The following is a 51279-nucleotide window of genomic DNA, read 5'->3' on the forward strand; positions in this document are numbered from 1 at the left end:
GCCGCAAGAGACTGAGGTGAACAATGGCCGCACCAGCTGACCGCGAGAAGGCACTGGAAGCTGCGCTGGCGCAGATCGACAAGCAGTTCGGCAAGGGCTCGGTGATGCGTCTCGGCGACGACACCCGCGCCCCCATCGAAACGATCTCCACCAGCTCGATCGCCTTGGATGCTGCCCTGGGCATCGGCGGCCTGCCGCGCGGCCGCGTGGTCGAGATTTACGGTCCGGAATCCTCAGGTAAGACCACGGTGGCGCTGCACGCCGTCGCCAGCGCCCAGCGCAACGGCGGAATCGCTGCTTTCATCGACGCCGAGCACGCGCTGGACCCGGAGTATGCCAAGAAGCTTGGCGTGGACACCGACGCCCTGCTGGTGTCGCAGCCGGATACCGGCGAGCAGGCACTGGAAATCATGGACATGTTGATCGGCTCCGGATCCCTGGACATCATCGTGATCGACTCCGTCGCAGCCCTGGTGCCACGTGCGGAAATCGAAGGCGAAATGGGCGACAGCCATGTCGGTCTCCAGGCCCGTTTGATGAGCCAGGCCCTGCGAAAGATCACCGGGCGGCTTAGCCAGTCGAAGACCACTGCCATTTTCATCAACCAGTTGCGTGAAAAGATCGGCGTGTTCTTCGGCAGCCCGGAGACCACCACCGGCGGTAAGGCACTGAAGTTCTATGCCTCGGTGCGCATCGACGTACGCCGGATTGAGACCTTGAAAGACGGAGCCAATCCGGTGGGCAACCGGACACGCGCCAAGATCGTCAAGAACAAGATGGCGCCGCCGTTCAAGCAGGCAGAATTCGACATCCTGTATGGCCACGGCATCTCCCGCGAGGGCGGTCTGATCGACATGGGTGTGGAGCATGCACTCGTCAAAAAGTCGGGCGCCTGGTTTACCTATGACGGCGACCAGCTCGGCCAAGGCAAGGAAAACGCCCGCAAGTTCCTGATCGACAACCCCGACCTGGCCGATGAGCTGGAGCGCAAGATCCGGCAGAAGCTCGGCATCGACGCGGTCCCGGACAGCGGGGAAGAGGGCGAGCCGAAGCTCAAGGCCGTCGACGGATTCTAAGTGGCGTTCAGGCACGGACAGGGCGCCGGCCCCACGCCGGGCAGTCCGGCGGATCTCGGGCCGGACGCGGATCCTTACGGCGTTGCGCGTTCGGTTGTCCTGCGTTCACTGACGCAGTCCCCAAAGAGCCGCGCGCAGCTGGCCGCGAAGCTGGCTGAGCGCGGCGTCCCCGGCGACGTCGCCGAGGCAGTGCTCGAGCGGTTCGAGGAGGTTAACCTCATTGACGACGCCGAGTTCGCCAGAATGTGGGTGCGGAGCAGGTCCCAGTCCCGTTCATTGGCACGCTCCGCGCTCAAGCGCGAGCTTGCCGATAAAGGGATCGCCGGCGATGTAGCCGAGCAAGCGCTGGACCAGCTTACGGCGGACGACGAGCTTGAAGCGGCCCGCAGCCTGGTGCGCCGCAAGATTCGTCCCGACTGGCAACTGCAGGACCGGTCGGAAAGGGACAAGCATCTGCGCCGGCTGGTCTCCATGCTGGCCCGCAAGGGCTATTCTGCGTCGCTGGCCTATCAGGTCGCGGATGAGGAACTCGGCGCCGCCAATCAGGCGGGAACTTGATGCCGTCTTCCGGGGCGGCCCCCACCAGGGCTACCAACCGCCGTTATCGTTTTGTGACATTTCCAGATTGGGTTGCTACCCTAGTGCGATTGTGAGTGCAGCCCAGAATGAACGTCGTCAAAAGAACCAGCAACGCCGGCGCAGTCGCAGGCAGCGCCGCCTCAGGATCGCGGCAGGAGTGACACTTTGCTCCGTCGCCGCCGTGGGCGCAACTGGAGCCGTCAGCGGCGTCCGCAAAGGGCAAACCGCCTCGGAAGTCGTGAGATCGATTACGGCACCCCTGATGGAGTTTGTCGGCTTAGCTGAGCCGGCCGAACGGCGTAGCCAGGTAGCGGGTGATGACCTCCAGCAGCAAGCTGAGGGGGCACCCACAACTGCCACCGCCGGGAACAAGCCCGCGAAGCCGGGGCAGGGACACCAGGCAGCAGCAGGCGCGGATGCCACGCAGTCGGGGCAGGGGAGTCAAGAGGCAGCAGACAAGGATGCAGCGCAACCGGGTCAGGCACGCCAAGAGCCAGCAGGCAAGGATGCAGCGCAACCGGGTCAGGCACGCCAAGAGCCAGCAGTGAAGAAGACCGCTGCTGCGAAGGCTGTAGGGGAAGCACCCGCCGGTGGGAAAGAGGCAGAAAAACCGGCAGTGGCCGAAACGCCAGAGCAGCGTGATACCCGAGAGGGGAGCGCCGGCCAGCAGTCTGCTGAAGCAAGGTCGGCCGAAGAGAAAGCTGCTGCCGAGGCGCAAGAATCGCGGCACGATCAGAGCGCTGCCAAGGCCTACATGGAAAGCGCGCTGGCATCCTTCGGCTGGGGTGCCGGGCAATTGGGCTGCCTGGAAAGGCTCTGGGACATTGACCGATCCCGCGGCGCACAGGGCATTCCTCAGAGCCCGTTCGATGACGAGATGGCCGGCGCCGACCGCCAGACAAACTTCCAAACCCAGGTCGACTGGGGGCTGGGCTACATCGAGTCCCGCTACGGCTCCCCGTGCTCGGCCTTGGACTTCCATCTGGCCAACAATCGGTACTAATTCCGGACGGGCTGCAGATTGTGGCTCGTCCGGCCGCAGGCCGTACCCTTGTAAGGTGAGTTTGACTGTCCCCGCCCCCACCATCGTGACGCAGCCGGAAGCCCGCACCTACCAGGTGCGCACGTTCGGCTGTCAGATGAACGTGCACGATTCCGAGCGGCTTGCCGGGCTGCTCGAAGCCGCCGGGATGGTCGAAGCGCAAGCCGGCCAGGCCGACGTCGTGGTCTTCAATACTTGCGCGGTTCGGGAGAACGCCGACAACAAGTTGTACGGCAACCTGGGCCAACTGGCCCCGGTCAAGGAACGCCATCCCGGGATGCAGATTGCCGTCGGTGGCTGCCTGGCCCAGAAGGACCGCGAGACGATCCTCAAGAAGGCGCCCTGGGTGGACGTGGTGTTCGGCACCCACAACGTGGGTTCGCTTCCGGCGCTGCTGGAGCGTGCCCGGCACAACAACGAGGCGCAGCTGGAAATCCTGGAATCGCTCGATGTGTTCCCCTCGACGCTGCCCACCAAGCGCGATGCGGTGTACTCCGGCTGGGTCTCCATTTCCGTCGGCTGCAACAACACCTGCACGTTCTGCATTGTCCCCTCGCTGCGCGGCAAGGAACGCGACCGCCGGCCGGGCGAGATTCTGGCGGAGGTCCAAGCACTGGTCGACGACGGTGCCATTGAAGTCACCCTGCTGGGACAGAATGTGAACTCCTACGGTGTGGAGTTCGGTGACCGCGGAGCCTTCGCCAAGCTGCTGCGCGCCTGCGGCAGCATCGATGGCCTGGAGCGGGTGCGTTTCACCAGTCCGCACCCGGCCGCCTTCACCGACGACGTCATTGACGCCATGGCCGAAACCCCCAATGCCATGCCGCAACTGCACATGCCGCTGCAGTCCGGCTCGGACAAGGTCCTGAAAGACATGCGCCGGTCCTACCGGTCCAAGAAGTTCCTGGGCATTCTGGACAAGGTCCGGGAACGAATTCCCCATGCGGCCATTTCCACCGACATCATCGTCGGGTTCCCCGGGGAGACCGAGGAAGACTTCCAGGCAACGCTGGCGGTGGTGGAACAGGCCCGCTTCGCCAGCGCCTTCACGTTCCAGTATTCCAAGCGGCCCGGGACCCCGGCCGCCGAGCTGCCGGACCAGCTGCCCAAGTCCGTAGTGCAAGAACGTTACGAGCGCCTGACTGCCCTGCAGGACCGGATTGCGGCGGAAGAAAACGCCAAACAGTTGGGCAGCCGGGTGGAGGTCATGGTGACCGCGCAGCAGGGACGCAAGGCAGGGGAGACCCACCGGCTCTCCGGCCGGGCCCGCGACCAGCGGCTGGTGCACTTCTCTGTGCCCGACGGCGCGCAGGCACCGCGTCCGGGCGACTTGGTGACGGTGACGGTGACCGAAGCCGCGGCCTTCCACCTGATCGCCGATCCGGTTTCCGCAACGGACTACCAACTGCGTCGTTCGCGCGCCGGGGATGCGTGGGACCGCTCCCAGGCAGACTCCTGCGGGGTACCTTCGACCCCGGGCAGCAAGCCGGCCCAAGTGTCGCTGGGCATGCCCGCGCTGCCGGTCCGGCCCGCCTGAGCGCGATGCCGGCCGATCAACAGAGCCAGCCGGACACCCCGGCGGTCATCGCCGTCGTCGGCCCCACCGGATCCGGAAAGTCCGATCTCGCCGTCGAGCTGGCGCAGCGGCTGGACGGGGAAGTGATCAACGCCGACTCCATGCAGTTCTACCGCGGCATGGACATCGGCACGGCGAAAATGACGGTCGCCGAACGGCAAGGGGTCGCCCACCACCTGCTGGACATCCTCGACATCACGGACGAAGCGAGCGTCTCGGCGTACCAGCAGCGGGCCCGCGATGCGATCGATGCCATTCACCACCGGGGCCGCCGGGCCATCCTTGCCGGCGGTTCCGGACTGTACGTCCGGGCGGCCCTCGACGCGATCGAGTTTCCCGGCACCGACCCGGCACTGCGCCGCGCCCTTGAGGAAGAGCTGGCTGGCCGTGGTCTCGAGGCGCTGCGGGAACGGCTCCGGGACGTTGATCCAGTGTCAGCCGAGCGACTGGCCGATGCCCGACGCATCGTTCGCGCGCTGGAAGTGTGGCAGCTGACCGGGCGTCCCTTCAGCTCCTACATGCCGGAGCGGCAGTACGTCCGCCCCACGGTGCAGATCGGCCTCCAGGTGGACCGCGAACAGCTCAAGCACCGCCTTGCCGGTCGCGTTCATGCGATGGTGGAGCGCGGCCTGCTGGACGAAGTCGACGCACTGGACCGGCGGGGCCTGCGCGAGGGGCGGACCGCCTCGCGCGCGCTCGGCTACGCCCAGTTCCTGAGGGTGCTCGACGGCGAATGGAGTCAGGAGACGGCGGTGGAGGACACCATCACCGCCACCCGCAAATTTGCGCGGCGCCAGCTGACCTGGTTCCGGGCTGATCCCCGGATCCACTGGCTCGACTGGCAGGATCCGCTGGTGGCGGACAAGGCCGCCGCGCACCTCGCTAAGCTTGAAGCGTGAACAGTCCCCTTCCTGACCATTTGTCCGCCCTGTCCGGGCTGCCCTTCGCCAAAGGGCATGGAACCGGCAACGACTTTGTGCTGATTGCCGATCCGGACGGGGTCAAGGACATCGACCCCCGGGCCGTCGCTGCACTCTGCCACCGCCATCTGGGCATCGGCGCGGATGGGCTGATCCGGGCCGTCCGTTCAGAGCACCTGCCCGAAGGCCGGGAACTGCTGGCGGCAGCGCCGGAGGCCGAGTGGTTCATGGACTACCGCAATGCGGATGGCTCAGTGTCCGAGATGTGCGGCAACGGCGTCCGCGTCTTCGTGCATTTTCTGCTGGCCGAGGGACTGGTCGAGCTGGCAGCAGGGGAATCTCTGACGATAGGGACCAGGGCGGGGATCAAGGTCATCCGGCGGTCCGCCAATGGCTACGCCGTGGACATGGGGCCGTGGGAATTCATCTTCCCGGCTGAGGCTGAAGCCAAGGCCATGGACTCCACCGTCCGCGCCGGCGGCCTGGAGATACCGCGGCCGGCGCTGTCCGTGAGCATGGGCAACCCGCATACCGTCGTTGCTCTTGCCGGACTTGAAGAACTTGCCGCCACCGAATTGTTCGCGGCGCCGGCGGTGGATCCGGTTCCCGCACACGGAACCAACGTTGAATTTGTGGTGCCGGCAGAACCCCTCGTCGCCGACGGAGCAGGGCACATCAGCATGCGCGTGCACGAACGGGGCGTGGGGGAGACACAGTCCTGCGGGACCGGTGCCTGCGCCGCCGCCGTCGCCATCCGCTACTGGGCCGGTAACGGGGCGCCGGACGACTGGCAGGTCGGGGTCCCCGGCGGGACGGTCCGCGTACGGTTTCTCCCGGCGGCGGACGGGCGCGAACATGTGGAGCTGAGCGGTCCCGCCGTGTTGGTGTCGCGCGGCACAGTGGCCTGACGGCAGCGGTTCAACCGGCGCGCCGGACGCAAAGCACCCGGAAGGCCTTGGCCGTGCTTTCACGGCTAACGGAGTAGTCCGGCGGCAGTTCGCCCGAAAGCCAGCGCTGCAGCGAGTCCGCCCCCAGATTCTTCTGGACCACCAGCCATGCCGTGCCTCCCGGCGCGAGCTTGGGCAGCCACAGCAACAACAGTTCGTGCAGTTCACTTTTGCCGATCCGGATCGGCGGGTTGGACCAGATGGTTTCGAACTGCAGCGACGGGTCGACCTCTTCCGGCAGGCAGGCACGGACATTGCCCAGACCCAACGACGCGGCGTTGTCGTTGGTCAGGGCGATGCTGCGCTCGTTGACGTCCACGGCCCACACCGTGGCGCCGGGGGACTTCAGGCCCATGGTCAGGGCAATCGGGCCCCAGCCGCAGCCGATGTCCAGCAGGTTGCCTGCCGGAGCCGGCGGAGGAACCTCGGCCAAGAGCACCGCCGTGCCCTTGTCGACCCCGTCCGGACTGAAGATGCCGCCAGCCGTCTGCAGCTGCCGCGGGCGGCCGTCCAGCTCGACCTCCAGGATGCGGCGGACCTCGGGTTTGCCTGGTTGCGGGCTGAAGTAGTGCTCTGTTCCCATAATCGGCCAGATTAGTGCGCGTTCAGCGGAATCGGTATCAAGGTGCACCTAAGCTGGGCCGGCTCTGATAGCGTTTATCACATGAAGAAGTAAATGATTGCGCCGCCACCATGCTGTCCCGTTCGCTACGGTACAGCGCGTGCCGTTGGTTGAGAGTCCGTTCTCCCCGGCCGCCGGGCAATCACCGTTCCCCGAACCTCTTGCGGAACACTCCACCGCCGCAGCCGCTCGTACCGGCTGCTTCAGGTCACCGGCGCCGGTTTATGCCGGCCGCACCAACAGGCGCCAGCTGCCATGCATTTCCTGCCCCGCGACGACGGGGCCCATGCCAGGAGGACTTTTGGCCGATCATCCACAAACCACATCTTCGGGCTCTTCTGCACGCATCCCGGAGGACTACGATAAGACCACGGACATTTCGAAGGAGAGCATGACCACCAACAGCCCCCAGCCGTCGCCGGAACCGGAAATGACGCCGGATGAGATCCAGGCAGTCATTGACCGCATCCTGGCCCGCGACACTGCGGCACGAAGCAAGCCGGGAGTCGGCGGCCGAGCGCAGGCCCTGTCTGAACTCGACTCCGAGCATTCCGAATTTGACGGTGACCAACAGGACTTGGCCGAACGCCGTGCCCTCCGCCGCGTAGCAGGCCTCTCCACCGAGCTGGAGGATGTCACCGAGGTTGAATACCGGCAACTGCGCTTGGAACGCGTGGTTTTGGCCGGTCTCTGGACCGAAGGCACGGCCGCAGACGCGGACAATTCCTTGCGGGAACTGGCGGCGCTGGCGGAGACCGCCGGCTCCGAGGTGCTGGACGGCATCGTGCAGCGCCGGATGAAGCCGGACCCGGGCACTTTCCTCGGTTCCGGAAAGGCCCAGGAATTGCGGGACATCGTGATGTCCACCGGTGCGGACACGGTCATTGTCGACGGCGAACTCTCGCCTTCGCAGCGCCGCGGACTGGAAGACATCGTGAAGGTCAAGGTCATTGACCGCACGGCGCTGATCCTGGACATCTTCGCGCAGCACGCCAAAAGCCGTGAAGGCAAGGCCCAGGTCGAGCTGGCCCAGCTGGAGTATCTGCTGCCGCGCCTGCGTGGCTGGGGCGAGTCGATGTCACGCCAGGCCGGCGGTCGCGTCGGAGCTGCCGGCGGCGGCATTGGTTCGCGCGGCCCCGGTGAGACGAAGATCGAACTGGACCGCCGTCGTATCCGGACCCGGATGGCGAAGTTGCGCCGCGAAATCACGGGCATGAAGCCGGCACGGGAAACCAAACGTGCCAACCGCCGCCGCAATGCCGTGCCGTCGGTGGCCATCGCCGGTTACACCAACGCCGGAAAATCGTCGCTGCTCAACCGCCTGACCGATGCCGGCGTGCTGGTGGAGAACGCGCTTTTTGCCACTTTGGACCCCACTGTGCGCCGGGCGGAAACACCCGACGGCATTGGCTACACGCTCGCCGACACCGTCGGTTTCGTCCGTTCGCTGCCTACGCAGCTGGTGGAAGCCTTCCGCTCCACGTTGGAGGAAGTTGCCGACGCCGACGTGATCCTGCACGTCGTGGACGTTTCACACCCTGACCCGGAGGGCCAGATCGCCGCGGTCCGCGAAGTGCTGACCGAGGTGGATGCCCGGCACCTTCCTGAAATCGTGGTGCTGAACAAGGCAGACGCCGCCGACCCCTTTGTGGTCGAACGCCTGCGCCAGCGCGAACCGAACCACGTGGTGGTGTCGGCGCGCACCGGCCAGGGCATGGACACGCTGCTGCAAATGATCAGCGAGACCATTCCGCGGCCCAGCCTGAAGCTGCGCCTGCTGGTGCCCTACGACCACGGCGAAGTCATCAGCCGCCTGCATAACGAGGACGCCGAAATCCTCGCCATGGAGCACGGGGAAGACGGCACACGGCTCGATGTGCTGGTGCGTGAGGGATTGGCAGCGGAGCTGGAACGATTCCTTCGACATGACTGATACGCGGGTTCCCGCCGGCGAGGCGTTGAGGCTGCTCGACGTCGCCGTCCAGGGCATGGGCGGCCAGCATCGTGCCGGCCAGCACGAGATGGCCGCCAAAGTGGCCGAGGCTTTCGACCGCCGGCAGCACCTGCTGGTGCAGGCGGGCACCGGAACCGGCAAGTCGTTGGCCTATCTGATCCCGCTGATGGTGCAGGCCTTGAAGGGTGAGAAGCCCGCCATTGTCTCGACCGCGACCCTGGCCCTGCAATCGCAAATCGTCAAGCGGGACCTGCCGCGGCTGATGGAAGCCGTCGCCGATGAGCTTCCCCGGCCGCTGGATGTGGCGCTGCTGAAAGGGCGGAACAACTACGTCTGCCTGCATAAGCTAACCGGCGGCTTTCCGGACGAAGACGCCCCGGCCGCGCTGTTTAGCCTCGGCGAGGATGCCGTCCCGCACCCGGCTCCTGCCGGCGGCGGGGCGTCCACCGGGGCCGCGGGTGCCTTAGGCAAGGAGGTTGTGCGCCTGCGCGAATGGGCGCAGGAGACCGAGACCGGCGATCGCGATGAACTGGTACCCGGCGTCAGCGACCGGGCATGGCGCCAGGTCTCCGTCGGATCGATGGAATGCCTCGGCGCCCAAAAGTGTCCCCTGGCCGCCGAATGCTTCAGCGAACTGGCGCGCGCACACGCGGCAGAGGCGGACATCGTGATCACCAACCACGCCATGCTCGCCATCAACGCCTTCGAGGGCGTGGCCGTGCTGCCCGATTACGACGTGGTGGTGATTGACGAGGCCCACGAGCTTCAGGACCGCGTGACCAGCGCTGTGGCGGGGCAGCTGTCGGCTGCCATGGTCCGCACCGCGGCTTCGACCGCGCGCAAGCACACCGGGATCAGCGTTGAGCCTCTCAACTCGGCTGCCAGCGCGCTGGAGGATGTGCTGGAGCCGTTGCCGAGCGGATTGTTGGCCTCCGGCCTGCGCGAGGAGCAGCAGTTGGTCCTCGTGCAGCTGCGGGAAGCGGCCCGAGCAGCGCTGTCCGATTCCAAGCCCGAGGGATCCGGTGCCGCGGACGGCGGGAGGCAGATGGCCCGCTCCCGTCTCTCTGCGGTGCTGGAGACGGCTGAACGGCTGCTGTCGGCGGCAGATTCCCGCGAGGTCATTTGGGCAACCCGTCCCAGTACGTACGGCGAGACCGGTGACTACGTCGCCAACGACGACCAACCGGCGACGCTTAACATCGCCCCGTTGTCCGTTGCATCCAGGCTGCGTGAAGGGCTGTTCGACGAACATACGGTCGTACTGACGTCCGCCACGCTGTCGGTGGGGGGAACTTTTGACGCCGTTGCCGGCTCGCTCGGGTTGCTGGGTGCCGGCGCTCCAGCGTACTCGAGCGCTGACGTGGGCAGTCCCTTCGATTACCCCCGCCAAGGCGTGTTGTACGTGGCATCGCATCTGCCCAAGCCGGGCCGTGGCACCAGCCCCGAGCAGCTCGACGAACTCGAGGAGCTGCTGCGGGCCTCACGCGGCGGTGCCCTCGGATTGTTCTCCTCGCGACGTGCTGCAGAAGACGCTGCCGCGGAAATGCGCAAGCGCACCGACCTGACCATCCTGTGCCAGGGCGAATCATCGATGGCGGCGTTAGTCCGTCAATTTGCCGATGAACCGGACACCTGCCTGTTCGGCACGATGACTTTGTGGCAGGGGGTCGACGTCCCGGGCGAGGCATGCCGGCTGGTAGTCATCGACCGCATTCCGTTCCCGCGGCCGGACGACCCGCTGACCACCGCCCGTACCCGGTCGGTGACCCAGGCCGGAGGCAACGGTTTCATGACGGTCTCGGCCACCCATGCGGCGGTGCGGTTGGCCCAGGGTGCCGGCCGCCTGATTCGCGCATCGAATGACAAGGGGGTCGTGGCCGTGTTGGATTCCCGTCTGGCCACTGCCCGCTATGGAAATTTCCTCCGCAGCGCCCTGCCGCCGTTTTGGAGCACGAAGGACGGCGCCATCGCACGCCAGATCCTGCAGCGGTTGGCCGCTGCCGCAGCCTGAACCGGCGGCGGCAGCGGGCCGGACCCCGCCGCCTAGGCGGGTTACCTCGGTCGAGGGATAGGTGACAGAGGGGTCAGAGCGCGCGCATCACGGAGACAACTTTGCCCATGATGGTTGCATGGTCGCCCAGGATCGGTTCATAGCGAGTGTTCTGCGGCAGCAGCCAGGTGTGTCCGTCGCGCTGCCGGAAGGTTTTCACCGTTGCCTCCTCGTCGAGCAGCGCCGCGACAATATCGCCGTTCTCGGCGGTATGCTGCTGCCGAACCACGACCCAGTCGCCGTCGCAAATGGCGGCATCGATCATCGAATCGCCGGAAACCTTCAGCATGAACAATTCGCCGTGCCCCACCAGCTGCCGGGGCAGCGGCATAACGTCCTCGACCGCCTGGTCTGCCAGTATCGGCCCGCCGGCGGCGATCCGCCCCACTAACGGCACCATGGCCGTATCGGATGACGTGGTGAGTTCGGATACCGCCACGCCGCTTGAGCTGCGCAGCTGCTGCGGCTCGTCGACACCCACTATTTCCACGCCGCCATGCTCCAGCGTCAGCGGAGTGAGAATTTCCATGGCCCGGGGGCGCTTCGGGTCCCGCCGGATGTAGCCCATCTTCTCCAGTTGGGCCAGCTGATGCGTGACGCTGGACAGGCTCGCCAAACCGACGATGTCGCCGATCTCGCGCATCGACGGCGGATACCCGTGGGCAATGACGGACCGCTGGATGGTTTCCAGGATCTTCTTCTGCCGCGGCGTCAGGCTGCGTCCGACCTTGACAGGGCGGCCTCGTCGCCGCGCTCCGGCATTGGTGGTGGTCTCTTCGGACATATCCGGCCCCGGTCTTCCCATGATGTCCAGGTGCCGGGTCTGGTAGATGCGGAACCGGCACTCGGATTGCTGTCTCGACTGTTTTGTCAGTGGCGGCTGATGCACTGCAATTCACAGCCGCTCCTGCCATCAACGCTAGGCGAGGCGGTAAGGAATTTCAAACATTTGTTCGACTGAGTCTCGACAATAGTCGATCACCAGTGCTAAAACAGTAGAAGACGCATTCGAAGATACGTTCGAATGCCGTGGTTCGATGATCGAAACCAGTCGAAATAGATCGAAAATCGGAAAGGTGGCACCATGTCCGCCCAGCTCGCACCGCAGTCCGCAGACTTCCGCGCCAACGCCCGCCTCCGGCTCACTCGCCGGGGCCGTTTGCTGCTGATTGGCCTGCCGCTCATGCTTGCTGCGGCCGTCGCGCTCACCTTGGTCGGCTTTTTCACTGCACCGGCGATGGCCGCTGCCGGAGGGCTGGGCCCGGGGCCGGCTGTTACTGTCACGGTCGGCAGCGGCCAGACGCTGTGGGACGTGGCCGTGCGAACGGCCCCTGGCCGCAACCCGCATGATGTCATCTTCGAGATCGCGCAGCTGAACGGCCTGGAGGGGGACATCGTCCATGCCGGCCAGCAGCTGCTCGTGCCGTCGAGGCATTGAGCCAACCGTAATATGAGCCGCTTCGGCCCGCCCGATTCCTGCCCCGGGCGGGCCGAAGCTTAAGCTGGATCGGTGAGTGAGCAGCTAGAACGCCTGAACCGCCTGCCGTTGCGGGGGAACCTCCGGGGCCTGGAGCCATACGGCGCCCCCCAGTTGGACGTGCCCATCCTTCTGAATGTCAACGAAAACACCCACGGCTTGCCGGAGACGGTGCATCAAGCCATCGTCTCGGCCGTCAGCGCCGCGGCGACCGGTTTGAACCGGTATCCGGACCGCGAGTTTACCGAGCTCCGGACGGCACTGTCCCGCTACTTGGGACACGGCCTCACGGCAGAGAACATCTGGGCGGCGAACGGTTCGAATGAAGTGCTGCAGCAGATCCTTCAGGCCTTCGGCGGACCGGGCCGGACCCTGCTGAGCTTCCCGCCGACGTATTCCATGTACCCGCTGCTGGCCAGCGGGACGGACACCGAATATGTTGCGGTCCCTCGGGGGGCGGACTTTACGCTCTCGCCGGAAGCGGCTGCCGCTGCCGTCGCAGAAGCCGCCGCGAATGTGGTCGTCTTGTGCTCGCCGAACAACCCGACGGGCACTGCCCTGGGGCTCGACGTTGTCGAGGCCGCCTACGAAGCGGGGGAGGCGTCCAAAGCCATCGTGATCGTGGATGAGGCCTACGCCGAATTCGCCCACGCTGGCACGCCGAGTGCGCTGACGCTGCTGCCCGGCCGGGAGCGGCTGATCGTTTCCCGCACCATGAGTAAGGCTTTCGCCCTTGCCGGTGCCAGAGTGGGGTACCTGGCCGCCGCGCCGCAGATTGCGGATGCCCTGCGCCTGGTCCGCTTGCCCTACCACCTGTCCGCGATCACCCAGGCGACGGCGTTGGCCGCACTGGAACATGCTGACGCCCTGCTGGCCAATGTTGAGGACATCAAGACCCAGCGGGACCGCATTGTCGATGGACTGGCTGAACTGGGGTTGAAGCCGGCACCGTCAGACTCCAACTTTGTGTTCTTTGGCGGCTTGGAAGACCCGCACGCGGTGTGGCAAGGGCTTCTGGAAGCCGGTGTGCTGATCCGCGACGTCGGGATTCCCGGACACTTGCGGGTGACCGCGGGCACTGAGGCCGAGACCACAGCTTTCCTCGACGGCATCAAGGCCCTGATGTCGAGCCCAGTCTCCTAAACTGTAGTAAGAGCGCACCGGCCTGGGCCGGTCAACCATTTTCGTCAAAGGACTCCCATGACCGTGGATACCACCACCGGACGTACCGCACGCTTCGAACGCATCACCAGTGAGTCGTCCGTGCTGGTTGAACTGGATCTCGACGGCACCGGCCGCTCCGAGATCAGCACCACCGTGCCGTTCTACGATCATATGCTCACCGCACTGTCGAAGCATTCGCTGATCGATCTGACCGTCAAGGCCACCGGCGACACCCACATTGACGCCCACCACACGGTGGAAGATGTGGCGATCTCGATCGGGGAGAGCTTGAAGCATGCCTTGGGCAACAAGGCAGGGATCCGCCGGTTCGGCGAAGCAACGGTGCCGCTGGATGAAGCGCTGGCCCATGCCGTCGTCGACGTCTCCGGCCGTCCCTACCTGGTGCACTCGGGAGAGCCGGCGGGCCAGGAATACCACCTGATTGGCGGACACTTCACCGGGTCCCTGACGCGCCACGTTTTCGAAGCCATCACGCTGCACGCCCAGATCTGCCTGCATATGCGCGTGCTGGGCGGCCGCGACCCGCACCATATCGTCGAGGCCCAGTTCAAGGCGTTCGCCCGGGCGCTGCGCGCCGCGGTTGAATCCGATCCCCGGGTCGAGGGCATTCCCTCAACGAAGGGTGCCCTGTGACCGCTGGGGCCAAAGTCACCGTACTGGACTACGGATCCGGGAATGTGCGCTCGGCCGTCCGGGCGCTGGAACACGTCGGCGCCGACGTCACGCTCAGCCATGCTTCCGAGGATGTCCTCAACGCCGACGGGCTGTTGGTCCCCGGCGTCGGGGCCTTCGCTACGGTCATGGAAGGGCTGAAGTCTGTTGACGCCCTTCGCTGGATCGGACGCCGGGTGGCCGGCGGCCGGCCGGTACTGGGCATTTGCGTGGGCCTGCAGGTCATGTTCGAAGAGGGAGTAGAACACGGCGTCCGGACGCAGGGAATCGGGGAATGGCCCGGAGTCGTGGAGGTGCTGCCAGCGGAGGTGGTGCCGCACATGGGGTGGAACACCGTTGACGCCGCGGAGGGCAGCCGGTTGTTTGCCGGCATCGAAGACGAGCGGTTCTATTTTGTGCACTCGTACGGCGTGCAGCACTGGAACTTTGATGTCACCCAGCCGGCGATGGCGCCGCCGAAGGTGACCTGGTCTACGCATGGGGCCCCGTTCATCGCGGCCGTTGAAAACGGTCCGCTGAGTGCTACGCAATTCCATCCGGAGAAGTCCGGGGACGCCGGCGCGGAGTTGCTCCGCAACTGGCTGAAGACGCTGCGGTAGCCATGGGCAGCCTCCTCCTCATGGCCTTGGCCGGGCTGCTGGCCGGCGGAGCCATCTCGTTCCGGCAACAGCGGCTGCCCAAGTGGTCGGCCATCGTTTTCTGGATCTTGGCCGGGATGTCCCTGCTGGCGGCCTACCTGCTCACCCTCGGCCCGACCGAGTAACCACCCACAGCCCGCGCAGCTGACGGCGCAGAAAGCGGAATCACTATGACGAACCAAACGCCCATCCTTGAACTCCTGCCCGCAGTCGACGTAGCGGACGGCCAGGCAGTCCGGCTCGTCCAAGGTGAAGCCGGCAGTGAGACCGGCTACGGCGACCCGCTGGACGCTGCCATGGCGTGGCAGAACGACGGAGCGGAGTGGGTGCACCTTGTGGATCTCGATGCGGCTTTCGGCCGCGGCAACAACACGGAGGTGCTGCGCCGCGTCGCCGACGAGCTGAAGATCAAGGTGGAGCTGTCCGGCGGCATCCGCGATGACGAGTCCTTGGAACGGGCGCTGGAGTTTGGAGCCACCCGCGTTAACCTGGGCACCGCCGCTCTGGAAAACCCGGAGTGGACCGCGCGCGCCATTGAACGGCACGGCGACGCCATCGCTGTCGGTCTTGACGTCCGCGGCACCACGCTTGCGGCCCGCGGTTGGACGAAGGAAGGCGGCGACATCTGGGAGGTCCTGTCCCGCCTCGAAGATGCCGGTTGTGCCAGGTACGTGGTGACCGACGTGACCAAAGACGGGACACTGCGCGGACCGAATATCGACCTTCTTCGGCAGATGTGCGAGCGGACCGATAAGCCGGTGGTGGCCTCCGGTGGTATTTCCAGCCTGGATGACCTGCGGGCGCTGCGTGAACTGGTTTCGACGGGAGTCGAAGGAGCGATTGTCGGCAAGGCCCTCTACGCGGGCAAGTTCACCCTGCCCGAAGCCCTCGACGTCGCCGGACGGCGCTGAGGTACCAGCGTGGCGAAGAAGGAACTGCCGGCCCACATTGCTGCAGCGCTGGCGGGAGCGGGCGGTGCGGGGGATTCGGCGGGCCAAAGCTGGGCCGGCCGGGACCTGAGCGGCGAAGGAAATCCGCTGCACCAATTCGATCAGGACGACGGCAGCACCGATCCGGCCTACGAAGCAGCGCTTCAGTGGCTGGCGGCCGGCACCGGCGGAGAAGCGGAAGTGGTGGCCGCTCTGGCCAACGCCCGGGTTTTCGTCCCCATCGTGGCCACGCTCGGAGAAGAGGCGGAGGGCAGCGGCGGCCTGACGTCGGATAAACAGGCGGACATGGCTTTGGTGACACTGCAAGCCCCGGACGGGCGACGTGCGCTTCCCGCGTTCAGCAATACCGCCGCTCTCGCAGCCTGGCATCCCGAAGCCCGGCCGGTTGCAGCCTATGCTCCGCGGGCGGCGTTGGCGGCAGTGTCGGAAGACGCCGAGTTAATGGTCATGGATCCGGGCGCCGCGCTGACCTTCGTGGTCCGGCGGCCGGCCGTGTGGGCTTTGGCCAAGCAGCACGAATGGGTGCCCTCCTATCGCGATCCGGCGCTGCTGGACTGGGTGGCCGAAGCGACCAGCGATGAAGAAGCCGTCATGGCCGCATCCGTCGAGCCCGGGGCTGGCATCGCGGTGCGCGCCGCCGATGGCTCGGTGGTGGCAGGCGGAGGCCACGGTCCGGAGCTTCGTTTGGTGCTGCAGGTGCGTGACGGACTGGGGCGCGAGGAGTTGGCTGCATTGGCAGGACGGATCCAAGAGCGGCTGCAGGCACGGCAGGAATTTGCAGAGCGGGTGGATTCGCTGGAGCTGAAGTTCACCCGCTGAGCGTCAGAAGCGGGTGCGGCCCTAGCACAAGCATGAGAGACAAGAACGACGCCGGTGCGGGGCACCGGCGTCGTTCTGGACAGTTCTGGAGTTCTTGCCGGGTTAGTTGACCGGACCGGTGAACTTCTCGCCCGGGCCCTTGCCCGGCTCGTCCTGGATGACAGAGGCCTCGCGGAAGGCGAGCTGCAGGGAGCGGAGGCCATCGCGTAACGGGCCGGCGTGCTGGCTGCCGATTTCCGGCGCAGCGGCGGTCACGAAGCCGGCCAGTGCGGTGATCAGCTTGCGCGCCTCATCCAGGTCTTTGAGCTCTTCCGCATCGTCGCCGGCGGCCAGGCCGCATTTTACGGCGGCGGCACTCATCAGGTGGACTGCCGCGGTGGTGATGACTTCGACGGCGGGCACTTCGGCGATATCGCGCATCTGGCCCAGGACTTCCTGTTCCTGGGTGGAGGCAGAACCGGCGTCCGGCGCGAAGCTGTGGCGATGGTCGTCGGTCTGCGGATTGTTATCTGAGCTGCTCATACTGGTAAGCTTTTCACAGACCAATTGGATCCGGTTACTTATGTGCCTCACAGCACGTAGGCAAAGGGGTCCGATCTGCAAGCGGAGTCCTCTCCCACCCGTCGGTATGGCTAGCCAGAGCTGCCGGGTTTCGGTCGGCAGGCTGCGGCCGGCAACGTCGAGGGACGTTGTCAACGCCCAGTCCGGAGCTTCTCAGTTCCGCCTGCCGCCACTTTGAGGCCTTCGATTGCGCTTGCAATGGGAGGCCTTCTTTCATTGCCGGCGGCAGACGAATATCACTGACAGGAGCCACCCATTAGCGAGCCAAGAATCAATGATCGTATCCGCGTTCCCGAGGTGCGGTTAGTCGGACCGAACGGTGAACAGGTAGGCATTGTCCGCATTGAGGATGCCCTGCGCCTGGCCACGGAATCGGATCTTGACCTGGTTGAGGTCGCGCCGCAGGCAAAGCCTCCGGTGTGCAAGCTGATGGATTTTGGCAAGTACAAGTATGAGGCTGCGGTCAAGGCGCGCGAGGCGCGCAAGAACCAGACGAACACTGTGCTCAAGGAAATTCGGTTCCGGCTGAAGATCGACAAGCACGACTACGAGACCAAACGCGGTCACGCGCTGCGGTTCCTCGCAGCCGGTGACAAGGTCAAGGCCATGATCCAGTTCCGCGGCCGCGAACAGCAGCGTCCGGAAATGGGCATCCGCCTGCTGCAGAAGTTTGCCGAGGACGTCGCAGAGGTCGGCGTCATCGAATCGACTCCGCGGATTGACGGCCGCAACATGGTCATGGTGATCGGCCCGACCAAGAACAAGGCCGAAGCCAAGGCAGAGGCCCGGCGCGCCGTGCAGAAGGCGGACGCCAAGGCAGCCAACGAGGCCGGCAAGCAGCGGGTGGACACCAGCGACGATCAGGCGCCGTTGACCCAGAGCCTGGGCGACCTGATTCCGGAAGGCCTTGCCGCCATGGCAAGCCAGCCGGAGGAAACCGCCGAAGCACCCGCCGAGCAAACCGCCGCGGCCGTTGCGGAGCCCGAAGCGCCCGCCGCAGTTGAGCCCGAGGTGCCCGCCGAGGTTGAACCAGAGGCCAAGACGGAGGAACAGCCCGAGGCTGCGCCGCAGGAAAAGCCTGCTGCCGAGACCAAGCCGGCGGCAGCACCGAAGGCGAAGCCTGCAGCGGAGGCCAAGCCCGCCGTCCCGGCGAAGCCTGCAGCGGAGGCCAAGCCCGCCGTCCCGGCAAAGCCTGCAGCGGAGGCCAAGCCCGCCGCCCCGGCAAAGCCTGCAGCCCCCTCCGAGGCCAAGCCCGCGGCACCCAAGCCCGCAGCCCGGCCCAAGCCGGCAGCGCGGCCTGCAGCACCCAAACCTGCTGGCCGGTCCGGCTCCAAGAGCTAAGACCGTCCAGAGAGCATCCGGCATCTTGCCGGGCACGCCCGTGTGTCCGGTGCCGGTAGACCAGTAAACCGACGGTGCCCGTAGCGGCACCGCACGAGCCGAAGGTCCGCAGGGACCTGAGGAAGACGTAAGGAGAACGGCAGCCATGCCGAAGCAGAAGACCCACAGCGGCGCCAAGAAGCGCTTCAAGCTCACCGGCAGCGGCAAGCTCAAGCGCCAGCAGGCCAACCGTCGCCACTACCTGGAGCACAAGCCTTCCACGCTGACCCGCCGCCTCGCAGGTGACAAGATCGTTGCTCCGGCCGACGTGCGCAACATCAAGAAGATGCTCGGCATCTAACTTTCTCCCTCCGGTCCGCACGGCGTCAGCCGTCAGCACCATCCCCGCAAGTTTTGCCCAGACCGCTGATCGTGGCGGTCGAACCACCGGGCACCAATCATCAAAAGGAGTACGCACGTGGCACGTGTGAAGCGGGCGGTCAACGCCCACAAGAAGCGCCGGGTCATCCTGGACCGGGCTGCCGGATACCGCGGACAGCGGTCCCGCCTGTACCGCAAGGCCAAGGAACAGCTGCTGCACTCGTTCGTGTACAGCTACGGCGACCGCCGCAAGCGTAAGGGCGACTTCCGCCGCCTGTGGATCCAGCGCATCAACGCTGCCTCCCGCGCCAACGGGCTGACCTACAACCGCCTCATCCAGGGCCTGAAGGCCGCCGAGGTGCAGGTCGACCGCCGCATGCTGGCCGAGCTGGCCGTCTCCGACGCCAACGCTTTCGCAGCTCTGGTGAAGGTTGCCAAGGACGCCCTGCCCGCCGACACCTCCGCTCCCGCCGAGCGCCAGGCCGCCGCCGCCAAGCCGGCCGCCCAGGCCAAGGCCGCTCCGGCTGCCAAGGCCGCTCCCGCCGCTGAAGCCGGCGAAGTCGCTGGCGCCGTGAAGGCTGTTGACGGCGAGGACGCGCCCGCCGGCTACAGCATCAAGGGCAACCAGTCCAAGAAGTACCACGTTCCGGGTTCCACCTGGTACGAGAACACCACTCCGGTGTACTGGTTCGAGACCGTCGAAGCCGCCAAGGCTGCCGGTTTCGAGCCCGCCGGCGGCGAAGCCCGCCAGAAGGTTGCCGAGTAAGCACCGGATGCATGAACCGCCATAGGGCGACGTTATAGTCGCTGTATGAGCATTACCGGGCGCCCGCAAGCTACGATCATGTCCAACCCCCGAGCCGATCGGGTCAAGGATGTGGCCAAGCTTGCCGGGCGCTCGGTGCGTTTAAAACGCCGGCAGTTCCTCGCCGAAGGCCCGCAGGCGGTCCGCGAGGCCTTGTCAGCCCACCGCGCGAACATTGCATCCGGAGGCGACGGGATCGTGGTGGAGGTCTTTGCCACCGAAGCCTGCCTGGACCGGTTGCCGGAGCTGCTGGATCTGGCCGACGCCGTGCCGCTGCGGCTGGCCACCGACGCGGTGCTCGCGGCCATGGCCGACACCGTCAACCCGCAAGGGATCCTGGCTGTCTGCCATTATCTGGACCGGCCGCTGAATGAAGTGCTGCAGGCCAAGCCGCTGCTGCTGGCCATCATGGTCCGGGTGCAGGATCCCGGAAACGCCGGCACCATCCTGCGGGCGGCCGACTCCGCCGGCGCCGACGCCGTCGTGCTGACCAACTCCAGCGTGGATATCTACAACCCCAAGGCCGTGCGTTCCACGGCTGGATCGCTTTTCCACCTGCCCGTGGTGACCGGACACGATTTCGACGAGTTGGCCGCCGCCCTGCGGGCAGCCGGCCTGACCCTGCTCGCAGCCGACGGGTACGGAACAATCGACTTGGACGACTTGCAGGACCGCAGCGCGCTGTCCCGTTTGGGGGAGGGGCAGGCAGCAGCGGACGACGGCGCTGCCCGCCTTCCGGATCTGGCGTCGCCAACTGCCTGGCTCTTTGGGAACGAAGCCCAGGGGCTGTCGTCGGAGGAACTCGCTGCGGCGGACCATCGGGTGGCGGTGCCGGTGTACGGCCAAGCCGAGAGCCTCAACGTGGGCACCGCGGCCACGGTCTGCTTGTATGCCTCGGCAAGGTCGCAGCGACGGGGCGCCCAGCCGGTCTAGCCACTCCCAAACACCCCGGTCGGACGGTACCGTAAGAACCGCGGCGACTGGACTATGACCGGGGCGACCTGGGAGGTTAACGATGGCAGCAAGCGGAGGAACCAAGGCGATCGTGGCGGCTCTGGCCGCCAATCTGACCATAGCCGCACTGAAGTTCATCGCGTATTTCCTGACCCGATCGTCATCCATGTTGGCCGAAGCCATCCACTCGGTAGCCGACTCCGGCAACCAGATCCTGCTGCTCGTTGGCGGAAAACAAGCCGCACGCCAAGCTAGCCCCAGCCACCCGTTCGGTTACGGCCGAGACCGCTACATCTACGCGTTCATCGTTTCCATCGTGTTGTTCAGCGTCGGCGGACTGTTCGCGCTGTACGAGGCCTACCATAAGTGGCAGGATCCGCATCCCATCGAAGGCTTCTGGTGGTGGGTCCCCTTGGCGGTATTGGCCGGTGCGATCATCGCCGAATCCTTTTCCCTGCGAACCGCCATCCGGGAGTCCAATCCCGTACGCGGCAGCACCGGCTGGTTCGATTTCATCCGCCGGTCGAAGTCGCCTGAACTCCCCGTGATCCTGCTTGAAGATTTTGGCGCCCTCCTGGGGCTGGTGTTCGCCCTGTTCGGCGTCAGCCTGACCCTGCTGACCGGCAACGGTCTGTGGGACGCGGCAGGCACGGCCATGATCGGCTTGCTGCTGGTGGCCATTGCCGCCGTGCTCGCCATTGAGACCAAGTCCCTGCTGCTGGGCGAATCAGCCTCGCGCCAGCACATCCGGCTCATCGAAGAAGCCATCGGCGCCGACAACGCGACACAGATCATTCACCTCAAGACCATGCATCTGGGGCCCGAGGAACTCCTCGTGGCGGCCAAGATCAGCGTGGGTAGCAGCGACTCGGGCCAAGAGATTGCGCGGTTGATTGATGCAGCCGAAAGCCGCATCCGTGAAGCGGTGCCGATCGCCACCCTGATCTATCTGGAACCGGATATCTACCGGTCGGAGTCCGTGCATTCCACGGGCCGGCAGGCCTGATCGAGCCCGGAGGCCCGCCGACACCGTGCCGGTCAGCCCGACTGCCGGCCAAGCTCATCGGATAACGCTGCTCCGCTTCTCGATCGCTCCGCTGACTGCCGCGATGGCCAGCCCCAAAGCCGCCAGTCCGGCGCCGACCAGGGCCGGGGCCGCGAAGCCCCAGCCCCAGGAGATCACGAGTCCGCCGAGGAAAGCGCCCAGCGCGTTGGCCATGTTCAGCGCCGAATGGTTCAGCGAGGCAGCCAAAGTCTGCGCATCAGGCGACGCGTCCATCAGTCGGGTCTGCAGGGCGGGGATCAAGCTGGATCCTGCCACGCCCAGAAGGAAGACCAGCGGAACCGCGAGCATCGCAATCGAGCTCGCTGCCCAAAAGAGCACCAGAACGACGACGATGGCCGTCATGACTTGGTAGATGGTGCCCATCACGGACCGATCCGCCAACCGGCCGCCGATGAACGTGCCGACGACCATTCCCAGGCCATAGAGGCCGACGATCAGCGGCAGGGCAGCCGGGGCCAGGCCGGTCACTTCGGTCATGGTGGGGCTGATGTAGGAGTAAACCGCGAAGAACCCGCCGAACCCCACCACGCCGATCAACAGGGCCAGCCAAACATGGATCCGTTTCAACGCGCGGAGCTCGCGGCGGATGCCGGCTTCTTCATGTGCCGGGCTGAAGGGGACGAGGCGTTGGATCATCAGCACCGTCACCGCTCCGACGATGCCCACCGCCACGAACATGAGCCGCCAGCCGTACTGCTGGCCCAGCCAGGTCACCAGCGGAACGCCCACGACATTGGCCACCGATAGGCCCAGCATCACCATGGCAACCGCTCGGGCGCGTCGGGCCGGGGACACCAGCGAGGCGGCAAGGACCGCGGCCACGCCAAAGTAGGCGCCGTGCGGCAGGCCGGAAATAAACCGGGTGACCAGCATGGTGGCGTAGTCAGGCGCGAGGACGGATGAGAGGTTCCCCAGCGTGAACAGGACCATCAGCCCCAGCACCAGGTGCTTGTGCGGCAGCCGGGCTCCGAGGCCGGCCAGCAAGGGTGCCCCGACCACCACGCCCAAGGCGTAGGCGGAGATCAGATGCCCGCTCTCCGGGATGCTGATGTCCAGGCCTTGAGCCACGTTCTGGAGTAGGCCCATGATGGCAAATTCCGTGGTGCCGATGGCGAACCCGCCCATAGCCAGCGCAACGATGGCCCAGACCGTCCGGCGGTTGTCGGTCTGCGTCCGTGGGACTGCCAGGGCGGCTGAATTCATCTGTCGGCTTTCGTTTGAGCGGCATGGGGTGCACTGGGAGAGGGGAATAGCCGCGCCGTTGCGGCAGGAGCGGCGGGATGACGATGGCCGCCGGATGCACCGGCAGTTACTGTACGGCAACACCTCAGCGCGGTGTCCAATTCCGGCCGGGGCAAAGATGTGGGCTGCGGCACAGCCGCCTCCGGGCCGCCGGAAGGGAACAACCGGACCGTAGACTGGTCGGCGTGCAGATGAGCCTTAAACAGATTGTCGGAGCAGCGATCCTCGATAGCCGCGCAGCACCCGTCGGATTTCTCGCCGCCCGGCGGACGGCGCCGGAGCCGCTGGCCGGCTTGTGGGAGTTTCCCGGCGGCAAAGTGGAGCCGGGGGAGAGCTGCGAGGACGCCCTCCGGCGCGAAATCCGCGAGGAGCTCGGGGTCGCGATTGAGCTTGGCGAGGAGGTGGCCGGTCCGCACGAGCAGGGCTGGCTGCTTAACGAAACGGCGGCCATGCGGGTGTGGTGCGCGTACATTACCGACGGGCGGCCGGAGCCGCTTGAAGACCACGACGAACTGCGCTGGGTCCCGCTGGACGAGCGCGAAGCCACGGCCTTGCCATGGATTCCGGCCGACTTCCCGATCGTCGCGGCTGTCCTCAAGGCGGCGAAGGCGGTTGGCCGTCCGGCCTGACGGACTCCCAGCATGTCCATTCGGTTAAGACCCGGTGCCGGACGGTTAAAACAGCGTCGGCTGCCCAACTTCAGGCGGTGCGGCTGCGTTCGGTCCTCCGTTCGGCCGGCCGGGAGAAGTGCCTGTCCGCGGTGTGTTGACGTCGCGCAGCCGGGCTGCACTCTGCAGACCGTGCCGGCGTTTGGCCGCGCCCACCCGGGCGGCCAGCCACCGTCGGTAGTCCTTGGAGGCATAGGTTCCGCCGTCGTAGAGGCGGCGGTAGCTGCCGACCAGTTGCGGATATTCCTTGGCCAACCACTGCATGTACCACTCGCGCGCACCGGGACGAAGGTGCAGCGCGCCCGCCGTCATGCTGGTGGCACCGGCGGCCGCTACCGAGGCACACAGGTCGTCGAGCGCCTCTTCGGAATCCGTCAGCCAGGGCAGGATCGGCATCGCCATCACCGAACACGCCAAGCCGGCATCGCTGAGCTTGGCGATCAGGTCCAGCCGCGCCCGAGGCGTCGGTGTTCCCGGCTCCACCCGGTGCGCCAAGCCGGCGTCCGTCATGGCCAGCGAGATGCCCATGCCGACGTCGACGTCCTTGGCCGCCTCATGCAACAAGGGCAGATCGCGGGCCAGCAAGGTCCCTTTGGTCAGGATCGAAAACGGCGTTCCGGAATCAGCCAAGGCCCTGATGATCTCCGGCATGAGCTTGTACCGGCCTTCTGCCCGTTGGTAAGGGTCCGTGTTGGTGCCCATGGCCACCTGTTCGTGCTTCCACGACGGCTTGGCGAGCTCCCGGCGCAGCACTTCGCCGGCGTTGATCTTCACCACCAGTTGGCTGTCGAAGTCCACCCCGGTGTCAAGACCAAGATAGCTGTGGGTGTTGCGGGCGAAGCAATAGGTGCATGCATGGGAGCAGCCCCGATACGGGTTGATGGTCCATGCGAAAGGCATCGCAGACTGGCTGGGAACCCGGCTGAGGGCGGACTTCGCCAGTACCTCGTGAAAGGTGATTCCCGCGAATTCCGGCGTCTGTACGCTGCGTACGAGGTTGCTCAGTTTAGCCAGCCCAGGCAACGCAGCGGGAGACTCGGCGGTGACTAACTGTCCATCCCAGCGCATGCGTTTATTAGAACACATCTTCTAATTGATGCCCAGCCTTGGAGGATGAGTCGATCGCTCGCGCGCGTGGATGGACGGGCTAGCTGGAGAGCCGATGCTCGCCAATGGATGTTAAGGCAGACTGGTGCCGTGAGCGGAATCCGGTGGGTGCTGCATGTCGATCTCGACCAGTTCATCGCGGCCGTGGAAGTGCTCCGGCGGCCTGAGCTCAAGGGCAAGCCGATCATCGTCGGCGGTCGGGGCGACCCCACGGAACGAGCCGTGGTGTCGACCGCATCCTACGAAGCCAGGGCGTTCGGCGTGGGTTCCGGAATGCCCTTGCGCATCGCGGCCCGGAAAGTGCCGGATGCCGTGATCCTGCCGGTGGACCATGAGGCTTACCTCGCGGCGTCCGAAACGGTGATGGCTACCCTGCGTGCGCAGCCCGGCGCCACCGTGCAGGTGCTGGGCTGGGATGAAGCCTTTGTAGGCACCGTGGCGGAGAATCCCGAAGCCTACGCCCGGCAGGTGCAGGCCGCTGTCCTGGAGCGAACGCGGTTGCATTGCAGCGTGGGCATTGGCGACACCCTGGTCCGGGCCAAGGTCGCCACCGGTTTCGGCAAGCCGGCCGGCGTCTTCCGTCTCACGGCCGGGAACTGGCTCGACGTCATGGGTGGGCGGCCAACCAGGGATCTGTGGGGCGTGGGATCCAAGGTGTCGGCCCGGCTGGCGAAACTCGGCATCAACACCGTCGCAGAGCTCGCCGCGACCGACCCCCAAGACCTGGTTCCGGAGTTCGGCCCCAGGATGGGTCCTTGGTACGCGGAGCTCGGGCGCGGGGATGGTGCCAGCGTGGTGGACGACACCCCGTGGATAGCCCGCGGGCACAGCCGGGAGATCACCTTCCAGCGCGACCTGACCGAGCCCGCCCAGGTGGACGACGCCATGAGGGAGCTGACGGCGCGTGTCCTTGAGGATGTAGTTGCAGAGGGGCGGCCCGTGGTCGGGCTAACCCTCAAGGTTCGGTACGCGCCATTCATCACCAAGACCCACGCGCGGAAGATCCCCGGGACCTTCGACCGGAGCGACATCCTGGCGCGGGCCCTGGACCTCGCAGGTGCAATCGAAGCGGGCCGTCCGATCAGGCTTCTCGGGCTGCGGGCCGAAATGGCAATGCCCGACGATGCCCGCCAGGGACATACGCCGACGCGCGGCGGTTGGTGACGGCGCCGCGCCGCCCGGCAGGGGGACCGGGTGGGCCGTGGGTCACAACACCGGAGCGGCCGAACCACGGCGCCGCCCCGGCCCGCGCCGGACCGTCCGTTCGACGTAGCCGCCGGAGCGCAATCCGGCGTGCCGTTCGAAAAAGTTCCGCGACGCCGGATCGCCGGTCCGCCACAAAGACCAGAGTGCGGCGCCGGCGTAGAGCGGCAGGAAAGGCAGGCCAAGGCAAAGAGCATATTGTGTGCTGTGGCGTGACTCATGGCCCAGCAGCAGCGGGTTGTCGGCCAGGCCGGCGGCAGTCCGGCGGAGGAGCACCACATTGCCCACCGTAAAAGCGGAGGCCGTAGGCAGCCGGGGCCGGTAGCCGTGGGCCAGGATCAGGCCCTTCGGGCCGCGGGACAGGCTGCAGCGCGCTGCAGCGGCGAGGCCGAGTCCGGCCAGCGTGGAGCCGTTGAGCAGGTTCCAGCCGGCACGCAGCTTCTCAAACGGCGTCATGGGCCCATCGTAGGCGTTTCGAGCCGGTGCCTGCCGGTGAACTAGACTGGTGTGGTTGCCCGTGCGCGGGCGGAAACCCTTTAACCTATTCCGAGGTCCCAACAGCACATGTCTGACGTGACACCCCCAGCCCAGGAGCAGCTCGTGCCGAGCCCGCTCGATGAAGCGGCCGTCGCTGCCGCCGTCGAGCAGGCGATGATGGCTTTCAAGGCCGCCTCCGACCTGGATGAACTCAAGACGGCCCGTCTGGCCCATGTCGGCGAGAAGTCCCCGCTGAGCCTGGCCAACCGAGAAATCGGCAAGCTGGCCAGAGAAGACAAAGCGGCCGCCGGCAAGATCATTGGCCCGGCCCGCGGACGCATCAACCAGTCGCTGGCTGCGCGCACCGCGGAGCTGGAGGCCGAGCGGGAAGCGCAGATCCTGGTCGAGGAAGCCGTGGATGTCACCGCGGCTCCGCGCCGCCGTCGTGCCGGTGCCCGGCATCCGCTCTCCACGCTGCAGGAGCGCGTCAGCGACATCTTTGTGGGCATGGGCTGGGAGATCGCCGAAGGCCCGGAAGTTGAATCCGAGTGGTTCAACTTCGACGCCCTGAACTTCAAGCCGGACCACCCGGCCCGCGAGATGCAGGACACCTTCTTCGTGGAGCCGCCGGAAGCACACCTGGTGCTGCGCACCCACACCTCTCCGGTGCAGGTCCGTTCCATGCTGGAACGGGACCTTCCCGTGTACGTGCTGTGCCCGGGCCGGACCTTCCGCACGGATGAGCTGGACGCCACCCACACGCCGGTGTTCCACCAGTTCGAGGGCCTGGCCGTGGACAAGGGCCTGACGATGGCCGACCTGCGCGGCACCCTGGAACACTTCTCCCGGCAGATGTTCGGCGCCGAGGCAAAGATCCGGCTGCGTCCGGCGTACTTCCCGTTCACCGAGCCCTCCGCCGAGATGGACATCTGGCACCCGGGTGCCAAGGGCGGACCGCGCTGGATCGAGTGGGGCGGCTGCGGCATGGTCAACCCGAACGTGCTGCGCGCCGCCGGCATCGATCCGGAGGTCTACTCCGGCTTCGCCTTCGGCATGGGCATTGAACGCACCCTCATGTTCCGCAACGACGTCCCGGACATGCACGACATGATCGAAGGCGACGTCCGCTTCAGCCAGCACTTCGGGATGGAGATCTAGAAGAATGCGTATTCCCCTTTCCTGGCTGCGCGAGTACGCGCAGGTTCCCGTTGACGCCACCGCCGAGGACGTGATGGCCGACCTCGTCAAGGTTGGCCTCGAAGAAGAGGACGTCCACCGCCCGTCCGACTCGGTCTCCGGGCCGATCGTGGTGGGACAGGTCCTGGACGTGGTCAAGGAACCGCAGACCAACGGCAAGACCATCAACTGGTGCCACGTCCGCGTGGTGCCGGAAGGCGCCGAACAGCGGCTCACCGGCGACGGGATCGACCCGTCCGGCGTGCAGGGCATTGTCTGCGGTGCCCACAACTTCGAGGCCGGTGACAAGGTTGTGGTGACACTGCCCGGCGCCGTCCTGCCCGGAGACTTCCGGATCACCCCGCGCAAGACCTACGGCCACACCTCCGCCGGGATGATCGCCTCCGCCCGCGAACTCGGCATCGGCGACGACCACGACGGCATCATTGTGCTCTCCCGGCTGGGCCTCGACCCGGAAGTCGGCACCGACGCGATGGAGCTGCTCGGCCTGACCGACGAGGCTGCCGAGATCAACGTGACGCCTGACCGCGGCTACTGCTTCTCCATCCGGGGCGCGGCCCGTGAATACGCGCTCGCCACCGGTACAACTTTCACCGATCCGGCGGCGCAGGTCGAGGTTGTCGAAGCGAGCGGCGAGGGCTACCCCGTCCGGCTCGAAGACCGGGCCCCCGTTTACGGCAAGCCCGGCTGCGACCGGTTCGTGGCGCGCGCGGTGCGCGGCGTTGACGCCTCGCGCCCCACCCCGCAGTGGATGGCCTCCCGGCTGCGCCTTGCGGGCATGCGCTCCATCTCGCTGGTGGTGGACATCTCCAACTACGTGATGCTTGAACTGGGCCAGCCCCTGCACTTCTACGACGTGGACAAGCTGCAGGGGCCCATTGTGGTCCGCCGGGCCAACCCGGGGGAGACCCTGGTGACTCTGGACGGCAAGGAGCGCAAGCTCTCCACCGAGGACCTGCTGATCACCGACGACCGCGGCGCCATCGGCCTGGCGGGCGTGATGGGCGGCGCGGAAACCGAAGTCGGGGACGGCACCACCAACGTGCTCATCGAGTCCGCTCATTTCGACGACGTCTCCATGGGCCGCACCCGGCGCCGGCACAAGCTGCCGTCGGAGGCATCCAAGCGCAACGAGCGTGGCGTGGACTGGGAAGTGGCGGACGAGGCGGCGCAGCGTGCCGTGGACCTGCTGGTCGAACTCGCCGGCGGCACCGCCGACCCCACGGCAACCGATGTCGGAACGCGTCCCGCACCGATGGTGATCGATCTGCCGGACGGATTCGCCTCCCGCCTGATCGGCTTCGACTACAGCGCGGAACAGATCGAAACGGCCCTGAAGGGGATCGGTGCGTCGATCGAACAGTACGACGGCGGCCTGCGCGTCACGGCGCCGAGCTGGCGTCCGGATCTGGCGATCAAGGAAGACCTGGTCGAGGAGATCGCCCGGCTGGTGGGCTACGACCGGATTCCGGCCACCCTTCCGGTGGCGCCGCCGGGCCGCGGCCTCACCCGGGGCCAGCAGCAGCGCCGCCGCGTGCTGCAGTCGCTGGCCGACGCGGGCCTGACCGAGGTGCTCAACTACCCGTTCGTCTCCACGGAGCAGAACACAACCTTCGGCGCACCCCAGGCCGGCTCCGAGGTGGCCGCCGTTAAGCTGGCGAACCCGATCTCGACCGAATTCGGGTACCTGCGGACCAGCCTGCTCCCCGGGCTGCTGGAGACCGCCCGCCGCAACCATTCCCGTGGCTTCCGCGATCTGGCGTTGTACGAAGGCGGCCTGGTGTTCCTGCCCGGCGAGAAGATCGGGTCGCCCGTTCTGCCGCCGCTGGGCGTCAAGCCGTCCGAGGAGGTGCTGGAGGAGTTGTTGGCCGGCATCCCTGAGCAGCCCTGGCATGTGGGAGCCGTCCTGACCGGGCACGAGGCTGCCCCCGGCGCCGGATTCACCCCGCGCGCCTGGGAATGGTCCGACGCGGTGGATGCCGCGCTGACCGTCGGCGACGTCCTCGGCGTCGAACTGGTGGTCGCCCAGGGCGAGCACCAGGCCTTCCACCCCGGCCGCACCGCACAGCTCTCCCTGCGCACCGGGGAGGTGGTCGGCTACGCCGGCGAGCTGCATCCGAAGCTGCTGGCGGACCTGGACCTGCCGGCGCGAACCGCCGCCATGGAATTGAACGGCGAGGCTCTGTTCGAGGCCGCCGCGGATGTGATCGTGGCCAAGCCGCTGTCCACCTTCCCGATCTCCACCCAGGACGTGGCCCTGGTGGTGGATTCGTCCGTTCCAGCGGAAGCGGTCCGCGAGGCACTGCGTGAAGGCGCCGGTGAACTCCTGGAGGACATCGCGCTGTTCGATGTGTACTCCGGCACCGGCATCGAGCCAGGCAAGAAATCGCTGGCCTTCGGGCTGAGGTTCCGCGCCGACGACCGCACGCTGACCGCTGACGAGGCGTCCGCGGCGCGGGCACAAGCCGTGGAGCTGGCCGCAGCCCGCTGCGGCGCCGTCCAGCGGTGATCGGCTACTGAAGTGAATAACGACGGCGGGGCCCACCGACCCAGGTGGGCCCCGCCGTCGTGGGGGAAAGGGAAAGGGAACGCATGAAGGCCCAGGTGATACTGCAGTTGGTGCAGCTGCAGGACGGGTTCGCGGCTGCCCGCGAGCCGGACCGGCGTCCCAGCATCCGCACACGCACACGTGAAGCCGTCCGTCTGCTGGCGGCACAGGAACTGAACGTTGACGCCGACCGGATGAGGCTGTCGTTTGACTGCCGCAACTGCCAGCGCGGCAACGATGGCCTGCATGGCCAGCCGCAGCTGCTGCTGGACGGTGCTCCGGCGGCTGCCCGCCTGAGCTACGCGCGGTCGGGGCGGTGGCTGCTGGCCGCGCTGTCCTTTCGCCCCGTGCTGCTGGGGGTCGATATCGAGGACGCAGGGGACGACGCTTTCCGGCCGGAAGACAATATTGACGCCGTCATGCTCACCGCCTCCGAGCGGCCTTTGGTGGAGCAGGCGGTCGATCCGCGCCGGCTGCGGGCGCAGCTGTGGACCAGGAAAGAGGCCGTGCTGAAGTCCACCGGCCACGGGCTGCGGCTGTCGCCGGACACTATCGGCGTCGCCGGTGCCGACGGTGAACCGCGGCTGTCCAGCTGGCCCGGCGAAGCGGGGGACCGTCCTGGTGTGCAACTGCTGGACCTGGCCTTGACGGACGCCGGCGCGGCGGTGCCGCCGAGTCTCGCCGCGGCGCTGGCCGTTGGCGGATCCGCCGACCCGAAGATCACCTACCGGGAAATCGCGGTAGTCCAAGGCTGAACAGCCAGGGCGCCAGCAGTTGCTCTGCCGGCTGCCCGCCGGTGCCCGATTCCGCATCGGCCAGCGCGAGAAACGCCGTGGTGTCCACCGATCCATGCGCGTTCTCGGCGCACCATCGGCGCAGCAGCCGGAAGAACGTGTCGTCGCCCACGGCTAGGCGCAGCGCATGCAAGGCCAAGGCCCCGCGCTTGTACACGCGGTCGTCGAACATCTGCTCCGGCCCCGGGTCGCCGATGCGGATGTCCTGCGGAAGTCCGGAGAGCTTGGCCCAGGCAGCCTTGGCGCGTTCACCGGCCGTGGCCGATCCGGAGTCCTCGGACCAGATCCACTCCGCATAGCAGGCAAAGCCCTCGTGCAGCCAAATATCCCGCCAGCGGGCGGCGGTCAGCGAGTTCCCGAACCACTGGTGCGAGAGCTCATGCGCTATCAGCCGCTGCGACTCCCATCCGGTGTCCAGATGATTGCGTCCAATAATGGACAGCGATTGCGCCTCGAGCGGTATTTCAAGCTCGTCGTCCGCCACCACCACGGTGTACCGGTCAAACGGGTACGGCCCAAAACGGTGGACGAATACTTCCATCATGTGTTGCTGGTCGGCCAGGGCTGCCGCCGCCGAATCCCGCAAAGAGGCAGTAACGGCGGCAAACTGCGGGACGCTGGTACCGCTGTGGGATCCCTGCTCGGCCGCGGTGCCGACCAGATCGAGCAGGGCATAGCGGCCCACCTGGATGGTCGCCAGATACGTTGCCATCGGGCGGGCCATCACGTACTCCCACGTTTCCCGGCTGGCCTTTTTGGTATGAGACACCAGTTCGCCGTTGGCGACGGCACGGTAGCCGGCGTCGGTGGTGAAGCTGATCCGGTAGCTGGATTTTTGGCTGGGATGGTCGTTGCAGGGGAACCACGTCGGTGCCCCGTTCGGCTGTCCGGCAACCAGAACGCCGTCGGTCAGTTCTTCCCAGCCCACCTCGCCCCAGGCCGATCGGCGGGGCCGCGGCGTTCCGGCGTAACGGATATCGATGCTCAAGTCCGCAGCGGCGGGCAATTCCTGGGTCAGGTCGAGCAGCAGCTTGCCGTCCCGCTGCGTGCACTTGGCGGGGCGTTGCCCGTTGACACTGACCTTGGCCGCCTGCAGGCCCACCAGATCCAGCTCCAGTCGGGCGGTGGACGTCAGGGTCCGTCCAGTCAGCACCGCACGGCCGGAGAGCCGGTTGGCCGCCAGCCTGCACTCAAGCTCAAGGTCATAGTGGTCCACCGCGAACGCGGCACTGCCGCTGCCCGGCGTATAGGCATCCGGTATGGCGGGGATCCGGCCCGGCACTGCTGTTCGGGTGCTTTGCGAAGAAGGAGTCATGAGGCGTCAACAGTCCAGGGTCGTACGGGGTTGCCCATCCAGTAACTGGCTGCGGGAACGGTTTCCCCGCGCATGACCAGCGATGCCGGGCCCACGGTGGCTCCCTCGGCAAGGGAGGCGGCCGGAAGGATGACTCCGTGCGGACCCATGGTGGAACCGGCTGCCAGCTTCACGGTATCAATGTTCATGATGCGGTCGTGGAACAGGTGGGTCTGGACGACGCATCCACGGTTGACCGTGGAACCGTCGCCCAGGGTGACCAGGTCCGCTTCGGGCAACCAGTAGCTTTCGCACCAGACACCGTGGCCGATGGTGGCGCCGAGACCGCGCAGCCACCACACCAGGGCCGGCGTTCCGGAGGCAGCGCGTCCGAACCAGGGGGCGCTGACCATCTCCACGAAGGCGTCCACGACTTCGTTACGCCAGATAAACGAGCTCCACAGCGGATGCTCGCCCGGCCGGATCCGCCCCACCAGCAGCCATTTCGCCAGCACGGAACTGCCGGCGGCCGCGGCGCCTGCCGCCATCATCACCACGCCGCCGAGCAGCGCCGCGGGGAGATAGCCGATGGAGGCGGCCAGGAGATCGAAGGCGGCCAGCACACACAACGCCAGTGCGCCCGTCACGGCGACCGGGACGAACCGGCACAGCTCCCACACACTCCGGGCCAGCTTAAGCCGCAGCGGGGGCGCAAAGGTCCGGCCCGGGTCGGCTTCCACAGCGGTGCGGCGCAGGCGCACCGGCGGGCTGCCGAGCCAGGAGGAGCCGGCTTTCGCCTTGGCGGGTGTGGCGGACAGGACCGCAACCAAAGCGTTCTTCGGGACCTTCCGTCCCGGCGCGGTGATGCCCGAATTGCCCAGGAAGGAACGCTTGCCGAGCTTGGCCGGGGCAATCTTCATCCACCCGCCACCGAGTTCATAGGAGGCGACCATCGTGTCATCGGCCAGGAAGGCCCCGTCTCCGATGGTGGTCATCTTCGGTAAGAGCAGCACCGTGGAGGCCTCCACATTGCGACCCACCTTGGCGCCCAGCAGGCGCAACCAGACGGGGGTGAACAAGCTGGCGTAGATGGGGAAGAGGATATCGCGGGCCATATCCAGGGTGCGTTCAACCGCCCAGACCCGCCAGCCCACGAAGCTGCGCACGCGGTGGTGCCCCTCGATGATGCCGAGGGAAAGCACCCGGACCGTCCCGGCGATCAGCAGTAGGTTGGTCAAGAACCACACCAGCGCAGCGGCCGGCACGGCGGCCAGCAGGGGCAGGAAGGCATCAGCCAAACTGGTCCGGCCGGACAGCAGCGGCACCACGACGGCGATCCCGGCGGCGGCGCCGGCGAACGGAATCAGGGCTATCACAGCGGACGCCAGCAGGGTCCAGAGGCCCCATAGCGGCGCGGCTGTGGCCGACGGTTCGGGCCACGGCTGCTTGGCCCGGCCGGTGCGCACGGCCGGCGAGCCGGAGACGCTGGTGCCAGCCTTCACCCGTCCCGTGACGGCGGAGCCGGGGGCCACGGTGGCACCGTCGCCGATGCTGGCGCCGGGCATCAAGGTGCTGCGCGCGGCGACGACCGCCCCGGCGCCGATGTGCAAAGCTCCGATGTGCAGCTGGTCGCCGTCGAGCCACCAGCCGGAGAGGTCCACTTCCGGTTCAACCGAGGCTCCGGCGCCCACCGTGAGCCAGCCGGTCACCGGTGGTACCGAGTGCAGGGTGGCATCCGGGGCGATCCGGGCACCGAGGGCACGGGCATAGTAGGGGACCAGAGGCGCGCTGGCCAACGAAACAGCCGAAGCGGTGTCCGCGATCTGTTCCGCCAGCCACAGCCGCAGATGCACCCGGCCGGACCGCGGGTAGCTGCCCGGTTCAACGCGCCTGAGCAGCAGCCTGGCTGCCAGCACCGCAATCGCCATCCGTCCCGGCGGGGAGACAAACACCGCCCAGCTGGCCGCAACCCACCACCACGACACCGTCGGGGCCGAGGTGAGAATGCCGAGGATGGACAGCACGTTGTTCAGGATCATCAGGTAGGTCAGCCAGCGCATGCCGGCCAGGACCATCAGCGGGATGCCCATCAACGTCTGGAAAATCTGGGACCTGCGCCGGGTCCGCCGCACCGTGCGCTCTTGAGGTTGCGCCGGCACTCCGTCGGGAATGGAGCTTCGTGCAGCCTCGATCAGGGCGCCGAACCGCGGGTGCGCGTAGATTTCTGCCACCGCAATGGTCGGGTAACGGGTCCGCAGGCGGGAAACGAGCTGCGCGGCGGCCAAGGATCCGCCGCCGAGGGCGAAAAAGTCGGCATCGAGACTTGCGACCTCAGTACCCAGCACAGCCGTCCACTGTTCGGCTATCCACTCGGCATCCGGCTCAAGATCGAGCGTGCTGGCGTCGCTGCCGTCCGTGGCGCCGGTGAGCGGCCACGGCAATGCATTGCGGTCTACCTTGCCGCTGGTCTTGGTCGGCAGCGTGTCCACCACGTTGAGCAGGGGGACCAACGGCGCTGGAAGCTTGTCCGCCAGCTGGAGCCGGGCGGCCACGAGATCATAGTCCGGCTCGGCAGCCAGGTAGCCGACCAGGAGTTGGTTGCCGGCGGCCGTGGTCTTCACGGCGGCGGCGCCGCCCGCAACACCGGGCAGCGCCTGCAGCGCGGCGTCGACTTCGCCGAGTTCGATCCGGCGGCCACCCAGCTTGACCTGTTCATCCGCCCGGCCCACGAACAGCAGCCCATCGGGTTCGTACGTCACCAGGTCTCCGCTGCGGTACGCCCGCGGCCAGCCCAAACTCGGCATCGGAGCGTATTTCTCAGCGTCTTTGGCCGGATCCAGATAGCGGGCCAGGCCGACGCCGCCGATGATGAGTTCGCCGGTTCCGCCCGGTGGCACCGGTTTGCCCTCGCCGTCCACCACGGCGAGATCCCAGCCGTCCAACGGCAGGCCGATTTGCACCGGCCCGCTGCCCGTCAGCGGGGCGGCGCAGGCCACCACCGTCGCTTCGGTCGGGCCGTAGGTGTTCCACACCTCCCGGTCCGGAACCGCCAGCCGCTGTGCCAGTTCGGGCGGGCACGCCTCGCCGCCGAAGATCAGCAGCCGAACATTCTCCAGCGCTTCGGCCGGCCACAGCGCGGCCAGCGTCGGGACGGTGGATACAACGGTGATGTTGCGGCTCAGCAACCAGGGGCCCAAATCCATGCCGCTGCGGACCAAGGCCCGCGGGGCCGGAACCAGGCAGGCGCCGTGGCGCCAGGCCAGCCACATCTCTTCGCACGATGCATCGAACGCCACCGACAGCCCCGCCAAGACCCGGTCTTGTGGCCCCAGGGGCTCCTGCTGAAGGAACAACCGGGCCTCGGCGTCGACAAAAGCCGCGGCGGAGCGGTGGGTTACTGCCACTCCCTTGGGGGTGCCGGTGGAACCTGACGTGAAGATCACCCAGGCATCGTCGTCGAGGGTTGGCGCGCGGGGCGCCTGAAACGGCGCAATGAGGCCGGGGGCGGTGCTCACGTCGCCGTCGCTCAGGACGCCGGCGACCTTAGCCTCGCCGAAGACCAGATCCGCACGCTCCTGGGGATCATCGGCATCCACCGGAACGTAGGCGGCGCCAATGGCGAGGACAGCAAGGATGCCGACGTAGAGTTCGGCAGTGCCGGAGGAGATCCTGATCCCGATCTTGTGCCCGGCGCCCAAGCCGGCCGCCCGCAGTTCGTCGGCCTTGGCATGCACTGCGGTCCGCAGCTGCGCGTAGCTTAAGGACTGCCGTCCGTCGTCGAGCGCCGGCGCGTCGGCATATGCTTCGGCGCTGGCTCGCAACACATCGATCAGGGTGCGGGGATCGGGCGTCAGCGCTGCACCGGATAGCTGGGGCTGGTAGACCATCACCGGCAGATCTTCCCCGCCGAAGGTGAACGCTGAATGAATTATTCGCGCCCGAAGGCCCGGATGCGGGCAAGATCACGGCCCGTCGACCCGTCGACCCGTCGACCCGTCGTGCCGTGCGGCAGACCGGCCGGCCGCGGCTCGCGTCGTTACGGAACCAGCAGCAGCTTGCCGGTGGTGCGGCGGGCCTGCAAGTCTTCGTGTGCCTGCGCGGCCTCGGCCAAGGGGTATTTCCGGCCCACCCTCGGGTTCAGCTGGCCGGACAAGACGGCGTTGAACAATTCGCTGGAGCGCCAGCGCCGTTCCTGCGGGGAGAGCAGGTGGTCCTTCAGCTTGGGGCGTGTGACGAAGAGCGACCCGCCCTGGTTGAGCCGCTGCAGGTCGAACGGCGGCACCTGGCCGGACGCGCCGCCGAAGAGCACCAGCATGCCGCGGGTGCGCAGGCTGGCCAGCGAGCCGTCGAAGGTGTTCTTGCCGACGCCGTCGTAGACCACGTCCACGCCGGTGCCGCCGGTCAGTTCCCGCACCTGCCGGTCGAATCCGTCGTAGCGCAGAACGTCATCCGCGCCGGCGCTGCGGGCCAGTTCTTCCTTTTCGTCGGTGGATACCGTGGTGATCACCCGGGCTCCCTTGGCCTTGAGCAATTGCGTCAGGATCAGGCCCACGCCGCCGGCACCGGCATGGGTGAGCACGGTCTGGCCCGGCTGGACCTTGAAGCTGGAGTTGACCAGGTAGTGCGCGGTCATGCCCTGCAGCGGGATGGCAGCAGCGACGTCGTTGTCTACCGCCTCGGGCACCGGAAGGGCGGCCTCGGCGGACACCACGGTGTACTCGGCATAGGTGTGCAAGCCCTCGGCAAAGGCCACCCGGTCTCCGGCCGCGAATTCCTCGACGCCGTCGCCGACGGCTTCCACCGTGCCCGCAGCTTCGGAGCCGGGAATGTAGGGGAAGCCGACGTTGTACACGCCGCTGCGCTCATAGGTGTCAATGAAGTTCACCCCCACTGCGGCCACTTTCACCAGCAGCTCGCCCGGGCCCGGTTGCGGAACGTCGACGTCCTGCAGTTGCAGTACTTCCGGGCCGCCGGGAGCGGCAGCCACGATCGCCTTGGCCATCTGGGGTCTCCTTAACACTCGGGGGAGTCGGCGCCGGCGGCTAGACTGGTCGCAGACCGGCCGGCTCTGAATCCATCGTAGGCGCTTGCCAACGCCCCTCTGCCAGCTGCGGCGGCGTCCGGCACCGCGGTCACCCATTGCATAATTATCCTGACTTGTGAATACTTTTGCTGTATGCTGGTCGCCATGACGATTAAGGTTGCAGTGTCCGGTGCCAGCGGTTACGCGGGCGGCGAGGTTCTCCGCCTGTTGGCCGGCCATCCCGACGTCTCGATCGGGGCCATTACCGCGCATAGCAATGCCGGCTCGCCGCTGCGCGGACTGCAGCCGCACCTGCATTCCCTCGCGGACAAAGTCCTGGTTGACACCACTGCGGAGAACCTGGCCGGGCACGATGTGGTGTTCCTGGCCCTTCCGCACGGTGCCAGTGCGGAGATTGCCGCCGCGCTGCCGGCCGACACGCTGGTGATAGACGCCGGTGCGGACCACCGGCTGGTGGATCCGCTGGCCTGGGAGAAGTTCTACGGCTCGGCCCACGCGGGCAGCTGGCCCTACGGCCTTCCGGAACTTCCCGGCCACAGGGGAAAATTGCAGGGCGCCCGCCGGATCGCCGTCCCGGGCTGCTATCCCACCAGTTCGCTGCTGGCACTGACACCTGGCTTTGCCGCCGGCCTGCTGGAGCCCGAGGACGTGGTGATCGTCGCGGCCTCCGGTACGTCCGGTGCGGGCAAATCCGCCAAGGTGAACCTGATCGGCTCCGAGGTCATGGGAGGCATGAGCCCCTATGGCGTCGGCGGCGGGCACCGGCACACCCCGGAAATCGAGCAGGGGCTGTCGGCAGCCGCCGGCGAATCGGTCACGATCTCCTTCACCCCCACACTGGCGCCGATGAGCCGCGGCATCCTGACCACGGCCACCGCACGGGTCAGGCCGGGCACGGACACCGGACAACTGCGCGCCGCCTGGGAGTCCGCCTACGCGGACGAGCCGTTCGTACACCTGCTGCCCGAGGGCCAGTGGCCGCACACCAAGGCCGTCCAGGGCAGCAACCACGCCGTCCTGCAGCTGGCCTTCGACGAGCACGCCGGCCGGGTTGTCGCCACCTGTGCCATCGACAACCTCACCAAAGGAACGGCCGGCGGCGCCATCCAGTCCATGAACATTGCCCTCGGTCTCGAGGAGACCGCCGGCCTGACCCACCAGGGGATTGCACCGTGAGCGTTACCGCGCCCAAAGGATTCCGCGCCGCCGCTGCCACCGCCGGCCTGAAAGCCTCCGGCAAGCCCGACGTCGCCCTGGTGGTCAATGACGGACCGCAGCGAGCGGCGGCTGCTGTCTTCACCTCGAACCGGGTGGCCGCCGCTCCGGTGCACTGGTCGCGGCAAGTGATCAGCGATGGCCGGGCCGACGCCGTCGTGCTCAATTCCGGCGGTGCGAACGCCTGCACCGGCGCCGAGGGCTTCCAGAACACCCACGCCACCGCCGAGAAAACCGCCGCCCTGCTCGGCATCTCCGCAGGCGACGTGGTGGTGTGCTCTACCGGACTGATCGGCGAGCAACTGCCGATGGACAAGCTGCTGCCCGGCGTCGAAGCGGCGGCAGCCGCCTTGTCCGACGACGGCGGAGCCGACGCTGCCGGGGCGATCATGACCACCGATACCGTGTCGAAGCAGGCGCTGTTCGCCCAGGGCGGCTACAGCATCGGCGGCATGGCCAAGGGCGCCGGCATGCTGGCCCCGGGACTGGCCACCATGCTGGTGGTCATCACCACGGATGCCGAACTGGCACCGGAGTCGTTGCAGTCGGCCCTGCGCGAGGCAACGCGGGTGACCTTCGACCGGACCGACTCGGACGGCTGCATGTCCACGAATGACACCGTGGTGCTGCTGTCTTCGGGCGCCTCCGGCGTGGTTCCCGGGACGGAAGACTTCACGGCAGCACTGACCGGGGTGTGTGCCGACCTGGCGCGGCAGCTGATCACCGATGCCGAGGGCGCCAGCCACGATATCGCCGTCACCACGATCAACGCAGCCTCCGAGAGGGACGCGGAAACGGTCAGCCGGGCGGTGGCCCGCTCCAACCTGTTCAAGACGGCCATCTTCGGCAACGACCCGAACTGGGGCCGGGTGCTCTCCGCGGTGGGCACCACCGATGCCGTCTTCGAACCGGACCAGCTGAACGTCAGCATGAACGGCGTGCCGGTTTGCCGCAACGGGGGTGTGGGGGAGTCCCGCGACCTGGTGGACCTGAGCGGCCGCGACGTGACCGTGGTGATCGACCTGCAGGCCGGCGACGCGAGCGCAACCATCTGGACCAACGACCTCACGCACGAGTACGTGCATGAGAACTCCGCCTACTCCAGCTGAGGACCCATGGAGAACACAATGCTGATGGCCCAGGACAAGGCCGCCACGCTGATCGAGGCGCTGCCGTGGATCCAACGGTTCGCCGGTACCACCATGGTGATCAAGTACGGCGGCAACGCGATGGTCAACGAGGAACTGCGGCAGGCCTTCGCCGAGGACATCGTCTTCCTCCACCACGCGGGCATCAAGCCGGTGGTGGTCCATGGCGGCGGACCGCAGATCAATGCCATGCTGTCCCGGCTCGGCATCGAATCGGAGTTCAAGGGCGGATTGCGGGTCACCACTCCCGAAGCCATGGACGTGGTGCGCATGGTGCTCACCGGACAAGTGGGCCGGGAACTGGTGGGCCTGATCAATTCGCACGGGCCGTACGCCGTGGGACTTTCCGGTGAAGACGGCGGGCTGCTGCAGGCGGTGCGCACCGGCACCGTGGTGGACGGCGAGGAGGTCGATCTGGGTCTGGTGGGCGAAGTGGTCGGCGTCAATCCGTCGGCCATCCTGGATCTGCTCGACGCCGGCCGGATCCCGGTGATCTCCACCGTGGCGCCGGAAATCGGCGGCGACGGCGAGGGCACCAACCAGGTGCTCAACGTCAATGCGGATACCGCAGCCGCCGCCGTAGCTGACGCCCTGCACGCCTCGCGGCTGGTGATCCTCACCGACGTCGAGGGGTTGTACGCGAACTGGCCGGACAAGTCCTCGTTGATCTCGTCGCTGACGGCGGGGGAACTGCGCGGGCTACTGCCGGGGCTGCAGTCCGGCATGATTCCCAAGATGGAAGCCTGCCTGAAGGCTGTTGACGGGGGAGTGGAGCGGGCCGCCGTCGTCGATGGCAGGATGCCGCACTCCATCCTGCTGGAAATTTTCACCGCAGCCGGCATTGGCACCCAGATTGTTCCGGACGGAGACGAATCATGAACACGGCCCATGCAGTGTCCACCGCGGCTGGCTTGGCCGGTCTGGAGGGATTGGACAGCAAGCAGCTCTTGGAGAAGTACCGCGAATCGCTGATGGGTGTCTTCGGGACTCCGCAGCGCGTACTGGTGCGCGGCAAAGGCTGCACCGTCTGGGACGCCGATGGCAAAGAATACCTGGACCTGCTCGGCGGCATCGCGGTGAACGCGCTCGGCCATGCCGACGAGTTCCTGACCGGGATCGTGGCCGACCAGCTGTCCACCCTCGGCCATGTCTCCAACTTCTTCACCAGTCCGGCACAGATCGCGCTGGCCGAGCGGCTGCTGGAGCTGGCCGGGGCTCCGGCGGGCTCCAAAGTGTTCTTCGCGAACTCCGGCACCGAAGCCAACGAAGCGGCGTTTAAGCTGGCCCGGCGCAACTCCAGTCCCACCCGGACCAAGATCATCGCCCTGGAGGGTGCCTTCCATGGCCGCACCATGGGTGCTTTGGCGCTGACGGCCAAGCAGGCCTACCGCGAACCCTTCGAACCGATGCCGGGCGGCGTTATCCATCTTCCCTTCGGCGATGAGGACGCACTGCGCGCCGCCGTCGATGAGACGGTGGCCGCCGTCGTGCTGGAACCGATCCAGGGCGAGGTGGGCGTCCGGCCGCTGCCGGAGGGGTATCTGAAAGCTGCACGGGAAGCCACCACGGCCGCCGGTGCGCTGCTGATTCTGGACGAGGTGCAGTCCGGCGTCGGCCGGACCGGCAACTGGTTCGCGTTCCAAGGCACGGTGGCCGGCGGCGAACGGATTGTTCCCGACGCCATCACGCTGGCCAAAGGCCTGGGCAGCGGACTCCCGGTCGGCGCGCTGCTGACCTTCGGTGCGGAAACTTCGAGCCTCTTGACCGCCGGCCAGCACGGCACCACGTTCGGCGGCAACCCGGTGGCCACCGCCGCCGGGCTGGCTACTCTGCACGCCATCGAGTCGCGCGGGCTGCTGGCCCACGTCTCAGCGCTCGGCGAAAGGCTGCGCGAGCGGCTGGCCGCCGTCGACCACGTTGTGGAGGTCCGCGGCGAGGGCCTGCTGATCGGGTTCGACCTGGACTCAGAGATCGCCGCCGCCGCCGTGGAGGCCGCCCTGGACGCAGGTTTCATCATCAACAGCCCCGGTCCGCGCACGCTGCGGCTGGCCCCGCCGCTGATCCTGACCGCCGAGCAGGCCGCCCGGTTCACCGCCGCGCTGCCGGACATCCTGACCACCGCGGCCGCCCGCACCGCCGCCGCCACCAGCAAGGACGACTCATGACCCGCCACTTCCTCAAGGACACCGACCTCAGCCCGGCCGAGCAGGCCGAAGTGCTGCAGCTGGCCGCGGAGATGAAGCAGTTCCCCTACCGGCACCAGCCGTACGCCGGCGACGGGGCCGGCCGGAAGACCGTGGCCGTCATCTTCGACAAGACCTCCACGCGCACCCGGGTGTCCTTTGCCAGCGGGATCTCGGATCTGGGCGGTGTCCCGCTGATCATCAACCCCGGCGAATCCCAGCTCGGGCACAAGGAATCCGTAGCCGACACCATCAAGGTGATGGAGCGGATGGTCTCCACGGTGGTCTGGCGGACGTATGCCCACTCCGGGCTGGAGGAGATGGCCGCCATTTCCCGCGTGCCGGTGATCAACTCGCTGTCCGACGATTACCACCCCTGCCAGCTGCTGGCGGACCTGCTGACCGTCCAGGAACACAAGGGCAGGCTGGCCGGGCTCACCATGGCCTACCTGGGCGATGCCGCCAACAACATGGCCAACTCGTACCTGCTCGCCGGTGTTACCGCCGGCATGCACGTGCGGATCGGCGGACCGGAAGGCTACCTGCCGGGAGGGTCCGTTGTGGCCGAAGCCGAAGCCAGGGCCGCCGAGACCGGCGGATCCGTACTGGTCACCACCGATCCGGCAGAGGCGCTGGCGGGGGCCGACGTCATCGCCACAGACACCTGGGTCTCGATGGGGCAGGAAGACGAGAAGGCGCAGCGGCTGGAGCTGTTCAGGGACTATGCCGTGGACCAAGCCGCCCTGGATATGGCCGCCGGCGACGCCATCGTGCTGCACTGCCTGCCGGCCTACCGCGGCTATGAGATTTCTGCCGAAGTGATCGACGGCCCGCAGTCGGTGGTCTGGGACGAAGCAGAAAACCGGTTGCACGCGCAGAAGGCGCTGATGGCATGGCTGATGGACAAGTCGTCGCTGGCGCCGTTGGCCAGGGCTTGAGGGCGGACCAGGCCATGAACACGATGCCGGCCACCAAGACCGCCCGCCAGGCCAAGATCACCGCGATCCTGACCGGCGAGTCGGTGCGCTCGCAGGCAGAACTGGCGGCCCGGCTGGCGGACGAAGGAGTGCAGGTCACCCAAGCCACGCTCTCCCGCGACTTGGTGGAACTGGGCGCGGTGCGGGTGCGCGGCCAGGACGGCGGGCTGATCTACGCGGTGCCGAGCGAGGGCGGCGAACGGGCGCCGCAGAGCGGGGTCACCCAGGAGATCCTCGACGCCCGACTGGCACGCCTCTGCGCCGACTTGCTGGTGACGGCCGAAGCCTCCGCCAACCTGGTGGTGCTGCGCACGCCGCCGGGGGCGGCCAACTTCCTGGCGCTGGCCATCGACCATTCGGTCATGCCGTCGGTCCTGGGCACCATCGCGGGAGACGACACGGTCCTGTTGGTGACGCGGGATCCGGCCGGCGGCGCCGCTCTCGCGGCACGGTTCCTGCAGTTCGCCGACGACTCGTCCCGCAACGCCTGAACGCAATAACCTAAACGCAAAGCAACGGCCGCCGCCTCAGGCGGCAAGCCATCTCCGCCGGCCGGCACGGCAGCGCGCGGAACCGTCACCAGGGCGACCTGGCGGAAAGGGAAGACAACGTGACGCAGGAACCGAACACCAGCGCAGCCGGGCACACCAACGAAGGCGCCCTCTGGGGCGGCCGCTTTGCCGGCGGGCCGGCCGACGCGCTGGCCGCCCTGAGCAAGTCGACACACTTTGACTGGCGCCTGGCGCACTACGACATCGCCGGCTCGCGCGCCCACGCCAAGGTGCTGCACAAGGCGGGACTGCTGGACGACGCCGAACTCGAGGGCATGCTCGCTGCCTTGGGCCAACTCGACGACGACGTTCATTCCGGCGCCTACGTGGCCGCCGAGTCGGACGAAGACGTCCACGGCTCGCTTGAGCGCGGGCTCATCGAACGGGCCGGCACGCAGTTGGGCGGCAAGCTCCGCGCCGGGCGTTCGCGTAACGACCAGATCGCCACCCTGGGCCGGATGTACCTGCGCGACCACGCACGCATCATTGCCGGGGGAGTGCTGGCAACCATCGACGCGCTCCTGGCGCAGGCCCGCCGGCACCCGGACGTTGCGATGCCGGGCCGAACCCATCTGCAGCACGCCCAGCCGGTGCTGCTGTCGCATCATCTGCTGGCCCACGCCTGGGCGCTGCTGCGCGACGTGCAGCGCCTGGCCGACTGGGACAAGCGGGCCGCGGTCTCGCCGTATGGATCCGGTGCCCTGGCCGGTTCCTCGCTGGGACTGGACCCCAACGCCGTCGCCGCCGACCTCGGCTTCGACTCCGCTGCCTGGAACTCGATCGACGGGACCGCCTCGCGCGACGTCTTCGCCGAATTCAGCTGGGTCGCCGCCATGATCGGCGTGGACCTGTCCCGGATCTCCGAGGAAGTCATCCTCTGGGCCACTAAGGAGTTCTCCTTCGTGACCCTGGACGATGCCTACTCCACGGGCTCGTCGATCATGCCGCAGAAGAAGAATCCGGACGTTGCGGAGCTGGCCCGCGGCAAGGCAGGCCGGCTGATCGGCGACCTGACCGGTTTATTGGCCACGCTCAAGGGCCTGCCGCTGGCCTACAACCGCGACCTGCAGGAGGACAAGGAGCCGGTCTTCGATGCCGCGGACACCCTGGAACTGCTGCTGCCCGCCGTCGCCGGCATGATCGAGACCCTGGTCTTCAACACCGCGCGGCTGGAAGCGCTCGCGCCGCAGGGCTTTGCGCTGGCCACCGATATTGCCGAATGGCTGGTCCGGCAAGGGGTACCGTTCCGCGAGGCACACGAGCTCTCCGGTGCCGCCGTGAAGCAGGCCGAAAGCCGCGGCGTCGAACTCTGGGATCTGACGGACGAGGAGTTCGCTGCGATTTCGCCGCAGCTGACCCCGCGGGTGCGCGAGGTGCTGACCGTGGAAGGTTCGCTGGCCAGCCGCAGTTCGCAGGGCGGCACCGCACCGAGCGCCGTGGCAGCCCAAATCGAGGCGCTTCAGGCCGGGCTGGACAGCGCGCGGGACTACGCCGGCGGGAACCGCCGATAGCCATTGCGGGCGCTGCGGGCCTAAGTTACCGACCAGTAGCAAATGTCTCTGCGGTAGTTTGTGAAGCAATGGGGGCATAGCAACTGAGCCGAGGAGCGAGCATGTCGACGTTGAGCCAGGACGAGGAAAAACTGGTTCCGGAGGGCCGGATCGAGCGTGTGGACGGGGACTACGTCTTGGCCTTCGACCGCCAACTCGACTACCCGCGCAGCTACATCTGGAGCCTGCTGGCAGAGAAGGACAACGTCGCCAAGTGGCTCGGCACGCTGAACGCCGACTGGGGGCTGGGCCGCACCTATGAGCTGGTTCTGGGCGGGGGCATGACCAGCGGCACGGTGCTGCAGCTGAACCCGCCGCTCAGCCTGCAGATCACTTGGGAGGACGAGCTCGGTCAGGAGTCGGTGATTGAATGGCGGGTGCTGGAAAGCGACGGCGGAACGCTGCTGCAGTTCAGGTCCCGCGCCGAGGGCCCGGAATTCCTGACCGAAGGCAGTGCCGGCTGGCAGACCATCCTGGACGCGCTGGCCGAGGTCGCGGCCGGGCGCCGGCCGGACTGGGAAACCGACCGTTGGACCCCGCTGCGGGAAGCGTATGCCCGCCAGTACCAGCTCTCGCATTCGATGGGCACCGTGGAGAGCGATTCCGGGCATACGTGCCTGCGCTTCGAGCGGTTGCTCGACGCCGGCCGGGAGCGGGTCTGGGCGGCCTTGACCGAGCCGGACCTGCTCGGGGCCTGGCTTGGACCCGGTCGGGTGGAGCTGCAGGCCGGCGGCGCCGTCGAATTCAATCTGCCGGGACGGACCATCAGCGGTGACGTTGAGCATGTGCAAGCCGGCAGCAGGCTGGACTACACCTGGACCGCTCCGGAAGGCACCGGCACCGTGCACTGGATGCTGGAACCGGAGGACGGCAAGACCCGCCTGACGTTGGTCCACAACTTAGGCCGGGAAACCTTGGCGGGGAGCCTGATGGCCAGCTGGCACATGCGGCTGGACGCACTGGCCACGGTGCTCGGCGGCGGGCAAGTGCATGACTCGGCGCACCGACGCGAAGCCTTGACGCGCTTCTACCAGCGCTTCCAGCCCGCCTAGTGGATGCAGCTTTGCTGCGCTGGCTGGGCCGGCCTGCCGTGGAGGTGGCTCCGGGGCTGCTCGGTGCCCGGTTGGCGCATACGACGGCGGAAGGCACCGTTGCGGTGCGCCTCACCGAGGTGGAGGCCTACATGGGGGAGCACGATCCTGGCTCGCACGCCTTCCGCGGCCTGACCAATCGTAACAAGGTGATGTTCGGCCCGCCGGGGCACATCTATGTCTACTTCACCTACGGGATGCACCATTGTGTGAACATCGTGTGCGGCCACGAAGGCCAGGCCACCGCTGCCTTGCTCCGCGCCGGTGAAGTCACCGAAGGCCTGGACCTGGCCCGCAGCCGGCGGACCTCGGCCAAGCGGGATGCCGAGTTGGCACGGGGGCCGGCCCGGCTGGCCGTGGCCCTGGGGCTGGAGCTGGGCGACAATGGCCGCGCCGTCGCAGCGGGCGGCTTGGCACTGACCCGACCGGCGGTCCAGGCATCGCATCAGCACCTGCGCAACGGGCCGCGGGTGGGCGTCAGCGGCGAGGGCGGCACCGATGCTTACCCCTGGCGCTTTTGGCTCGAAGGTGAGCCAACCGTCTCGCCGTACCGGGCCGCGAAACCGCGGCGCCGTGCCGGCAGCGGGTAGGGTAGACGGGTGAACGAACGCCCTCGCGAATCAGTTGAAACCTTGGTTAACCGTCTTACGGAGACGGTCCGGGATTATCCGCAGCCCGGCGTCGTCTTCCGGGACCTGACTCCTGTATTCGCCGACGGGGAAGCGCTGCATGCAGTGGTGCACGCTTTGATCGACCCGTTCCAGGGCCAGTTCGACGCCGTGGCGGGCGTGGAGGCCCGCGGCTTCCTGCTGTCGGCCGCCGCAGCCTACGCCTCCGGCACCGGCGTGGTCACGGTGCGCAAGAAGGGCAAGTTGCCCCGGAAGACCATCTCCGAGGACTACACGCTGGAGTACGGCACCGCCACGCTGGAAATCCATGCGGACGATCTGTTGCCGGGCTCGCGGGTGCTGATTCTGGACGACGTGCTGGCAACCGGCGGGACCCTGGGCGCCGCCTGCCGCCTGTTTGAACGGGCCGGCGTCCAGGTGGCCGGATTCGGCGTTGTCCTCGAGCTCTCGGCACTGCGCGGCAGGGCCGCGTTGGCGGGGCACCGCATTCGTTCGTTGGTGCGTGAGTAGCCAATAACTGCGCCGGTGGCGAACGGACAGGCGGGCGCCCGCCCGCCGTCGTTCTGCTCGCAGGAAAATCCAACGTGCCGGTAGTAGAATGGACGGTCTGCCTTTTGGGGAGGGATTACACACATGCCAGAATCGCTTTCGGCCCACGCCGAGCTTGAACATGAGCGCACCTACGTGGCCGGGTTGTATCGCCGGCTGGAAGAACTGCGTGCCGAGAAACAGGAGCAGTTGGCCCGTGTTCGCGGCAGCGGCGCTGTGGGCAGTATGCAGAACATTTCCGAACGCGATGCGTTCGCGACCATGTACGAGGACCGCCTGGCGCAGCTTAACGCTGTGGATGACCGCTTGGTGTTCGGCCGCCTCGATCTGGACGACGGCGACCGGCGTTACATCGGACGCATTGGACTCAGCACCAAGGACCTGCAGCAGTTGATGGTGGACTGGCGTGCGCCCGAGGCCGGAGCGTTTTACCAGGCCACCGCCTTTGAACGGCTGGGCGTGCGGCGGCGCCGGCATCTGATCCTGCAGGGGCACCAGGTCAAGGGCATTGAAGACGACGTGCTCGATTCGACCATGCTTGCCGACGGCGCATCGCTGCAGGGCGAAGGCGCCCTGCTGGCAGCGCTCAACTCCAAGCGCACCGGTGCCATGTCCGACATCGTCGGAACTATTCAGGCCGAGCAGGACCGCATCATCAGGGCCCCGATGCCGGGGATTCTGGTGGTCCAGGGCGGCCCCGGAACGGGCAAGACCGCCGTTGCCCTGCATCGCGCTGCGTACCTGTTGTACTCGCACCGCGAACGGTTGAAGTCCGCCGGCGTGCTGCTGGTGGGACCGTCGAACTCCTTCATGAAGTACATCGAGCGTGTGCTGCCCTCGCTGGGTGAAACCGGCGTCGTCATGTCAACGCTCGGTGGGCTGATGCCCGGGATCCGGGCGGTGCCGGAAACCGACCCGGCCGTGGCCGAGATCAAGGGCCGTTTGTCCATGGCCGACGTGGTGGCCAACGCGGTAGCGAACCGGCAGAGGCTGCCGGCGGAGCCGCGCAAGCTCAACGTCGAGGGCACCATCTTGACCCTGACCCCGCGTCAGGTGGCGCGGGCGCGCGACCGCGCACGGGCCACCGGGAAACCCCACAACGCCGCCCGAGTGACCTTCGTGAAGATCCTGCTGCGCGAGCTGACCGACCAGCTGCGCGAAGCCTTGGAGGCATCATCCGGTCCGGGCAACAACGCAGACCGCGCCTATCTGGCTGAAGACGTGCGGACTTCGCGCGATGTCCGGGTGGCGCTGAATCTGGCGTGGATGCCGTTGACGCCGGAAAAGCTGATCCGAGAATTGCTCAGCAAGCCGGCCCATCTTGAGGCGGCCGCCCCGGAGCTGACCGATGCGGAACGGAACGTGCTGTTGCGCTCCGCGGATGCGCCGTGGACGGAAGCCGATGTGCCGCTGCTCGACGAAGCCGCCGAGCTGCTCGGCGAGATGGATGCCTCGTCCGGGCGTGACAAGGCCCAGCAGGACGCAGACCGTGCCCGCGACATCGCCAATGCCGAGCAGTCCTTGCGGAACGTCGACCAGACGCTGCGCGACATCGGAATCAACGGATTGGTCAGCGCCGAGGATCTGGCCGGCTACAACCAAACGCAGCAAAACCGCCTCACCGCCGCCGAACGAGCCGCCGGCGACCGCACGTGGGCCTACGGACACATCGTGGTCGACGAGGCGCAGGAGCTGTCCGCCATGCAGTGGCGCCTGCTGATGCGCCGCTGCCCGCTCAAGTCGTTTACCGTGGTCGGCGATATCGCGCAAACCAGTTCGGCTGCCGGCGCAGAGTCCTGGCAGCAGGCACTTGAGCCGTTCGCGGGCAGTCGCTGGCAGCTCGAAGAACTGACCGTGAACTACCGCACGCCGTCGCAGATTGCCCAGGCAGCGGTCCGGATGGCGAATGCCGCCGGCCAAGTCGTGACGGCCCCTAAAGCCGTGCGCGAGGGGCGCTGGCATCCGGTCGTGGACCGGGTGCCAGCCGGCCGCATGGTTGAACACCTGCTGGAGATCATGCCCGAGGAACTCGATGCCGCCAATGGCGGCCTGCTGGCGGTCATCGCCGCAGACCGCCAGTTGCCCGAGGTCCGGAGCGCGTTGGCATCGGTATACGGCCGACGCGTAGGTGGTGGCGCTGGCGGCCTGGAACAGGACATCAGTGTGCTGGGTCCGCAGGAGGCCAAAGGCCTTGAGTTCGACGCCGTGGTGGTGCTCGAACCCGGTGAACTACTGCACCGTACCGGCGGCCGCGTCGGCGACCTCTACGTGGCCATGACCCGTCCGACCCAGCGGCTGCGCCTGTTGGCCGAAGGCGAAGTCCCCGAGGGAATTGAAGGCTGATATTTTGGAATCCGTGAATAATACGTTTCTCTCTTCGCAACGCAACGACCCTGGTTTCGCCAACGTCTGGCAGGAACTGAAGTGGCGCGGACTTGTCCACGTTTCAACCGACGAGGCTGAATTGGAGAAACTGCTGGCGGGGGACCCGGTGACGTATTACTGCGGCTTCGACCCGACGGCACCCAGCCTGCACCTGGGCAACCTGGTCCAGTTGCTCACCATGCGCCGGCTGCAGTTGGCCGGGCACAGGCCGCTGGGACTCGTCGGCGGCTCCACCGGGCTGGTCGGCGATCCGAGGCCCACCGCCGAGCGCACCATGAACACCAAGGAAACAGTCGCCGAGTGGGTGGATCGCCTGAAGGGGCAGGTCCAGCGATTCCTTGACTTCGACGGCGACAACGCCGCACGCATGGTCAACAACCTGGACTGGACCGCGCCCATGAGCGTGCTGGATTTCCTGCGCGATATCGGGAAGCACTACCGCGTCGGCACCATGGTCAAGAAGGACATCGTCGCCTCCAGGCTGAATTCCGACGAAGGCATCAGCTACGCAGAATTCAGCTACCAGATCTTGCAGGGTATGGACTATCTGGAGCTGTTCCGGCAGTACGGCTGCATCCTGCAGACCGGCGGATCGGATCAGTGGGGCAACCTGACCAGCGGCATCGAACTGATCCGCAAGGTGGAGGGCAGCGCTGTCCACGCGATCGGCACGCCCCTGATCACCAACTCGGACGGCACCAAGTTCGGGAAGAGCGAGGGCAACGCCATCTGGCTGGATGCGGAGATGTGTAGCCCCTATGCCATGTACCAGTTCTGGCTCAACACGGCCGACGCCGACGTGGTCCAGCGGCTCAAGGTCTTCACCTTCCGTTCCCGGGAGGAAATCGAAGGGCTCGAGCGAGCCGTGGCCGAACGGCCACATGCACGTGAGGCCCAGCGGACGCTGGCTTACGAGGTGACGTCGATTGTGCACGGAACCGATGCGACCGACAAGGTGATCGCTGCTTCCTCGGCATTGTTCGGGCAGGGAGAACTGGCTGAGCTGGATGAGTCGACCCTGGTTGCTGCCACGGCTGAGCTGCCCAGTGCAGTTGCCGGTCCGGAGACCACCGGAATCATCGAGTTGTTGGTCCAGTCCGGGCTGGCCACCAGCAATTCGGCGGCCCGGCGGACGGTGGCAGAGGGTGGCGCCTACGTGAACAACCACAAGATCACCGACCCGGACACCGTCGTCGGAGTAGATCAGTTGCTGCACGGCAAGTATCTGTTGATGCGCCGCGGCAAGCGCACGCTCGCCATGGTGGAAGTGTCTGGCTAACCGGACCGCACGCCCGTCGACCCGATGGTTTGATCGAAGGGGCCCGCCGTTTCCTCCGCATAGGAGGGACACGGTGGGCCCTTTGCGTCGGTGGCGGGTATCACCCTCCAGCGATTTGCGGGCTGTGCCGGCGCCGTGTAATGTTTTCTGAGTCGCCGCCGCGGGTTGTGAAACAGCCGGCCGGAACGCGACAAAACCCCTTCGATAAAACGACAGCGGTTGGTCATGCGCCCAGTGTGCAGGCAAACTTGCTGAAGTTTTTCGCTGGGACCATACTCTTTCCAAAGTGAATGAAGCGGAAACGCGGATTTGACAGAAAGAAAAAGAATGAAATAAAGTAGAAACATCGCAACGAAGAAAAACAAAGCGGATTTCAAAGAAATTGTTTTGCTGAAGTATTCGTTTGCTCCTGTTGTTTGAGAACTCAATAGTGTGCCAAGTTTGTTGATACCAATTTTTTATTGGTTGAAGTGCCGTGGCGTGCCGCCCCTGTGGTGTGTCGCGGTTTTATCAGCCTGGTTTGAATTTAGTGCAGTGTCTTTGGTCGTTTTCCC

At 66.8% G+C, this 51279-nt stretch carries 47 protein-coding genes; 37 read left to right on the forward strand and 10 right to left on the reverse strand.

Translation table 11 applies throughout. The features are described 5' to 3' along the window. The first annotated feature begins 23 nt into the window (after positions 1–23). The 6 genes from recA to dapF all read left to right on the forward strand — a co-directional run bounded on the left by recA (position 24) and on the right by dapF (position 6101). Positions 24–1076: a recombinase RecA gene (gene recA / locus AC5RWT_RS15790; protein WP_494080976.1), complete on the forward strand. Its 1053-nt coding sequence runs from the start codon at positions 24–26 to the stop codon at positions 1074–1076. Beyond that, entirely contained in the window at positions 1077–1634 is a 558-nt protein-coding gene (locus AC5RWT_RS15795; RefSeq protein WP_494080977.1) for a regulatory protein RecX, read from the forward strand. A 637-nt stretch (positions 1635–2271) separates the two neighbouring features. Continuing rightward, positions 2272–2658 carry an aggregation-promoting factor C-terminal-like domain-containing protein gene (locus tag AC5RWT_RS15800; RefSeq protein ID WP_494080978.1) on the forward strand — a complete coding sequence of 129 codons (387 nt, stop codon included), beginning with the start codon at positions 2272–2274 and terminating at the stop codon, positions 2656–2658. A 55-nt stretch (positions 2659–2713) separates the two neighbouring features. After that, positions 2714–4234 carry a tRNA (N6-isopentenyl adenosine(37)-C2)-methylthiotransferase MiaB gene (gene miaB, locus AC5RWT_RS15805; protein ID WP_494080979.1) on the forward strand — a complete coding sequence of 507 codons (1521 nt, stop codon included), beginning with the start codon at positions 2714–2716 and terminating at the stop codon, positions 4232–4234. A gap of 5 nt (positions 4235–4239) precedes the next feature. After that, positions 4240–5172, forward strand: coding sequence for a tRNA (adenosine(37)-N6)-dimethylallyltransferase MiaA (gene miaA, locus AC5RWT_RS15810; RefSeq protein ID WP_494080980.1), 933 nt, complete (start codon positions 4240–4242; stop codon positions 5170–5172). Further along, positions 5169–6101, forward strand: coding sequence for a diaminopimelate epimerase (gene dapF, locus AC5RWT_RS15815; RefSeq protein ID WP_494044840.1), 933 nt, complete (start codon positions 5169–5171; stop codon positions 6099–6101). Before miaA ends, dapF begins: the two co-directional genes overlap by 4 nt. Positions 6102–6111: 10 nt before the next feature. Here dapF and AC5RWT_RS15820 read toward each other — a convergent pair whose 3' ends face one another. Beyond that, positions 6112–6723, reverse strand: coding sequence for a class I SAM-dependent methyltransferase (locus AC5RWT_RS15820; protein ID WP_494080981.1), 612 nt, complete (start codon positions 6721–6723; stop codon positions 6112–6114). A 430-nt stretch (positions 6724–7153) separates the two neighbouring features. Here AC5RWT_RS15820 and hflX point away from each other — a divergent pair, with 430 nt between their 5' ends. Together hflX and AC5RWT_RS15830 are read left to right on the forward strand one after the other, a co-directional pair. Next, positions 7154–8695, forward strand: coding sequence for a GTPase HflX (gene hflX / locus AC5RWT_RS15825; protein ID WP_494080982.1), 1542 nt, complete (start codon positions 7154–7156; stop codon positions 8693–8695). Further along, a complete protein-coding gene (locus AC5RWT_RS15830) occupies positions 8688–10727 on the forward strand; it encodes an ATP-dependent DNA helicase (RefSeq protein ID WP_494080983.1) in 2040 nt (679 codons plus the stop codon). Before hflX ends, AC5RWT_RS15830 begins: the two co-directional genes overlap by 8 nt. A 73-nt stretch (positions 10728–10800) precedes the next feature. Here AC5RWT_RS15830 and lexA read toward each other — a convergent pair whose 3' ends face one another. Next, positions 10801–11550 (reverse strand): transcriptional repressor LexA, encoded by a 750-nt coding sequence (lexA, locus tag AC5RWT_RS15835; RefSeq protein ID WP_494044844.1) that lies wholly within the window; start codon positions 11548–11550, stop codon positions 10801–10803. A gap of 300 nt (positions 11551–11850) precedes the next feature. Here lexA and AC5RWT_RS15840 point away from each other — a divergent pair, with 300 nt between their 5' ends. The 7 genes from AC5RWT_RS15840 (at position 11851) to AC5RWT_RS15870 (ending at position 16507) form a co-directional block, all read left to right on the forward strand. Continuing rightward, positions 11851–12204, forward strand: a complete 354-nt coding sequence (locus AC5RWT_RS15840; RefSeq protein ID WP_494080984.1) for a LysM peptidoglycan-binding domain-containing protein — start codon at positions 11851–11853, stop codon at positions 12202–12204. Positions 12205–12276: 72 nt separating this feature from the next. Continuing rightward, positions 12277–13386 carry a histidinol-phosphate transaminase gene (locus AC5RWT_RS15845; protein WP_494044846.1) on the forward strand — a complete coding sequence of 370 codons (1110 nt, stop codon included), beginning with the start codon at positions 12277–12279 and terminating at the stop codon, positions 13384–13386. A 57-nt stretch (positions 13387–13443) separates the two neighbouring features. Then, positions 13444–14061 (forward strand): imidazoleglycerol-phosphate dehydratase HisB, encoded by a 618-nt coding sequence (hisB, locus tag AC5RWT_RS15850; protein ID WP_494044847.1) that lies wholly within the window; start codon positions 13444–13446, stop codon positions 14059–14061. Beyond that, positions 14058–14699: an imidazole glycerol phosphate synthase subunit HisH gene (gene hisH, locus AC5RWT_RS15855; RefSeq protein ID WP_494044848.1), complete on the forward strand. Its 642-nt coding sequence runs from the start codon at positions 14058–14060 to the stop codon at positions 14697–14699. The genes hisB and hisH overlap by 4 nt, the downstream gene beginning before the upstream one ends. Positions 14700–14701: 2 nt before the next feature. Beyond that, positions 14702–14863 carry a hypothetical protein gene (locus AC5RWT_RS15860; RefSeq protein WP_169303872.1) on the forward strand — a complete coding sequence of 54 codons (162 nt, stop codon included), beginning with the start codon at positions 14702–14704 and terminating at the stop codon, positions 14861–14863. A gap of 45 nt (positions 14864–14908) precedes the next feature. Then, positions 14909–15649 carry a bifunctional 1-(5-phosphoribosyl)-5-((5-phosphoribosylamino)methylideneamino)imidazole-4-carboxamide isomerase/phosphoribosylanthranilate isomerase PriA gene (gene priA, locus AC5RWT_RS15865; protein WP_494044849.1) on the forward strand — a complete coding sequence of 247 codons (741 nt, stop codon included), beginning with the start codon at positions 14909–14911 and terminating at the stop codon, positions 15647–15649. Between the two features lie 9 nt (positions 15650–15658). Next, the gene (locus AC5RWT_RS15870; RefSeq protein ID WP_494080985.1) at positions 15659–16507 is read left to right on the forward strand and encodes an SseB family protein; all 849 of its coding nucleotides are present in this window, start codon (positions 15659–15661) and stop codon (positions 16505–16507) included. Between the two features lie 102 nt (positions 16508–16609). On the opposite strand, the gene AC5RWT_RS15875 is transcribed toward AC5RWT_RS15870, so the two are convergent. After that, entirely contained in the window at positions 16610–17029 is a 420-nt protein-coding gene (locus tag AC5RWT_RS15875) for a DUF1844 domain-containing protein (RefSeq protein ID WP_452037816.1), read from the reverse strand. A 336-nt stretch (positions 17030–17365) separates the two neighbouring features. Here AC5RWT_RS15875 and infC point away from each other — a divergent pair, with 336 nt between their 5' ends. From infC to AC5RWT_RS15900, 5 genes are all read left to right on the forward strand, one after another. Further along, on the forward strand, positions 17366–18409 hold the full coding sequence (gene infC, locus AC5RWT_RS15880; protein ID WP_494080986.1) for a translation initiation factor IF-3: 1044 nt from the start codon (positions 17366–17368) through the stop codon (positions 18407–18409). 145 nt (positions 18410–18554) lie between these two features. Beyond that, a complete protein-coding gene (rpmI, locus tag AC5RWT_RS15885) occupies positions 18555–18749 on the forward strand; it encodes a 50S ribosomal protein L35 (protein WP_127511693.1) in 195 nt (64 codons plus the stop codon). 117 nt (positions 18750–18866) lie between these two features. Next, a complete protein-coding gene (rplT, locus tag AC5RWT_RS15890; RefSeq protein WP_494044852.1) occupies positions 18867–19535 on the forward strand; it encodes a 50S ribosomal protein L20, sunset domain variant in 669 nt (222 codons plus the stop codon). Between the two features lie 45 nt (positions 19536–19580). Further along, positions 19581–20507: a TrmH family RNA methyltransferase gene (locus tag AC5RWT_RS15895; protein WP_494080987.1), complete on the forward strand. Its 927-nt coding sequence runs from the start codon at positions 19581–19583 to the stop codon at positions 20505–20507. Positions 20508–20589: 82 nt separating this feature from the next. After that, entirely contained in the window at positions 20590–21534 is a 945-nt protein-coding gene (locus AC5RWT_RS15900; protein WP_494080988.1) for a cation diffusion facilitator family transporter, read from the forward strand. 54 nt (positions 21535–21588) lie between these two features. Here the strand turns inward: AC5RWT_RS15900 and AC5RWT_RS15905 are convergent, their stop codons facing one another. After that, positions 21589–22797, reverse strand: a complete 1209-nt coding sequence (locus AC5RWT_RS15905) for an MFS transporter (protein ID WP_494044855.1) — start codon at positions 22795–22797, stop codon at positions 21589–21591. A 230-nt stretch (positions 22798–23027) separates the two neighbouring features. Between AC5RWT_RS15905 and AC5RWT_RS15910 the strand changes: the two genes are divergently transcribed. After that, positions 23028–23465 carry a (deoxy)nucleoside triphosphate pyrophosphohydrolase gene (locus AC5RWT_RS15910; protein WP_494081008.1) on the forward strand — a complete coding sequence of 146 codons (438 nt, stop codon included), beginning with the start codon at positions 23028–23030 and terminating at the stop codon, positions 23463–23465. A 45-nt stretch (positions 23466–23510) separates the two neighbouring features. Here the strand turns inward: AC5RWT_RS15910 and AC5RWT_RS15915 are convergent, their stop codons facing one another. After that, positions 23511–24572, reverse strand: a complete 1062-nt coding sequence (locus tag AC5RWT_RS15915) for an Rv2578c family radical SAM protein (protein WP_494080989.1) — start codon at positions 24570–24572, stop codon at positions 23511–23513. Between the two features lie 108 nt (positions 24573–24680). On the opposite strand from AC5RWT_RS15915, the gene AC5RWT_RS15920 reads away from it, so the two are divergent. Beyond that, positions 24681–25775, forward strand: a complete 1095-nt coding sequence (locus tag AC5RWT_RS15920) for a DNA polymerase IV (RefSeq protein WP_494080990.1) — start codon at positions 24681–24683, stop codon at positions 25773–25775. A gap of 42 nt (positions 25776–25817) precedes the next feature. Here the strand turns inward: AC5RWT_RS15920 and AC5RWT_RS15925 are convergent, their stop codons facing one another. Continuing rightward, entirely contained in the window at positions 25818–26270 is a 453-nt protein-coding gene (locus tag AC5RWT_RS15925) for a hypothetical protein (RefSeq protein ID WP_494080991.1), read from the reverse strand. 108 nt (positions 26271–26378) lie between these two features. On the opposite strand from AC5RWT_RS15925, the gene pheS reads away from it, so the two are divergent. The 3 genes from pheS (at position 26379) to AC5RWT_RS15940 (ending at position 30791) form a co-directional block, all read left to right on the forward strand. Then, a complete protein-coding gene (gene pheS / locus AC5RWT_RS15930) occupies positions 26379–27449 on the forward strand; it encodes a phenylalanine--tRNA ligase subunit alpha (protein WP_494080992.1) in 1071 nt (356 codons plus the stop codon). Between the two features lie 4 nt (positions 27450–27453). Further along, the gene (gene pheT / locus AC5RWT_RS15935; RefSeq protein ID WP_494080993.1) at positions 27454–29997 is read left to right on the forward strand and encodes a phenylalanine--tRNA ligase subunit beta; all 2544 of its coding nucleotides are present in this window, start codon (positions 27454–27456) and stop codon (positions 29995–29997) included. 83 nt (positions 29998–30080) lie between these two features. Then, complete coding sequence (locus AC5RWT_RS15940; protein WP_494080994.1) at positions 30081–30791, forward strand: 4'-phosphopantetheinyl transferase family protein; 711 nt, start codon at positions 30081–30083, stop codon at positions 30789–30791. On the opposite strand, the gene AC5RWT_RS15945 is transcribed toward AC5RWT_RS15940, so the two are convergent. From AC5RWT_RS15945 to AC5RWT_RS15955, 3 genes are all read right to left on the reverse strand, one after another. Then, a complete protein-coding gene (locus AC5RWT_RS15945) occupies positions 30757–32145 on the reverse strand; it encodes a M1 family metallopeptidase (RefSeq protein WP_494080995.1) in 1389 nt (462 codons plus the stop codon). The genes AC5RWT_RS15940 and AC5RWT_RS15945 overlap by 35 nt on opposite strands. Continuing rightward, positions 32142–36011, reverse strand: a complete 3870-nt coding sequence (locus tag AC5RWT_RS15950; RefSeq protein WP_494081009.1) for a Pls/PosA family non-ribosomal peptide synthetase — start codon at positions 36009–36011, stop codon at positions 32142–32144. The genes AC5RWT_RS15945 and AC5RWT_RS15950 overlap by 4 nt, the downstream gene beginning before the upstream one ends. Before the next feature lie 149 nt (positions 36012–36160). Next, positions 36161–37126 carry a quinone oxidoreductase family protein gene (locus tag AC5RWT_RS15955; RefSeq protein WP_494080996.1) on the reverse strand — a complete coding sequence of 322 codons (966 nt, stop codon included), beginning with the start codon at positions 37124–37126 and terminating at the stop codon, positions 36161–36163. A gap of 186 nt (positions 37127–37312) precedes the next feature. On the opposite strand from AC5RWT_RS15955, the gene argC reads away from it, so the two are divergent. From argC to tyrS, 12 genes are all read left to right on the forward strand, one after another. Beyond that, positions 37313–38344 carry an N-acetyl-gamma-glutamyl-phosphate reductase gene (argC, locus tag AC5RWT_RS15960; RefSeq protein WP_494080997.1) on the forward strand — a complete coding sequence of 344 codons (1032 nt, stop codon included), beginning with the start codon at positions 37313–37315 and terminating at the stop codon, positions 38342–38344. Continuing rightward, a complete protein-coding gene (gene argJ, locus AC5RWT_RS15965) occupies positions 38341–39492 on the forward strand; it encodes a bifunctional glutamate N-acetyltransferase/amino-acid acetyltransferase ArgJ (RefSeq protein WP_494080998.1) in 1152 nt (383 codons plus the stop codon). The genes argC and argJ overlap by 4 nt, the downstream gene beginning before the upstream one ends. A 6-nt stretch (positions 39493–39498) precedes the next feature. Then, positions 39499–40410 carry an acetylglutamate kinase gene (argB, locus tag AC5RWT_RS15970; protein ID WP_494044867.1) on the forward strand — a complete coding sequence of 304 codons (912 nt, stop codon included), beginning with the start codon at positions 39499–39501 and terminating at the stop codon, positions 40408–40410. Further along, positions 40407–41696 carry an acetylornithine transaminase gene (locus tag AC5RWT_RS15975; protein ID WP_494080999.1) on the forward strand — a complete coding sequence of 430 codons (1290 nt, stop codon included), beginning with the start codon at positions 40407–40409 and terminating at the stop codon, positions 41694–41696. Before argB ends, AC5RWT_RS15975 begins: the two co-directional genes overlap by 4 nt. Next, entirely contained in the window at positions 41693–42652 is a 960-nt protein-coding gene (gene argF / locus AC5RWT_RS15980) for an ornithine carbamoyltransferase (protein ID WP_494081000.1), read from the forward strand. Before AC5RWT_RS15975 ends, argF begins: the two co-directional genes overlap by 4 nt. Before the next feature lie 14 nt (positions 42653–42666). Continuing rightward, positions 42667–43182 carry an arginine repressor gene (locus tag AC5RWT_RS15985; RefSeq protein ID WP_494044870.1) on the forward strand — a complete coding sequence of 172 codons (516 nt, stop codon included), beginning with the start codon at positions 42667–42669 and terminating at the stop codon, positions 43180–43182. Positions 43183–43301: 119 nt separating this feature from the next. Next, complete coding sequence (argH, locus tag AC5RWT_RS15990; protein ID WP_494081001.1) at positions 43302–44753, forward strand: argininosuccinate lyase; 1452 nt, start codon at positions 43302–43304, stop codon at positions 44751–44753. 101 nt (positions 44754–44854) lie between these two features. Continuing rightward, positions 44855–45844, forward strand: coding sequence for an SRPBCC domain-containing protein (locus tag AC5RWT_RS15995; protein ID WP_494081002.1), 990 nt, complete (start codon positions 44855–44857; stop codon positions 45842–45844). After that, positions 45844–46473 (forward strand): DNA-3-methyladenine glycosylase, encoded by a 630-nt coding sequence (locus AC5RWT_RS16000; protein ID WP_494081003.1) that lies wholly within the window; start codon positions 45844–45846, stop codon positions 46471–46473. Before AC5RWT_RS15995 ends, AC5RWT_RS16000 begins: the two co-directional genes overlap by 1 nt. A gap of 9 nt (positions 46474–46482) precedes the next feature. Continuing rightward, entirely contained in the window at positions 46483–47022 is a 540-nt protein-coding gene (locus AC5RWT_RS16005) for an adenine phosphoribosyltransferase (RefSeq protein ID WP_494081004.1), read from the forward strand. Between the two features lie 123 nt (positions 47023–47145). Further along, on the forward strand, positions 47146–49404 hold the full coding sequence (locus tag AC5RWT_RS16010) for a HelD family protein (RefSeq protein ID WP_494081005.1): 2259 nt from the start codon (positions 47146–47148) through the stop codon (positions 49402–49404). A gap of 4 nt (positions 49405–49408) precedes the next feature. Beyond that, a complete protein-coding gene (gene tyrS / locus AC5RWT_RS16015; RefSeq protein ID WP_494081006.1) occupies positions 49409–50725 on the forward strand; it encodes a tyrosine--tRNA ligase in 1317 nt (438 codons plus the stop codon). Here tyrS and AC5RWT_RS16020 read toward each other — a convergent pair. Further along, a complete protein-coding gene (locus tag AC5RWT_RS16020) occupies positions 50722–51153 on the reverse strand; it encodes a hypothetical protein (RefSeq protein ID WP_494081007.1) in 432 nt (143 codons plus the stop codon). The two genes, tyrS and AC5RWT_RS16020, sit on opposite strands and share 4 nt — an antisense overlap. Positions 51154–51279 lie beyond the last annotated feature (126 nt).

Source organism: Arthrobacter sp. Dra40 (assembly GCF_059091905.1).

Excerpts from the sequence above, each read along its gene's own strand:
- AC5RWT_RS15955 (WP_494080996.1), bottom strand. The coding sequence starts at position 37,126 with ATGGCCAAGGCGATCGTGGCTGCCGCTCCCGGCGGCCCGGAAGTACTG.
- AC5RWT_RS15895 (WP_494080987.1), top strand. The coding sequence starts at position 19,581 with ATGAGCATTACCGGGCGCCCGCAAGCTACGATCATGTCCAACCCCCGA.
- hisB (WP_494044847.1), top strand. The coding sequence starts at position 13,444 with ATGACCGTGGATACCACCACCGGACGTACCGCACGCTTCGAACGCATC.
- hflX (WP_494080982.1), top strand. The coding sequence starts at position 7,154 with ATGACCACCAACAGCCCCCAGCCGTCGCCGGAACCGGAAATGACGCCG.
- AC5RWT_RS15900 (WP_494080988.1), top strand. The coding sequence starts at position 20,590 with ATGGCAGCAAGCGGAGGAACCAAGGCGATCGTGGCGGCTCTGGCCGCC.
- argC (WP_494080997.1), top strand. The coding sequence starts at position 37,313 with ATGACGATTAAGGTTGCAGTGTCCGGTGCCAGCGGTTACGCGGGCGGC.
- AC5RWT_RS15840 (WP_494080984.1), top strand. The coding sequence starts at position 11,851 with ATGTCCGCCCAGCTCGCACCGCAGTCCGCAGACTTCCGCGCCAACGCC.
- AC5RWT_RS15985 (WP_494044870.1), top strand. The coding sequence starts at position 42,667 with ATGAACACGATGCCGGCCACCAAGACCGCCCGCCAGGCCAAGATCACC.
- AC5RWT_RS15940 (WP_494080994.1), top strand. The coding sequence starts at position 30,081 with ATGAAGGCCCAGGTGATACTGCAGTTGGTGCAGCTGCAGGACGGGTTC.
- pheS (WP_494080992.1), top strand. The coding sequence starts at position 26,379 with ATGTCTGACGTGACACCCCCAGCCCAGGAGCAGCTCGTGCCGAGCCCG.
- miaA (WP_494080980.1), top strand. The coding sequence starts at position 4,240 with ATGCCGGCCGATCAACAGAGCCAGCCGGACACCCCGGCGGTCATCGCC.
- pheT (WP_494080993.1), top strand. The coding sequence starts at position 27,454 with ATGCGTATTCCCCTTTCCTGGCTGCGCGAGTACGCGCAGGTTCCCGTT.
- AC5RWT_RS15950 (WP_494081009.1), bottom strand. The coding sequence starts at position 36,011 with ATGGTCTACCAGCCCCAGCTATCCGGTGCAGCGCTGACGCCCGATCCC.
- rpmI (WP_127511693.1), top strand. The coding sequence starts at position 18,555 with ATGCCGAAGCAGAAGACCCACAGCGGCGCCAAGAAGCGCTTCAAGCTC.
- AC5RWT_RS15920 (WP_494080990.1), top strand. The coding sequence starts at position 24,681 with ATGTTAAGGCAGACTGGTGCCGTGAGCGGAATCCGGTGGGTGCTGCAT.
- AC5RWT_RS16010 (WP_494081005.1), top strand. The coding sequence starts at position 47,146 with ATGCCAGAATCGCTTTCGGCCCACGCCGAGCTTGAACATGAGCGCACC.
- recA (WP_494080976.1), top strand. The coding sequence starts at position 24 with ATGGCCGCACCAGCTGACCGCGAGAAGGCACTGGAAGCTGCGCTGGCG.
- priA (WP_494044849.1), top strand. The coding sequence starts at position 14,909 with ATGACGAACCAAACGCCCATCCTTGAACTCCTGCCCGCAGTCGACGTA.
- AC5RWT_RS15875 (WP_452037816.1), bottom strand. The coding sequence starts at position 17,029 with ATGAGCAGCTCAGATAACAATCCGCAGACCGACGACCATCGCCACAGC.
- AC5RWT_RS15975 (WP_494080999.1), top strand. The coding sequence starts at position 40,407 with ATGAACACGGCCCATGCAGTGTCCACCGCGGCTGGCTTGGCCGGTCTG.
- AC5RWT_RS15905 (WP_494044855.1), bottom strand. The coding sequence starts at position 22,797 with ATGAATTCAGCCGCCCTGGCAGTCCCACGGACGCAGACCGACAACCGC.
- argB (WP_494044867.1), top strand. The coding sequence starts at position 39,499 with ATGGAGAACACAATGCTGATGGCCCAGGACAAGGCCGCCACGCTGATC.
- AC5RWT_RS15945 (WP_494080995.1), bottom strand. The coding sequence starts at position 32,145 with ATGACTCCTTCTTCGCAAAGCACCCGAACAGCAGTGCCGGGCCGGATC.
- AC5RWT_RS15830 (WP_494080983.1), top strand. The coding sequence starts at position 8,688 with ATGACTGATACGCGGGTTCCCGCCGGCGAGGCGTTGAGGCTGCTCGAC.
- argF (WP_494081000.1), top strand. The coding sequence starts at position 41,693 with ATGACCCGCCACTTCCTCAAGGACACCGACCTCAGCCCGGCCGAGCAG.
- AC5RWT_RS15995 (WP_494081002.1), top strand. The coding sequence starts at position 44,855 with ATGTCGACGTTGAGCCAGGACGAGGAAAAACTGGTTCCGGAGGGCCGG.
- AC5RWT_RS15925 (WP_494080991.1), bottom strand. The coding sequence starts at position 26,270 with ATGACGCCGTTTGAGAAGCTGCGTGCCGGCTGGAACCTGCTCAACGGC.
- AC5RWT_RS15860 (WP_169303872.1), top strand. The coding sequence starts at position 14,702 with ATGGGCAGCCTCCTCCTCATGGCCTTGGCCGGGCTGCTGGCCGGCGGA.
- AC5RWT_RS15910 (WP_494081008.1), top strand. The coding sequence starts at position 23,028 with ATGAGCCTTAAACAGATTGTCGGAGCAGCGATCCTCGATAGCCGCGCA.
- AC5RWT_RS15915 (WP_494080989.1), bottom strand. The coding sequence starts at position 24,572 with ATGCGCTGGGATGGACAGTTAGTCACCGCCGAGTCTCCCGCTGCGTTG.
- AC5RWT_RS15820 (WP_494080981.1), bottom strand. The coding sequence starts at position 6,723 with ATGGGAACAGAGCACTACTTCAGCCCGCAACCAGGCAAACCCGAGGTC.
- lexA (WP_494044844.1), bottom strand. The coding sequence starts at position 11,550 with ATGTCCGAAGAGACCACCACCAATGCCGGAGCGCGGCGACGAGGCCGC.